43 protein-coding genes (1 of these 43 only partly in view) are annotated in these 43,319 nt (G+C 56.6%); 18 read left to right on the forward strand and 25 right to left on the reverse strand.

Annotation, left to right across the window (positions count from 1 at the left end; translation table 11 throughout):
• The 4 genes in view from KO499_RS12055 to lnt are tightly spaced (each overlapping or abutting the next) and all read left to right on the forward strand, a layout consistent with a single transcriptional unit that may run on beyond the window.
• Positions 1-480 carry the 3' portion of a PhoH family protein gene (locus tag KO499_RS12055; RefSeq protein WP_215984008.1) on the forward strand. It extends 504 nt beyond the left edge of the window, so only the last 480 of its 984 coding nucleotides appear in the window; the start codon falls outside the window, past its left edge; the stop codon is at positions 478-480.
• Positions 477-950 carry an rRNA maturation RNase YbeY gene (ybeY, locus tag KO499_RS12060; protein ID WP_215984009.1) on the forward strand — a complete coding sequence of 158 codons (474 nt, stop codon included), beginning with the start codon at positions 477-479 and terminating at the stop codon, positions 948-950. Before KO499_RS12055 ends, ybeY begins: the two co-directional genes overlap by 4 nt.
• Positions 947-1,792 carry an HlyC/CorC family transporter gene (locus KO499_RS12065; protein ID WP_215984010.1) on the forward strand — a complete coding sequence of 282 codons (846 nt, stop codon included), beginning with the start codon at positions 947-949 and terminating at the stop codon, positions 1,790-1,792. The genes ybeY and KO499_RS12065 overlap by 4 nt, the downstream gene beginning before the upstream one ends.
• Positions 1,782-3,344, forward strand: coding sequence for an apolipoprotein N-acyltransferase (gene lnt / locus KO499_RS12070; RefSeq protein WP_215984011.1), 1,563 nt, complete (start codon positions 1,782-1,784; stop codon positions 3,342-3,344). The genes KO499_RS12065 and lnt overlap by 11 nt, the downstream gene beginning before the upstream one ends.
• Here lnt and KO499_RS12075 read toward each other — a convergent pair.
• Positions 3,313-3,861, reverse strand: a complete 549-nt coding sequence (locus tag KO499_RS12075; protein ID WP_215984012.1) for a zinc ribbon-containing protein — start codon at positions 3,859-3,861, stop codon at positions 3,313-3,315. The genes lnt and KO499_RS12075 overlap by 32 nt on opposite strands.
• 292 nt (positions 3,862-4,153) lie before the next feature.
• On the opposite strand from KO499_RS12075, the gene leuS reads away from it, so the two are divergent.
• The 5 genes from leuS to KO499_RS12100 all read left to right on the forward strand — a co-directional run bounded on the left by leuS (position 4,154) and on the right by KO499_RS12100 (position 9,528).
• A complete protein-coding gene (leuS, locus tag KO499_RS12080; RefSeq protein ID WP_215984049.1) occupies positions 4,154-6,739 on the forward strand; it encodes a leucine--tRNA ligase in 2,586 nt (861 codons plus the stop codon).
• A 1-nt stretch (position 6,740) separates the two neighbouring features.
• Positions 6,741-7,334, forward strand: coding sequence for an LPS assembly lipoprotein LptE (gene lptE / locus KO499_RS12085; RefSeq protein WP_215984013.1), 594 nt, complete (start codon positions 6,741-6,743; stop codon positions 7,332-7,334).
• Positions 7,324-8,331 carry a DNA polymerase III subunit delta gene (gene holA / locus KO499_RS12090; protein WP_215984014.1) on the forward strand — a complete coding sequence of 336 codons (1,008 nt, stop codon included), beginning with the start codon at positions 7,324-7,326 and terminating at the stop codon, positions 8,329-8,331. The genes lptE and holA overlap by 11 nt, the downstream gene beginning before the upstream one ends.
• A 113-nt stretch (positions 8,332-8,444) precedes the next feature.
• Positions 8,445-8,708: a hypothetical protein gene (locus tag KO499_RS12095; protein WP_215984015.1), complete on the forward strand. Its 264-nt coding sequence runs from the start codon at positions 8,445-8,447 to the stop codon at positions 8,706-8,708.
• 184 nt (positions 8,709-8,892) lie between these two features.
• Positions 8,893-9,528 (forward strand): endonuclease, encoded by a 636-nt coding sequence (locus KO499_RS12100; RefSeq protein ID WP_215984016.1) that lies wholly within the window; start codon positions 8,893-8,895, stop codon positions 9,526-9,528.
• Positions 9,529-9,613: 85 nt separating this feature from the next.
• On the opposite strand, the gene KO499_RS12105 is transcribed toward KO499_RS12100, so the two are convergent.
• The 9 genes from KO499_RS12105 to bioB form a co-directional block, all read right to left on the reverse strand.
• The gene (locus tag KO499_RS12105) at positions 9,614-11,404 is read right to left on the reverse strand and encodes an acyl-CoA dehydrogenase C-terminal domain-containing protein (RefSeq protein WP_215984017.1); all 1,791 of its coding nucleotides are present in this window, start codon (positions 11,402-11,404) and stop codon (positions 9,614-9,616) included.
• A 211-nt stretch (positions 11,405-11,615) separates the two neighbouring features.
• Positions 11,616-13,415: an acyl-CoA dehydrogenase C-terminal domain-containing protein gene (locus KO499_RS12110; protein ID WP_215984018.1), complete on the reverse strand. Its 1,800-nt coding sequence runs from the start codon at positions 13,413-13,415 to the stop codon at positions 11,616-11,618.
• 259 nt (positions 13,416-13,674) lie between these two features.
• Positions 13,675-14,343, reverse strand: a complete 669-nt coding sequence (locus KO499_RS12115; protein ID WP_215984019.1) for a putative metalloprotease CJM1_0395 family protein — start codon at positions 14,341-14,343, stop codon at positions 13,675-13,677.
• Positions 14,344-14,365: 22 nt separating this feature from the next.
• Positions 14,366-14,611 (reverse strand): flagellar biosynthesis protein FlgE, encoded by a 246-nt coding sequence (locus KO499_RS12120; protein WP_215984020.1) that lies wholly within the window; start codon positions 14,609-14,611, stop codon positions 14,366-14,368.
• A gap of 51 nt (positions 14,612-14,662) precedes the next feature.
• Positions 14,663-15,355, reverse strand: coding sequence for a dethiobiotin synthase (gene bioD, locus KO499_RS12125; RefSeq protein ID WP_215984021.1), 693 nt, complete (start codon positions 15,353-15,355; stop codon positions 14,663-14,665).
• Positions 15,356-15,377: 22 nt separating this feature from the next.
• The gene (gene bioC / locus KO499_RS12130) at positions 15,378-16,205 is read right to left on the reverse strand and encodes a malonyl-ACP O-methyltransferase BioC (protein WP_215984022.1); all 828 of its coding nucleotides are present in this window, start codon (positions 16,203-16,205) and stop codon (positions 15,378-15,380) included.
• Positions 16,196-16,948 (reverse strand): carboxylesterase, encoded by a 753-nt coding sequence (locus KO499_RS12135; RefSeq protein WP_215984023.1) that lies wholly within the window; start codon positions 16,946-16,948, stop codon positions 16,196-16,198. Before KO499_RS12135 ends, bioC begins: the two co-directional genes overlap by 10 nt.
• Entirely contained in the window at positions 16,945-18,120 is a 1,176-nt protein-coding gene (gene bioF, locus KO499_RS12140; RefSeq protein ID WP_215984024.1) for an 8-amino-7-oxononanoate synthase, read from the reverse strand. Before bioF ends, KO499_RS12135 begins: the two co-directional genes overlap by 4 nt.
• A 24-nt stretch (positions 18,121-18,144) precedes the next feature.
• Positions 18,145-19,203, reverse strand: a complete 1,059-nt coding sequence (bioB, locus tag KO499_RS12145; RefSeq protein WP_215984025.1) for a biotin synthase BioB — start codon at positions 19,201-19,203, stop codon at positions 18,145-18,147.
• Positions 19,204-19,466: 263 nt separating this feature from the next.
• On the opposite strand from bioB, the gene KO499_RS12150 reads away from it, so the two are divergent.
• A complete protein-coding gene (locus KO499_RS12150) occupies positions 19,467-19,988 on the forward strand; it encodes a ComF family protein (protein ID WP_228339928.1) in 522 nt (173 codons plus the stop codon).
• Here KO499_RS12150 and KO499_RS12155 read toward each other — a convergent pair.
• Complete coding sequence (locus KO499_RS12155; protein ID WP_215984026.1) at positions 19,985-21,133, reverse strand: NAD(P)/FAD-dependent oxidoreductase; 1,149 nt, start codon at positions 21,131-21,133, stop codon at positions 19,985-19,987. The two genes, KO499_RS12150 and KO499_RS12155, sit on opposite strands and share 4 nt — an antisense overlap.
• A gap of 110 nt (positions 21,134-21,243) precedes the next feature.
• Here KO499_RS12155 and KO499_RS12160 point away from each other — a divergent pair, with 110 nt between their 5' ends.
• From KO499_RS12160 to cmoB, 5 genes are read left to right on the forward strand one after another with little or no spacing between them, the layout of a single operon-like run.
• Positions 21,244-21,669: a hypothetical protein gene (locus KO499_RS12160; protein WP_228339929.1), complete on the forward strand. Its 426-nt coding sequence runs from the start codon at positions 21,244-21,246 to the stop codon at positions 21,667-21,669.
• Between the two features lie 11 nt (positions 21,670-21,680).
• On the forward strand, positions 21,681-22,697 hold the full coding sequence (locus KO499_RS12165) for a serine/threonine protein kinase (RefSeq protein WP_215984027.1): 1,017 nt from the start codon (positions 21,681-21,683) through the stop codon (positions 22,695-22,697).
• 35 nt (positions 22,698-22,732) lie between these two features.
• A complete protein-coding gene (locus tag KO499_RS12170; protein WP_215984028.1) occupies positions 22,733-23,101 on the forward strand; it encodes a kinase in 369 nt (122 codons plus the stop codon).
• On the forward strand, positions 23,094-23,867 hold the full coding sequence (gene cmoA, locus KO499_RS12175) for a carboxy-S-adenosyl-L-methionine synthase CmoA (protein WP_215984029.1): 774 nt from the start codon (positions 23,094-23,096) through the stop codon (positions 23,865-23,867). The genes KO499_RS12170 and cmoA overlap by 8 nt, the downstream gene beginning before the upstream one ends.
• A 2-nt stretch (positions 23,868-23,869) precedes the next feature.
• On the forward strand, positions 23,870-24,862 hold the full coding sequence (gene cmoB / locus KO499_RS12180) for a tRNA 5-methoxyuridine(34)/uridine 5-oxyacetic acid(34) synthase CmoB (RefSeq protein WP_215984030.1): 993 nt from the start codon (positions 23,870-23,872) through the stop codon (positions 24,860-24,862).
• Positions 24,863-24,915: 53 nt separating this feature from the next.
• Here the strand turns inward: cmoB and KO499_RS12185 are convergent, their stop codons facing one another.
• The 11 genes from KO499_RS12185 to KO499_RS12235 form a co-directional block, all read right to left on the reverse strand.
• On the reverse strand, positions 24,916-26,211 hold the full coding sequence (locus KO499_RS12185; protein ID WP_215984031.1) for an adenylosuccinate synthase: 1,296 nt from the start codon (positions 26,209-26,211) through the stop codon (positions 24,916-24,918).
• 83 nt (positions 26,212-26,294) lie between these two features.
• Entirely contained in the window at positions 26,295-27,476 is a 1,182-nt protein-coding gene (locus tag KO499_RS12190; RefSeq protein ID WP_215984032.1) for an ATP phosphoribosyltransferase regulatory subunit, read from the reverse strand.
• Positions 27,477-27,653: 177 nt separating this feature from the next.
• Positions 27,654-28,529, reverse strand: a complete 876-nt coding sequence (gene hflC / locus KO499_RS12195) for a protease modulator HflC (RefSeq protein WP_215984033.1) — start codon at positions 28,527-28,529, stop codon at positions 27,654-27,656.
• A 2-nt stretch (positions 28,530-28,531) separates the two neighbouring features.
• Positions 28,532-29,719 carry an FtsH protease activity modulator HflK gene (hflK, locus tag KO499_RS12200; protein WP_215984034.1) on the reverse strand — a complete coding sequence of 396 codons (1,188 nt, stop codon included), beginning with the start codon at positions 29,717-29,719 and terminating at the stop codon, positions 28,532-28,534.
• Between the two features lie 83 nt (positions 29,720-29,802).
• Positions 29,803-31,101 carry a ribosome rescue GTPase HflX gene (gene hflX / locus KO499_RS12205; RefSeq protein ID WP_215984035.1) on the reverse strand — a complete coding sequence of 433 codons (1,299 nt, stop codon included), beginning with the start codon at positions 31,099-31,101 and terminating at the stop codon, positions 29,803-29,805.
• Between the two features lie 118 nt (positions 31,102-31,219).
• Positions 31,220-31,471 (reverse strand): RNA chaperone Hfq, encoded by a 252-nt coding sequence (gene hfq, locus KO499_RS12210; RefSeq protein ID WP_215984036.1) that lies wholly within the window; start codon positions 31,469-31,471, stop codon positions 31,220-31,222.
• Between the two features lie 33 nt (positions 31,472-31,504).
• Positions 31,505-32,509, reverse strand: coding sequence for a tRNA (adenosine(37)-N6)-dimethylallyltransferase MiaA (miaA, locus tag KO499_RS12215; protein ID WP_215984052.1), 1,005 nt, complete (start codon positions 32,507-32,509; stop codon positions 31,505-31,507).
• A gap of 28 nt (positions 32,510-32,537) precedes the next feature.
• Complete coding sequence (gene mutL / locus KO499_RS12220) at positions 32,538-34,439, reverse strand: DNA mismatch repair endonuclease MutL (RefSeq protein WP_215984037.1); 1,902 nt, start codon at positions 34,437-34,439, stop codon at positions 32,538-32,540.
• A gap of 20 nt (positions 34,440-34,459) precedes the next feature.
• The gene (locus tag KO499_RS12225; RefSeq protein WP_215984053.1) at positions 34,460-35,773 is read right to left on the reverse strand and encodes an N-acetylmuramoyl-L-alanine amidase; all 1,314 of its coding nucleotides are present in this window, start codon (positions 35,771-35,773) and stop codon (positions 34,460-34,462) included.
• A gap of 83 nt (positions 35,774-35,856) precedes the next feature.
• The gene (gene tsaE / locus KO499_RS12230; protein WP_215984038.1) at positions 35,857-36,354 is read right to left on the reverse strand and encodes a tRNA (adenosine(37)-N6)-threonylcarbamoyltransferase complex ATPase subunit type 1 TsaE; all 498 of its coding nucleotides are present in this window, start codon (positions 36,352-36,354) and stop codon (positions 35,857-35,859) included.
• The gene (locus KO499_RS12235; RefSeq protein WP_215984039.1) at positions 36,351-37,904 is read right to left on the reverse strand and encodes an NAD(P)H-hydrate dehydratase; all 1,554 of its coding nucleotides are present in this window, start codon (positions 37,902-37,904) and stop codon (positions 36,351-36,353) included. The genes tsaE and KO499_RS12235 overlap by 4 nt, the downstream gene beginning before the upstream one ends.
• 148 nt (positions 37,905-38,052) lie before the next feature.
• Between KO499_RS12235 and queG the strand changes: the two genes are divergently transcribed.
• Positions 38,053-39,132, forward strand: coding sequence for a tRNA epoxyqueuosine(34) reductase QueG (queG, locus tag KO499_RS12240; protein ID WP_215984040.1), 1,080 nt, complete (start codon positions 38,053-38,055; stop codon positions 39,130-39,132).
• Here the strand turns inward: queG and orn are convergent.
• On the reverse strand, positions 39,127-39,669 hold the full coding sequence (orn, locus tag KO499_RS12245) for an oligoribonuclease (RefSeq protein WP_215984041.1): 543 nt from the start codon (positions 39,667-39,669) through the stop codon (positions 39,127-39,129). The genes queG and orn overlap by 6 nt on opposite strands.
• Before the next feature lie 206 nt (positions 39,670-39,875).
• Between orn and rsgA the strand changes: the two genes are divergently transcribed.
• Positions 39,876-40,931 (forward strand): small ribosomal subunit biogenesis GTPase RsgA, encoded by a 1,056-nt coding sequence (rsgA, locus tag KO499_RS12250; RefSeq protein WP_215984042.1) that lies wholly within the window; start codon positions 39,876-39,878, stop codon positions 40,929-40,931.
• An 11-nt stretch (positions 40,932-40,942) separates the two neighbouring features.
• Here rsgA and motB read toward each other — a convergent pair whose 3' ends face one another.
• Together motB and motA are read right to left on the reverse strand one after the other, a co-directional pair.
• Positions 40,943-41,902: a flagellar motor protein MotB gene (gene motB, locus KO499_RS12255; protein ID WP_215984043.1), complete on the reverse strand. Its 960-nt coding sequence runs from the start codon at positions 41,900-41,902 to the stop codon at positions 40,943-40,945.
• Between the two features lie 31 nt (positions 41,903-41,933).
• On the reverse strand, positions 41,934-42,785 hold the full coding sequence (gene motA, locus KO499_RS12260; RefSeq protein WP_215984044.1) for a flagellar motor stator protein MotA: 852 nt from the start codon (positions 42,783-42,785) through the stop codon (positions 41,934-41,936).
• Positions 42,786-42,959: 174 nt separating this feature from the next.
• Between motA and KO499_RS12265 the strand changes: the two genes are divergently transcribed.
• The coding region (locus tag KO499_RS12265; protein WP_215984045.1) for a phosphatidylserine decarboxylase at positions 42,960-43,319 on the forward strand (360 nt) is incomplete at its 3' end.

A 43,319-nucleotide genomic window follows, 5' to 3' on the forward strand; every position in this document is an offset into this window, starting at 1 on the left:
CCTGCAGTAGAGGCAGGCGAGAAACTCGGTTTCCTGCCCGGAGATCTGGCCCAGAAAGTGGACCCCTACCTGCGTCCGCTTTACGACGCGCTCTATGAAATGCTTGGTTTCGAACAGGTCACCAGGTTGATCGAGAAAAGCGTGATAGAGATCGCTCCGCTGGCGTTCATGCGGGGCCGAACGCTGAACAATTCGTTCATCATTCTGGACGAGAGTCAGAATACCACCCGGGAGCAAATGAAGATGTTCCTGACCCGTATCGGCTTCGGCTCTACGGCTGTTATCACCGGGGACACCACCCAGGTAGATCTGCCACGCGGCCAGAACTCCGGATTGATTCACGCCGCCGGCGTGTTAAGCAAAGTGGCCGGCATCGGGTTTACCCGCTTTGAAGCAAAGGACGTTGTGCGACACCCCCTGGTGCAGCGGATTGTGGAAGCCTACGATGCTTTCGGAGAAGGGAGTACCACCGGAAAGTGAGCGAGCTGACCGTGGATTTCCAGCAGGTTTTCGAAGCACCCGGGATACCTCCGGAGGCACATTTCCAGACATGGGCTGAGCTCGCCTGGCAAGGCGAGAGCCCATCAGAGGTAACGATCCGTATCGTTGACAACGACGAAAGCCGGTCCTTAAACCATCAGTATCGGGGCCGGGACTACGCGACCAACGTGTTATCCTTCCCATTTGAAGCGCCAGCCGGTATAACGGTGCCATTGGCCGGAGATCTGGTAATTTGCGCACCGGTTGTCGAAAAAGAAGCACGGGAGCAACAAAAAACCATTGAGGCTCATTGGGCCCATATGGTCATACACGGTATGTTGCACCTTCAGGGCTTCGACCACATTGACGACAACGATGCCGAGGTCATGGAAGCCCTCGAAGTGCGGCTGTTGGCGCAGCTTGGTTTTGGCAATCCCTACGAAGCAGAGGAAACGGAAAAAGACTCATGAGCGACGATCAGTCGAGTCGCAGTCAGGGCGGAAAGTCCTGGCTGGAACGTATATCACAGGCTTTCTCCACTGGGCCTGAGTCTGTCGAGGATGTCCTGGAAATCCTGCGGGATGCAGAGTCCCAGAGCATCATTGATGTTGATGCCATGAGCCTTATTGAAGGCGCCATGCAGGTGATTGACATGCGGGTGGATGAGATCATGATTCCCCGCTCTCAGATGGTCACGGTCAAGGCATCCCAGGAACCGAAAGATTTCCTCAATGAAATTATCGCCTCCGCCCACAGCCGCTTTCCGGTCATCGGTGACAGCCAGGACGACGTGATTGGCGTCCTCTTGGCCAAAGACCTGCTCCCCCTTGCCCTGAACAACGACCTGAACTGGAACCGTATTCGGGAAATCCTGCGTCCGCCTACCTTCGTACCCGAGAGCAAGCGCCTCAATCAGCTGCTCAAGGAATTCAAGGAAAACCGCAACCACATGGCCATTGTTGTGGATGAGTACGGTGGCACTGCCGGGCTGATCACAATTGAAGACGTGCTTGAGCAGATTGTTGGTGAAATCGAAGACGAACACGATTTTGATGAAGAAACCCACATCAAGGCCCGCGGTGATGGCAGCTATGCCGTAAAAGCGGTAACGCCGATTGATGATTTCAATGAATTCTTCGAGACCGAAATGGACGAGGAAGAATTCGACACCATTGGAGGCGTGGTTCTCAAGGAATTCGGACACCTGCCCAGACGGGGCGAATCGGTTGAATTCGGTGGCTTGCGCTTTACCATTGCCAACGCCGATAACCGTGTAATCCGTCTGCTGCAGGTAACCCGTAGTGAACCGTGACGTCACTAACGCCCGAGCGCTGAAGACGCCTTTTTCCTCAAATACCTGGCTGGGCGCGTTAACCCTTCTGGCTGCAGGCGCCCTTCAAACCCTGACCTTTTCGCCGTTCAACCTGTGGTGGCTGGGTCCTGTTTCGGTCCTGATGATCCTCCTGGTCACGGTACCTCTGGCACCGGAAAAACTGTTCCGGGCCGGATGGCTCACTGGCCTGGGGCTATTTGGCAGCGGCGCCAGCTGGGTTTACATCAGCATCAGCGAATACGGCAATACCGCTATTCCCATCGCCGTTCTCCTGACTGTCCTTTTCGTGGCGGGGCTGGCTCTCTTTCATGGTCTGGCATTCTGGTTCTGGGGCAAACTTGCCAGGGAGAATCCGGTCCGGCGCCTGATCCTGTTCCCTGCCATCTGGATTCTGGGCGACTGGCTCAGAGGCTGGCTGCTCACTGGCTTTCCCTGGTTGTATCTCGGTACAGCGCACACCGATGGCCCTCTGGCCGGGCTGGCACCTCTGACAGGCGTGCACGGCATCACCTTCTGGATCGCTGCCACTGGCGCCGCACTTTACGGTAGCTGGTGGTTGATAAAGCATCTCAAACCGGTGGCCGCCGGCGTGACTCTCGTTGTCACCCTGATTCCCTGGTTGGTTGCCCCGGCCATGAACCGTATCGACTGGACCAGTCTGAGCGAGAACGCCACATCCTTCGCGGCCATGCAGGGCAATATTCCCCAGCAAATCAAATGGGACCCGGAATTCCTGAAAGACCAGATTGTCACCTACCTGGGAATGACGGAAGACCATTGGGATACCGACCTGATTCTGTGGCCGGAAACCGCCATTCCAATTCCCCAGGACCAGGCCGGCAGGATCATCGAGCACATCAGCGAAGAACTCGGAGATAACAGCACCCTGATCACCGGGATACCCTGGTACGGTTTCAGTGACCGCATTGAAGATTTCACGTTTCACAACAGCATCATGGCCATTGGCAACGGCGAGGGCATCTATCACAAGCAGAAGCTGGTGCCGTTTGGCGAATACGTGCCACTGCAGAGTGTGCTGAGGGGATTGATCGGCTTCTTCGACCTTCCTATGAGCGATTTCAGCCGCGGACCGGCATGGCAGGGACCGCTCAGGGCCAACGGCATCAACGTTATGCCCTTTATCTGTTATGAAGTGGCCTACCCCGATTTTGTCGCATTCAACGCCCGGGGTTCCGGCTTGTTACTGACCATAAGCAATGATGGCTGGTTCGGCGACTCGATCGGCCCGCTTCAGCACTTACAGATAGCCCGGATGCGGGCCCTGGAAACCGGTCGGTATATGCTCCGGGGCACCAACAACGGTGTGACCGCGATTATCAATCACCGGGGCCAGCTCACCGAAACGATTCCACAATTCGAGCGTGCGACCCTGACCGGAGAGGTGTATACCGCCACAGGGAGCACACCCTATATGCAGACTGGCTCCTGGCCGGTCCTGACCCTGGCAATCATTCTGGTGGTGTTTGTCCGGGAGAGAGTTATTCCTCCTGTTTCGGCCAGCGGCTCGTAACCCGCTCATAGTAGTGGGAGCTGCAGGCTTCGCAGGGTTCCAGATGGCTCGTTGCTGTCAGACAGCGCATGTGCCCGCAGTTCAGGCACTGAAACATCCCGGCAGTGGCCACCTCGCCGGAGATATACTGTCCCACGGCCTTGTTTTCCAGTTTCTGTTTGAGCTCCAGGAAATCGACCACTGTCTTGTCAGCAACCGAGAACAGGCTGTCTGCCAGTTGGTGTTCGAGCAGGGAAATGTCGAGCTGCAACCATTCACTCAGGCCTTCGCCTGTCTCTTCGACAAAATGCAGCAGATGCTCAAGATCCCGCTGCAGATAGGCGCCAAGAAGGTTAGCTTCGTCCCGGGTCATTTCTTCCAGCTCGTACTCGAACTCGACCGCCTTCTGAACCTCTTCCTCAAGATTCTGAAGCGATGTTTCTTCCAGGTCATGGAGACGCATTTTTACCCGCCCCAACATACGGTCATACACTTCCAGGGCCTTTCCTGAGAGATGTCTTCGCTCTGGTTTGGTCATAGTGACTCCTCAAGTATGTCATCTGGGAACAGGGGCGCCTCGGTAACTCTCTTTCCGGGGCTTTCGCCAACACCGGTTCTGCGCCAAAACCTGCAGAAAAATATTCTACGGCGTGTCCCGGAGAGCCTGTGCCCGCCAGGGCCTTTCCCATAATGACAAGTCTGGCACAAGTACAGGAAATTGGCAGACTACCTGTAACGGCGAGTGTGCGTTAGAATATGCGGCCCGCTCGAGACGTGAATTAGATACAGGCTTTTATTTCCCACACAAGGTAATTTCGGTAATGGCAGGAATGGACGAGCAATACAATCCCCGTGACGTAGAGCAGAGTGCCCGTATTTTCTGGGAAGAAAACAAAACCTTCACGGTTCAGGAAGAGCCGGGCAAACCCAAGTACTACTGCCTGTCCATGTTCCCCTACCCCAGTGGCAAACTGCACATGGGGCATGTCCGCAACTACACCATCGGCGACGTCATCTCCCGATACCAGCGCATGCAGGGCAAGAACGTGATGCAGCCTATGGGCTGGGACGCCTTCGGATTGCCCGCTGAAAACGCTGCCATTGCCAACAAAACGGCTCCGGCGAAGTGGACCCACGCCAATATCGAATACATGAAGAACCAGCTCAAGCAATTGGGTTTCGGGTACGACTGGGAACGGGAGCTGGCTACCTGCAAGCCAGATTACTATCGCTGGGAACAATGGTTCTTTGCCCGTCTCTATGAGAAAGGCCTGGTTTACAAGAAAATGTCCACGGTGAACTGGGATCCCGTAGACCAGACCGTTTTGGCCAATGAGCAGGTTGTCGACGGTCGTGGCTGGCGTTCCGGAGCCTTGGTGGAGCAGAAGAAAATTCCCCAGTGGTTTATTCGCATTACCGATTACGCGGAAGAACTGCTGAGCGATCTGAATGAACTGGAAGACTGGCCTGAACAGGTCAAGACCATGCAGCGCAACTGGATCGGCAAGTCCGTAGGCACCGAACTGACCTTCCCGCTAAAAGACAGGGACGGCGGTCTGACGGTTTACACAACCCGTCCGGACACCCTGATGGGCGTGAGTTACATGGCGGTGGCTGCAGAGCACCCGCTGGCCAGGGAAGCGGCCGAGCGCCATCGCGATGTTGCCGCATTTGTTGAGGAGTGCCGCAACAGCAAGACCGCCGAAGCGGAGCTGGCCACGATGGAAAAGCGCGGCATCGACACCGGTTTTAAAGCCGTTCACCCACTGACTCAGGAAGAGATTCCGGTCTGGGTCGCCAACTTTGTTCTGACCGATTATGGAACTGGAGCACTTATGGCCGTTCCCGGTCATGACGAACGGGACCATGAATTTGCCCGGAAATACAAACTGCCAATCAAGCAGGTGATCGCTGCGCTTGATGGCCGTGAGATTGATGTGCAGGAACAGGCGTTTACCGAGAAGGGCACGCTGGTATCGTCCGGCAAATACAGCGGCCTGACCAGCGATGAAGCCTTCGAAGAAATTGCCAAGCATCTTGAAGACCACGGCATTGGCAAACGCACTGTAAACTATCGTCTGCGCGACTGGGGTGTCTCTCGGCAACGGTATTGGGGTGCACCAATTCCGATGATGACCCTGGAAGACGGCACCGAGATGCCAGTGCCCGACGAACAGCTCCCGGTGCGCTTGCCGGAAGATGTTGAGATGGACGGAGTCCAGTCTCCGATCAAGGCGGATCCTGAATGGTGCAAGACTGAATACAACGGTCAGCCGGCCACACTGGAAACCGACACCTTTGATACCTTCATGGAATCTTCCTGGTACTACGCCCGGTTCTGCAGCCCCAACTACGACAAAGGCATGCTGGACCCGTCTGCCGCAAACTACTGGCTACCGGTGGATCAGTATATCGGAGGTGTCGAACACGCCATCCTGCATCTGCTTTACGCCCGCTTCTTCCACAAGCTGCTTCGGGATGTCGGCCTGGTCACCAGTTCTGAGCCATTCAAACGTCTGTTAACCCAGGGCATGGTACTGGCCGAAACCTATTATCGTAACGAAGGGAACGGCGGCAAGACCTGGTTCAATCCGGCAGATGTCACGGTTGAGCGCGACAGCAAGGGCCAGGTGGTTCAGGCAGTACTGAGCACAGATGGTGAGCCTGTGGAGATCGGCGGCGTCACCAAAATGTCCAAGTCCAAGAACAATGGCATTGATCCCCAGGCCATTATTGATCAGCACGGCGCCGATACCGTCCGGTTGTTCATGATGTTTGCCGCCCCTCCGGAGCAGTCCCTGGAATGGTCCGATAGCGGGGTTGAAGGTGCACACCGGTTCCTCAAACGTCTCTGGCGCCTTGTGAACGAGCAGGCTGCTGCAGGTAGTGCTCCGGCTGTCGATGCCGCAAGCCTTAACGATGGCCAGAAAAGTCTGCGGCGCAAGACCCACGAAACTATTGCCAAGGTCAGTGACGATATCAGTCGCCGCCTTACCTTCAACACCGCTATTGCTGCCGTAATGGAGCTGCTCAATGATGTCGGCAAGCTCCAGGGGGACGAGCCCCAGACCCGCGCCGTCCGCCAGGAAGCACTGGACACCGCCGTACTTGTGCTGTCGCCCATCGTCCCCCACATCTGTCACACTCTCTGGCAGGCACTGGGTCACAATGAGCCGGTCGTTGATGCCTCCTGGCCAACCGCGGATCAAACGGCGATGGTCCGTAGCGAAATTCAGGTCGTGCTTCAGGTAAATGGCAAGGTGCGCGCAAAGGAAGAGGTGCCTGCCGACATCAGCAAGGCCGATCTGGAAAAGCTGGCTCTGGAGAACGAGAACGTCATACGCTTCATTGAAGGCGCTACAGTGCGCAAAGTCATTGTAGTTCCGGGCAAACTGGTGAACGTGGTGGCCAACTGAGATGCTCTGGAATTCGGCTCTGAAATCCGCTCCCTACCGCTTGTCCGTCGCTGTTATAGCGGCGCTTGTTGCAGGGTGCGGGTTCCAGTTGCGGGGAGCCCCACCAGTCTCTTCGGCTCTTCAGCCCCTTGCGGTGGAGTGTTCCTCACATATCCCCGATACGCTTTGCCAGTCCATTCGAGAGCAACTCACGCTTGGCGACGTCAGCCTCGTACCGGTTGAGAATGCCGACTTCATTCTGCGCCTGAGCAATTTCAAACAGGACCGGCGGGCAAGTGCGATTGCGGCAGATGCGAGTGCTGCGGAATACACACTGCGCCACTCCGTTGATCTTGAGGTTATAAGCGCAGATCGAATACCCATGGTAGCTGACACCCGGCTGACAACCACCGAAAGTTACCAGTACGATGAAACCAACGTGCTCGCAAAGCAAAGGGAAGAGGACGCGCTTGTCCAGCAACTGAACGATCGCCTCGCGCAACAGATCATCTTCCGGCTCGCGCCATTAACGCCGCAGAAGATTGAGGCTATTCGTTCGGACTATCGCCAGAATCAGAAAGCCACCGGCTCAGCCTCTGGCAATCATGAAAACTAACCCTGGACAGTTATCCCAGCTATTGAAAAAAGGGCTGTCTCCGGTCTACCTCATTTCCGGGGATGAACCTTTGCTGGTCCAGGAGTGTTGTGACCAGGTTCGCAAGGCGGCGAAAGACGCCGGCTTTCATGAACGACTGACCTTTCACGCCGATCACCAGCTGGACTGGAACGCCGTTGCCGATGAGTTCAGCGCCATGTCTTTGTTCGCCGAGCGACGGCGTATTGAGATTCACCTGCCAACCGGCAAGCTCGGTGACGGTCGACCGGTAATCGAGCGGGTCCTGCAGGAACCACCCGAAGACATCATCCTGCTATTGATCAGCGCCCGTCTCGATGCTGCGGAAACCCGCCGGAAATGGTACAAGGAACTCCAGAGCAAAGGCGTACACGTGCCCGTGTGGCCCGTAGACGCGGACAAATTTCAAGGCTGGCTTCAGCAACGGGCCAGCAATCGAGGACTGAACCTGACCCGAGGCGCCCTGGCCATAATGAGTGAGCGCCTTGAGGGCAATCTACTGGCCGCCAGTCAGGAGCTTGACCGGCTGTCGCTGCTGGCCAACGGTGAGACTATCGATGAAGAAACTGTCGAACAGGCCGTCCAGGACAGCTCTCGCTTCAATGGCTTTGAACTGGTAACCGAACTGATCAGCGGCCGGGCACCCCACGCTGGCAAGATGATAACCGTGCTGCAACAGGAAGGAGAAAACCCTCTCGGCCTGTTGTCGGTTCTCACCCGCGACCTGAATCTGCTGCTTGAGCTGAAATCTTCGGCCGGGCAGTCTGAAAATCCAGCGGCCTTCCTGAAAAAACGCGGCGTATTCCAACCTCAACGAGCTCGTGCGCTGGAACAGGCCGCACGCCGACTGAATCGCGCACAACTGCACGAGGCAGTCGCCCTGTGCAGTCAAATCGACCGGGCCACCAAAGGCTTCGACTCCCTGACTCCATGGCATTATCTGAGAGACATGTCTGCCCTGCTCGGTGGTCGTTCCTGATCTGGATCAAACTCTTTCTTCCTTGCCAGCTTCTGAAACGCCAACCCCTTGACAGTTTTTTACAATCGGGCGCATGGTAACAAGTACACCATTAATCCAAGGAGGTGCTTGATATGAGTCTTCAAGACGAGTTCAAAAAGCTGTCGGAAAAGGTGAAGCAATACCGGGATGAGGCTCGTGTTCAGATGCATCTTGCCCGTGAAGACGTAAAGGATGAGTGGGACGATCTTGAGCAAGACTGGGATCGGTTTAAAACCAAAATTGATCAGGTTCTTCACAATGCAGACAACGCCTCTCAGGAGGCGCGTCAGACCGCGCAGAAATTGGGTGAAGATCTGAAAGACGGTTACCAGAACATTCGCAGCAAACTGAAGTAGAACTGTTAACCCGTTAACACTGCGTCACATGTGCCACGCCAGAGGTCCCATGAATTTGGGCCTCTGTGCCACACCTCACAGTATCGATGACCAAAGCGTCATATTTTTGACCAAGCCGATCACTTCCTGACCAATGGGCCGAACTGCCAAGACGCTTGATCATACTGAGAGGTACAAACGGCGCATGAAAAAACTCTTACAGATACCCACGGCACTCACTCTGTTGCTGACGACTACTCTCGTGATAGGCCAGAATACCCGCTTCAGTGATCCGGAGACTGTGGTTTCCGATCATTTCTGGGCCAACCTTTACGCCAGTGGTGGCAACTCTTTCTTCTGCAATACGGCCTTTACCAGCAAAGGCCTGGTGTTGACAGACGGCTACGTGTATCCGCTGGCAGATGTTCGTAGCGCGCTCGACTGTGGTACATCACGCCAATGTGAAAAAAACAATCGCTATCGTCAGATCGCCTCCGACATGCATAACATGATACCGGTGCGTAGCCGGACCGAAATGGGCCGTCGTAATGCCCGTTACGAAAACCTTGGCTCATCGGCCAGTGAAGATGAGTGTGGCATTCGCCAGAGCGCCCAGTTCTTTGATCCGCCCGTTCGGGTCAAAGGTGATGTTGCCCGGACCGTTGCCTATATGGTTAACACCTATGATTTACCCTGGCTGGGGTCCTCAACGGTTTTCAAGGGATGGAACCGACTGGACCCGCCCGGTGACGGCGAGCTGTCCCGTCACCAACGTATTGCTGAAATCCAGGGAAACGAAAACCCGTTTGTCATTAATCCGGAACGAATGGAGAGACTCTGAGCTCTCTGATTGGTCGCGCTGCCAATCCGGAACAACAAAAAAACAGGCCCGCAGGCCTGTTTTTCGGGACACCCTACTGCCAGAGTTAGAACTCCTCAGCAGTCAGGGCCATCATTGAGTCACTACCACTACGAATGCCTTCGGCCAGAGAGACTGTCTTGGGCAACAGGCGGTCAAAGTAGAACCGGGCCGTCTTCAGCTTACCGCTGTAGAAACCGGACGTATCCGCCTCGGCCTGAGGCGCGGCCGCTTTGACCATCTTCGCCCACATGAAGCCCAGGGCCGTCAGTCCGAACAGATCAAGATAGTCCACAGACGCAGCACCAATGGCATTCGGATTATCGCTTGCCTGCTTTATCACATGCTCAGTCACATCATCAAGACGCTCAACAGCAGCAGCCAGAGGCTCGAGGAACGGGCGCAGATGCTCGTCATCGCTGTTCTGCTCAAGGAAGCTCGCCACATCCTGGGCAAACAGCTCGTAGAGCTTGCCCTGGCTACCGACAACCTTACGCCCCATCAGGTCCAGCGCCTGAATGCCGTTGGTACCTTCATAGATCTGGGTAATGCGGCAGTCACGAACCAGTTGCTCCTGCCCCCACTCACGAATGAAGCCGTGACCGCCAAACACCTGCTGTCCCATGATGCAGGTTTCAAGGCCGCGATCGGTCAGGAACGCCTTGGCCACAGGCGTCAGCAACGCCACCATACCCTCTGCGTGCTTGCGCCGCTCATCGTCGTCAGAGTACTTGGAGATATCCAGCCATTGAGCCACATAGGTTGAGAAGGCACGACCACCTTCAACATAGCCCTTCATGGTGAGCAGCATACGACGCACATCCGGATGCACAAGGATCGGGTCGGCCGCTTTTTCAGGCTGCTGGGCACCGGTTGGCGCGCGGCTCTGGATGCGGTCAAGAGCATACTCACGAGCGCTTTGCAGTGAAGCCTCGGCAGCACCGATACCCTGGATGCCCACGCCCAGACGTTCGTAGTTCATCATGGTGAACATCGCGGCCAGCCCCTTGTTCTCCTCGCCGACCAGCCAGCCTTTGGCACTATCGAAGTTCATAACGCAGGTGGCCGACCCCTTGATGCCCATTTTTTTCTCGAGAGAGCCACAGCTGAAGCTGTTACGTTCGCCCAGTGAGCCATCGTCATTCACCATGAACTTCGGCACCAGGAACAGGGAAATACCTTTCGGCCCTTTGGGAGCGTCCGGCAGTTTGGCCAGCACCAGATGGATGATATTTTCCGCCAGGTCGTGTTCGCCCCAGGTAATAAAGATCTTGGTGCCTGTGACATTGAAAGAGCCGTCGTCATTCGGTTCTGCTTTGGTACGAATAATACCCAGATCCGTGCCGGCATGAGGTTCGGTCAAATCCATGGCCCCGGACCATACGCCGGAGTACATGTTGGGGAGATACTTTTCTTTCAGTTCCTGACTACCGTGGGCATCCAGCGCCAGACAGGCACCGGCGGTCAGCATGGGGGCCAGACCAAACGCCATGTTGGCGCCCTGCATCATTTCCTCAAACTGCGCCACCAGCGTCTTGGGCATACCCATTCCGCCAAAGTCCGGGTTGCCACCAAGGCCGTTCCAGCCGCCCTCAACGATGGTCTGGTAGGCTTCCTTGAAGCCGTCGGGAGAAGTCACCTCACCGTCGTGCCATTTGCAGCCCTGCTCATCACCCTCACGATTAAGCGGAGCGAGTACACCACTGCTGATCTTGCCGGCTTCTTCAAGAATGGCGTCGGCGGTTTCCGGATCCACATTCTCGGCTACCTTGGGTAGCGACGCCCACAGGGCAGAAGCATCGAAAACTTCATTCAGAACGAAGCGCATGTCACGTAGGGGTGCCTGATAGTCAGCCATCTAAAACTCTCCAAAAATTCTGTCAGTCTGTTCAGGTGGCAATAGGGCCGCTGTTCCGGCCAGTCACACCTGCTCGAGCTATGTGTCCGCTGAAGATTATTTTTATCGGCGGGTATTCTACCTTAAAAGTGTGCCGTAACTCATGAAAAAAGCCCGCCTCCGAAGAGCGCGGGCTTTCTGTCCTTTGGACCTGTCCTTCAGTGCCCGCGCCTTAGAAGGCGAAGGCGTCCTCCGGAATGTCCATCAGGCTGTCGGCGCCAGCCAGCATGCTTTCAGCGTGGCCCTGGGCACGGGGCAACATGCGCTTGAAGTAGAAGCGGGCTGTTTGCACTTTGGTGTTGTAGAACATTTCCTCGCTGGTGCCCTCAACCATCTTGTCCAGAGCAACCTTGGCCATGCGGGCCCAGAGGTAGGCAAAGACCGCGTAGCCAGAGTACATCAGGTAATCCACCGACGCTGCGCCGACTTCTTCCCGGTTCTTCATGGCGGCCATGCCAACCTTGGTGGTCAGTTCACCCCACTCCTTGTTCATCGCAGCCAGCGGCTCAATAAATTCTTTCAACTGTTCGTTTTCCGCATTTTCCTTGCAGAACAGATGAACCTGCTTGGTGAAGCCACGCAGGGATTCGCCCTGGGTCATGAGCACCTTGCGGCCCAGCAGATCCAGCGCCTGAATCCCGGTAGTACCTTCATAGATCATGCCGATACGGGCGTCACGAACGTTCTGCTCCATGCCCCATTCCGAAATGAAACCGTGTCCCCCGAACACCTGCATGCCCAGGTTGGCAGCCTCGTAACCAATTTCTGTCAGGAAGGCCTTGGCGATCGGAGTCAGGAAACCCAGCGCTTCGTCGGCCGCGCGACGCTCTTCTTCGGTCTTTCCGCTATGAACAATATCCGCGTGCTGTGCGGTCAGATAGATCAGTGCACGAGCGCCCTCGGCAACGGTTTTCTGGGTCAGCAGCATGCGCCGAACGTCCGGGTGCACGATGATCGGATCAGCAATGCCGTCCGGGTTCTTCGGTCCACTCAGCGAACGCATCGCAAGACGATCCTTGGCGTAAGCCAGCGAACCCTGGAAGCCAAGCTCTGCAGCACCCAGTCCCTGAATAGCGGTGCCGATACGGGCGGTATTCATGAACGTGAACATGCAGTTAAGGCCCTTATTCTCCGGCCCGATCAGCCAACCCTTGGCGCCGTCGAAGTTCATCACGCAGGTTGCATTGCCGTGAATACCCATTTTGTGCTCGATAGAGCCACAGGAAACGGCGTTGCGCTCGCCCGAGGAACCGTCCTCGTTCGGCAGGTTCTTCGGTACGATGAACAGGGAAATACCCTTGGTACCTTCCGGTGCGCCCGGCAGACGCGCTAGAACGATGTGAACAATGTTCTCCGCCATGTCATGCTCACCGGCAGAGATAAAGATCTTGGTGCCGGTGATGGCGTAGGTGCCGTCAGCATTCGGCTCAGCCTTGGTACGCAGAGTCCCCAGATCAGAACCACAATGTGGCTCAGTCAGACACATGGTTCCGGTCCACTCACCAGTGATCAGCTTGGTCAGGTAGGTCTGCTTCTGCTCTTCAGTACCATGCTCTTCGATGGTATTGGTCGCACCGTGACTGAGGCCCGGGTACATACCAAACGACCAGTTGGAGGTACCAACCATCTCGCTCATGACCAGACCAAGCGAGTGAGGCAGTCCCTGACCACCGTAGTTGGGATCGGCGGTCATGGACGGCCAGCCACCATCAACGTACTGCTGGTACGCTTCTTTGAAGCCAGTTGGTGTTTTCACACCGTCTTCGCTCCAGGTACAGCCTTCCTTGTCACCCACCTGGTTCAGCGGAGACAAAACCTGCTCACAGAACTTGGCACCTTCCGCAACAATGGCATCCACCATATCCGGAGTCGCATCTTCCGCACCTTCCAGGTTGGCGTAGTGCTGCTCGCTGTTCAGCAGCTCGTTCATTACGAATTTGATGTCACGCAGGGGCGCTTTGTATTCAGGCATGGAATCCACCTCGGTTCTCGGTCTCAGCTGAAACAGGTTTAACAGCTTCTGGCCTTGGGTTTGCTCAGACACCGCAACGCGTTGCGCTGCAGCCTTAATTAAACACTTGTTTGAAACATACGTTTACAGGCACAGAATTGTCAATAGCCGGATGCAAAATTTGTGTTGCGGACTGTGGCCGGATCACGCGCCATCAGAGTGCGTATTCTGTTTCAGCGCGAGGTAACTGCAGGATATTTATAGGGAGATCTGAGAGGAATCAGACGGACACCGGCGTGAAGGATGTGGCACGATTTTCGTCACCATCTGGATCGTCTTCGCCCATGGCTGAAACGTCACGGTAGGTATCACTTGCAGCCGATGACGAAGATCCGGATTCAACCGCAAGCTCCGACTGCGCCTGAAGCAGGATCTGCATCGCCTCGGCCGCGACAGCCCGATCCTGTCCTGACGGCTCCGCCGGCGCCATCGCCGCCGCCCGGACGATACGCATCTTCTCGATGGTTGCCTGGGGATCCCCCTGAACGGGCGAAAGATCAATGGATACTTCACCACCTACCGCATACTGCGCGCCGTCCGGGCCTCTCTGGTAGGTGAAAGACACCGCACCTGCGTACTGGCCACCGACGGCCTGGTGCGTAGCTTCATGCGCACGGACTTCACGGTCACGGGCTTTCAGTTCGGTAAGTTGCTCGAGCTCTTGATCAGACAGGCCCTGGAAATTATCGGAGCCCTGGCTGGCAGACCTGGATTCAGAGGTGTCTCGGACAGGCTCAGCTCTCGCTGACGTCCCTTTGGGCTCTCCCCCAGAAGAAGGCGTCCCGGGTTCAGCCGTTGCCGAGTCGGATGTCCCGGCGTTGGGCGCAACATTTGCCTGAGCAGAGGTTCCGGAGAAAGATGGAAGAACGGAAGGGAGAAAGGAAAGCACGAATACGGCACCCTTTCAGTAATCAGACGACGATATCCAGAAGCGTTCCCAGTGTCTCGTCAGCCGCTTTTACCACTTGCGCCGACGCTTCAACACTGCGCTCATACAGCTTGAGGTCAATCATAGGTTCAATGAGCCCGCCAGCACCTTCCGCAGTTCCCTGGGCACCATCGACGCCCCCACGGGCAATCTTCCGGGCGGCACTTTCCATGCCGACCATGCCGTCCTGTATACCCTGAATACCAACCGCTAGGGTGTTATTGATCATAACTACGCTGCCCGAAGACCATAGATTGAGTCAATTAAGCCACACATCTGGTCATTTTTCAAACAGCGCATCAATATTCAGATAACCCGCCAACATCTCGGGACGCGCATCCTCCAGCCAGGGCAGAATACCCAGACAATGCGTCCCCATGTGGTTGATCAGGTAATTCAGGGTTTCCTGCTCACAACTCATAGGCTCGGGCCCTGTGCGGTTAGCAACCCACCCCGCCACGCGCAACCCGTCACCCCTGATCGCTTCGGCAGTCAGCAGAGCATGATTGATGCAACCCAGACGCAGTGAGACCACCAGGATAACCGGCATGGACAGCTGACGAGAAAATTCTGCGTAGGTTTCCCGGTCGTTCAGGGGGACTCGCCAACCTCCGGCACCTTCGACCAGTAACAGATCTGCCGGTCGAAACTGCAATCCACGGCAGAACCCGACAAGGCGATCAGAGGTAATGTGGCGCCCAGCCTGCTCAGCCGCCACGTGAGGAGCAATGGCCGGCTCCAGTGCTACTGGATTAATCAGCTCGTACGCCAGTGGTTCCGTCATTGCGTTCTGCAATATCAGGGCATCTTCGTTGCGCAGTCCGTCGGATGTCCGAGAACACCCCGACGCAATCGGTTTCATTGCCAGGGTATGTTTTCCCATGGCCCTGGCCGCATGAAGGATGGCTGCAGACACCAGGGTTTTACCAACACCTGTGTCCGTGCCGGTGACAAAAAAAGATTGCTTGGCCATTATTGAGTCCTGTCAGGGAGTCCTATTGTTTCTGCCAGTAGATCCAGGCTGCCTCGTAGCTAGCCATGATAGTGCCATCCGGCTCTCTGGGATACTGACTGTCCATCAACCGGACCCGCCCAGGCGCAGTAACGGCCCGTCGCCTGCCAGCGCCCCGAAACCCGGCCCCCAATTGACGAAGCTCACCAGCCAGCGCCATCGGCGATTGATAGCGAAGCCGTATTGTCCGGGTTTCGATAACTGCATCCGGCAATTCGGCATGCACTTTGGTTTGCCATGCAAAGCCGGTCTCAAACCGATTCACATGCTGGTGGTCAGGGTCCGCTGCCTCCCAGGCAGCTTTAAGTTCACGCAGCGTGCCATCGAGGAGTGTAGACATCATGAGACATCCATCTGGACGCAGGATCCGCCGGCATTCCCGAAGTACAGCACAGGGATCATCACACCACTGAATCATCAGGTTGCTGAACACCTGATCATGGCTATTGTCGGACAACGGCAGGTGTTCGGCATCGCCCGCAATCCAGCTGACTCCCTTCGGCCCCTGCCGCCTGGCCTGCTCCAACATCCCCGGTGACAGATCGAGCCCGCTTACCCCCTCACTCTTTGCAGGATCGGCAAACTTGCGGGTAAACCAGCCGGTGCCGCAACCAAGGTCCAGTATTCTGGCATCAAGCGGCTGATCATCCACAAACGGGCATCTCTGGAGCATGGTATCGCCCATGAAGCGCTGCAATCTGGAGGCCCTGTCATAGGTACTGCTGGCGACGCCAAAACTCCGGGCAATATCCGACTTGAGAGTCTGGGAGATGCCGGCCGACCCGCCCGGCAAGCCACTGACTACACGCATAAACCGGCCTTTTGCGAGCCCAGGAAAGCCTGTATAGCGTCCCAGCAGTCCGAAGCAAAGCAGCCACCTGGCCAATGGGCCATGCCAGGAACCACTGCATGATGACTTGAAGCCGGAAGCGCAAGATCAGCCCCCCGAGACCTGACCACAATATCGCACTCACCCATCACATGCAGAGCCGGAGTAGTGAGTGAACGCCATAGTGCTCTCTGGTCAACGGTTTCCAGCCACAACAGGCTCTTGCAGAGGTAGTCGTGAGACACCGGGGTTCCATATTCCAGCCACGCCTTGAGGCTTTGCCGCTCCGCCCCTTCCTTCGCAGCACCGTTAATCATCAACAGCAGGAAATGCAACCAGTAACGCCGAGAATCCCGATGAATACCAAGGGCGAACGCCCGAAATTCGCGCGGCGTCATACCGCTGGACCAGCTGTTATCCGCAATGAATTTTGGAAAGCCACCCAGTGTTATAACGCTGGATACGGCTCCGGTTCCCCGCGCAGCCGCTTCCATCACAACCTGGCTGCCCAAAGACCAGCCCATCCAGACCGACGGCTCAGGATAGAGCGACAACAGCTCGTCCGTCACTTCTGACAGGGAGTGACAACGGGCCAACAAGTCATCATCCAGCGACACAGGCACCACGTCTCCTGGCCAGTATTCAAAGAGCGCCGACAGCATTTCTGCGCGCACGCCCCAGCCTGAGACCACCACCAGACGCGGGCAGACCTTTCCCGAGTTCATATTGCCATGTCCTTACCTGTAACCAGATCACGACACTCGGACAAGGCGCCCAGCAGGCAATCGAGATCTTCCATCGAATGTGCGGCACTGAACGTTACCCGCAAACGCGCCTCGCCCGGGGGAACCGTAGGCGGTCGAATCGCCGAAACCAGCACCCCCCGATCCTCCAGCGCCTGACTCAGTGCCAGTGCGCTGCGATTATCGCCAATCATGATCGGTTGAATCGGCGTCCGTGAAGGCATCAGTGCATACCCCATCGCGGAAGCCTCCCGCCGAAATCGGGAAACCAGGGCCAGTACATGATCACGACGGCCAGCGTCCCGCTCAATAAGGTCGAGACTGGAAATCGTTGCCATTGCCAACGCCGGCGGCATTGCCGTGGTGTAGATATAGGTTCTGGCCTTCTGAACCAGGTACTCCATCAACATCGATGGCCCAGCCACAAACGCACCACTGGTGCCAACCGCCTTGCCCAGGGTACCAATCAGTACCGGCACATCCTCCTCGGACAACCCCGCTTCAGCCACACTGCCCCGCCCCTGAGGACCCAGAACGCCGACCCCATGAGCATCATCCACCACCAGCAAGGCGTCATGGATACGACAGACCCGAGCCAGCTCAACCAACGGCGCGATATCGCCGTCCATGCTGAACACACCATCGGTCACCACCAGCTTGTGCCCGGAGGTTTCCCCAAGCATCGCTTCCAGCGCCGCCACATCCCCGTGGGCATAGCGTCTGACCCGTGCACGACTCAGAATACAACCATCAATAATGGACGCATGGTTAAGCCGATCCGAAAAAATTGTATCGCCTCGCCCGGCGAACGCCGAAATAACCCCCATATTGGCCATATAGCCGGTAGAGAAAAACAGCGCCGCATGACGCCCGGTGAACTGCGCCAGGCGAGTCTCCAATTGATGATGGGCATCGTGGTGACCGCAGATCAGATGGGAGGCGGCGCCCCCGAGGCCGGTAGTCGGCAGTGCATTCCGCAGTGCATCAAGATTGGCGGAATGATTGGCAAGACCGAGATAATCGTTGCTGCAAAACGACAACAGCGGCTTGCCGTCAGCCATCAAAAGAGGCTGTTGAGGGCCAGTTATCTGCCGACGAGTCCGGTAAAGGCCGGCCTGTTTACGCTCTTCGAGCTCAAGGGCAAAGTCCCGCACAACGCTTCCCCGCAGTCCAATGATTCAGGCAGATTCCCGAGTAGCGTCATAGAACATATGGCGAGTCGCCTCGTACTCCACCGCTTCCGCAATCGCCTCCTCTTCCTGTGCCTCAGAAGCACACTGCTCCCGCTGCTCGGGCCGTATTCCCAGGCGCTTGAACAGGAGCATATCGGCATCCGCCTCCGGATTCGCCGTGGTCAGCAGCTTCTCGCCGTAGAAGATGGAATTGGCACCGGCCATGAAACACAGGGCCTGCATCTGCTCATTCATATTCTCCCGGCCCGCCGACAGGCGAACGTGGGAAGCCGGCATCAGGATCCGCGCCACCGCAATAATCCGGACAAATTCGAATGGATCCAGATCCGCCACATCTTCCATGGGCGTGCCTTTCACCTTCACCAGCATATTCACCGGCACACTCTCAGGGTGATGGGGCAGGTTCGCCAACTGGACCAGCAGACCAACCCGGTCATCCTCGTCTTCACCCATTCCCATGATGCCGCCGCAGCAAACCTTCATACCCGCCTTGCGAACATTGTCGAGGGTATCCAGACGGTCCTGGTAGGTACGGGTGGTAATGATATGACTGTAATACTTCTCGGAGGTGTCCAGGTTATGGTTGTAGTAATCCAACCCGGCGTCGGCCAGCTCAACCGCCTGTTCTTCCTTGAGCATGCCAAGGGTCATACAGGTCTCAAGCCCGAGAGACTTCACCTGCTTCACCATGTCCAGCACGTAAGGCATATCCTTCTTCGAAGGGCTGCGCCAGGCAGCCCCCATGCAGAACCTGGATGCACCTTTGTGCTTCGCAGCCCGGGCTTCTGCTACCACCTTTTCAATTTCCAACAGCTTTTCTTTCTCAAGTCCGGTGTTGTAGTGGCCGCTCTGGGGGCAATACTTGCAATCTTCCGGACAGGCGCCGGTCTTGATCGAAAGCAGAGTACTCACCTGAACTTCATTGGGATCGAAGTGCTGCCGATGCACACTCTGGGCACGGAACAGAAGGTCGTTAAAGGGGAGCTCGAAAAGCGCGCGAGCTTCTTGCAGTGTCCAGTCGTGACGGAGTTCTGTAGCGGTCATGTAAAAGTCCTGTTAACCTTTCCCGGTCTCTGGGTTTACGGATGAATCAGATGATAAAGGGACTGAACCGGCTGTCAACCTTCATGGAGAAAAAGGTTAACAGCATCAAGTGCGGCGGACTGTGTGTCGCCTGCCTCTCTCCGAATGCGTTCAACGGGTTGTGCCAGCCTTGTAGGGATGATTTGCCCGTCAATCGCTGGTCCTGTCGTTGTTGTGCCCTGCCTCTGGCATTTGCATCTTCGGAACTGATCTGCGGGGAATGTTTGAAGCACCCTCCTGCCTTCAGCTCTTCCTTCATTCCCTGGCGATACCAATATCCGCTGGACGGCATGATTAGCCGTTACAAGTACAACGGCCAACGCAAGTTCGGGCGGCCGTTGATCGCGGATTTCACCAACCTTCTTGAAAACGCACTGCACGACGGCACCGTTGCCGTACCGGAGGTACTGGTACCCGCTCCCATGGATCCACTACGACGATGGCAGCGAGGATTCAATCAGGCTCAGGACATTGCCGAAACGATTGGCGGGGACCTCAACATACCCGTGGCCACGGGTCTGGCTCGACGAGTTCGCCGGGTGCGGTCTCAGCGGACGTTGAACCGGGAAGCCCGGCTGCTCAATCTTCGCGGGGTGTTCGAGGTTACTTCAGCAGTGCCTGAGCGGGTAGCTATTGTGGATGACGTGGTGACGACAGGGGCTACAGCACGGGTTCTGGCCTCTGCCTTGCGTGAGGCCGGAGCTCGGGAGATCCAGGTTTGGGCGCTGGCACGAACGCCCGGTTAAACCAACATCGCTTTCACACGATCGGCAATGGCCAGACAGGACGTTAGTCCCGGCGATTCAATACCAAACAGGTTAACCAGTCCCGGCAATCCATGGTCTTCCGGGCCGTCAATCCGGAAATCCGAAAAGCCGCCTTCAGGTCCGGACAGCTTTGGCCGGATGCCAGCATAGGCGGGCTGAAGTCGAGCCTGCTCAAGACCGGGCCACCACTGGCGGATGCCTCTGACAAAGGTAGCCAGGCGGTTTGAATCGACGGTGTAGTCCTCATGGTCAATCCATTCCACGTCCGGGCCAAAGCGGGCCTGACCGGCAAGGTCGAGCGTAAGGTGAACCCCGAGACCACCCGGTTCAGGAATCGGGTAGATCAGGCTTTTGAAGGGACAACGGCCGCTGTAACTGAAGTAGACACCTCGAGCGAACCATTGCTGCGGCCGGCAGTCCCCGGGCAGGCCCGCCCATACGTTGGCGAGGGGGATCGCACCAAGGCCCGCGGCATTGATGACATTTTGGGCGGTCAGTATTAGCGGGTTATCACCTCCCACATGCAGAAGGTGTCGCTGGCAATCCGATTCAGCAGCCACCACCGGTGACCGAAGCACAAGTTCACCCCCGGCATCCTGGAGTTCGCCCAGCAGTGAGAGCATCAGCCCGTGACTGTCAATAATACCCGTTTCCGGAGACCAGAGCGCTGAACTGGCACGTATCTCCGGAATCTCTGGCGCAATCCTGCGTCCTTCATACAGTGACAGCACGACGCCGTTTCTGTCAGCGGCCATCTGGATGTCCTGGAGCCTGGAACCCTGCGCTTCGTTAACCGCCACAATCCATTTGCCGCATTTCCGGTGATCTACCTTGTGAGTCTGGCAATAGTGGTACAGCTGCTGCCGGCCTTCAACGCACAACTCCGCCTTGAGGGACCTTTCCGGGTAATAGATACCCCCATGGATGACTTCGCTATTGCGCGAAGATATACCCTCACCAAACCGGCCAGCCCCTTCCAGGACGATCACCTCCTGACCGGATTTCGCAAGCGCGCGCGCAATGGCAAGCCCAATAACACCGGCGCCAATCACAACGGTTTGTGCTTCAAAGACCTCAGTCGACACCGACACTTGCCCCTGCTCAGATGACAAGGCACTGAGCATACCCCATCCCTCTGTTCCTGCGAAAACCTGCCCATGAAGGCGGAGCGTATTACTCAAGAGCCCATACCGGTTATACTTGCTTCCGGAAAGTAGCGCATGGAACCCGACCTATGATGTCTGACAGAAAGCAGTTTGTTCTGGTAATGGTGGTGGCGGCCCTGTTTGTCAGCTGGCTCGGCTGGCGTGGTTTCGAGGTAATCAGCCTGAATGAGCGCCTGAAAGCGGACGATGTGGTTGCAAGCTACCCCTACAAACACCGGGTGCTCAGAGTGGAAGGTGACACCGCCATTATGAGCTCACTGCGATCCCACACCATCTCCACCCACAGGGCCCTGACCGCCGTATTTCCGAGCATGCGCACTCTGGGAGACGGCCATCGGGACTGGCAACGCGCAGAACGTGAGCTGGCACAGGTTCAGGCCCGCGCTGGAGATGTTGTTCTTGAAGCCTCTGACATCGGCCGCATCCGATGGGAACTTGATGAAAACTGGTACCATCTGCAAGCTATGAAATCCAAATACGACACAAGGCTCTGAAACGCTCCTTTATGACCCATGAACCATCACTTTCGGCCTCCACCCACCCCTATGACTCCCTGACGCCCGATACCATTCTGGACGCAATGGAGGACGCCGGTTTTGCGGTGAGCGGAAGACTGTTCGCACTGAACAGCTATGAAAACCGGGTCTATCAGGTAGGACTGGACGAAGGCTCCCCGGTCATTACCAAGTTTTATCGACCGGGTCGCTGGAGCGAGGCAGAAATCCGGGAGGAGCATGCCTTCACCCTGGAACTTCTGCAGGCGGACATACCGGTTGTGGCACCAATCAAGCTGGCATCCGGCGATACCCTGGGACACCATGGCGACTTCCTGTTCGCAGTGTTTCCGCAACGCGGAGGCCAGGCGCCCGATACCAGCGTGACCGACACTCTCTACCGTCTGGGTCAGTGGCTGGGACAGATTCACAATATTGGCGCGCGCAAACCGTTCGCCCACCGGTCAGGCATGGCATTGCTCGAGGGTATTGAATCCAGCAACCGGCTCCTGGTGGAGGGCGACTGGATACCAATGGATCTCAGGCCGGCCTGGGACAGCCTGATACCAGACCTGCAGACACTCTGCGCCGCCCGTGTCGACGAGGCTGGTGCAACAGAGACCATTCGTCTTCACGGCGATTGTCATGCAGGTAATATCCTGTGCCGGGAAGAGCAAATGCTGTTCGTGGACATGGACGATTGTCGTTCAGGCCCCGCCATTCAGGATATGTGGTTGCTGCTTAACGGGGACGACTTCGAACGAGGCGCCCAGCTGGGCGAACTGCTGGAAGGCTACGAAATGTTCCGCGAATTTAACCGCCGGGAACGTCACCTGATCGAACCGTTACGGTGCTACCGGCAGATTGCCCATTGCGCCTGGCTGGCAAAGCGCTGGGATGACCCTGCGTTTCCACGCTTCTTTCCCTGGTTCGCCCAGCCAAGATTCTGGTCCGACCAGATTCTCTCGCTCCGGGAACAATTATCAGCCCTGCAGTCACCCGCCATTACGGTGCCCGGGCAATACTGATCACAATTCAACCATGTTATTGATATGAGGTATTCATGAGCCAGAGTGAGGCCCGTTACAGCGTCCGAAGTCTGATCGTTACCGCGCTGGCTGCCATTATCGGCACCGTGCTTGTGCTTGAGACGAGTGGCAGGATCAGTCACACAGACCACAAGGACCATGTCCCGGTCGGAGATTTCAAGGCCATCCATGTCACCGACGGAGAGACCTTCCGGATGTCTCGCAAAGCGTCAGAATTGCACGCTGTCTGTGAAAATGGCTACCTGGCCATTGCTGCCGATGTGGACCCTTCCTTCCGCGGCATCCTGGTGGACTACAAGAACCGGGGCGTTCGTTGCGCCCGTCCTTCACCAACAGCGCCCTCGGCACCGCAACCATCGGAGGCAACGGACAGCAATGACTAAACCTCGCAGGCCGAGCGCGCCCGAGCAGGTCACTGACCGGCTGTTTGCCACAGAGCGACGACCAGAGGACTTCCGGTTTGACGCTTCTGTGGCAAGGGTCTTCCCGGACATGATTCGCCGTTCGGTGCCGGGCTACACCACGATCATCCCGATGATCGAGGTGATCACCGAGCAATACGCCCAACCCGGATCCCGCTGTTACGACCTGGGCTGTTCCCTGGGCGCCTCAACCCTGGCAATGCGTCACGGCATTTCCCAACCTGATTGCACTCTGATTGGCGTGGATAACTCCAGCGCGATGATTGAACGTTGTGAGCATTATATTGCTCTGGATGATAATACGCTTCCCGTTACCCTCCGCTGCGAGGATCTGCTGGATACCGAGCTTGGCAATGCCTCTGTCACCACACTGAATTTCACCCTTCAGTTTGTCGATCCGGATAAGCGGGCGGGTCTGCTTAGCCGAATCGCTGACGCAACCTTGCCCGGCGGTGTTCTGATCCTGTCAGAGAAAATCCGGTTTGAGTCCGCAACCGAACAGGCCATCCAGACCCGACTGCACCACGAATTCAAGCGAGCCAACGGCTACTCCGATCTTGAGATCAGCCAGAAACGCACCGCCATTGAACAGGTTCTGATTCCCGAAACCCTGGCCGCTCACAAGGCCAGGCTGCTGGCGGCCGGATTTGAGCAGGTTGTGGTCTGGTATCAGTGCTTCAATTTCGTTTCCATGCTCGCCATCAAGGCCGACCAAAGCACCGAATGACTATGGCAGATTTTGACTGGAAAGCCCGATTCGGGCCGCTGATCAATACCCTTTCTGACGACGGCCTGGAAGACTGGGCTGCGCTGCTGCAACAGCAACTGATCCGACGCTTTGAAGAGCGCCCCCATGGCGACCTCACGCGCTGGCAAACAGCACTTTCCCAATTGCCCGACCTTGGCAGTATAGAAGGCCACCTGGACTCTTCAGCGGTAACGCTCGAATCCTCGCAGGCGCTGACTTCAGAACAACAGAAACAACTGGAACAGGGCTTGCGTGGGCTGATGCCCTGGCGAAAAGGGCCCTTCGATTTCTTCGGCACCTACATTGATACCGAATGGCGCTCTGACTGGAAATGGGATCGGGTGTCCCCCTACCTCTCAGATCTGTCCGGCCGTCGTATTCTGGACGTCGGTTGCGGCTCTGGTTACCACTGCTGGCGAATGCATGCCGGGGGGGCCAAACGGGTCATCGGTATCGATCCGGGGCTACTGTTTCTGTTCCAGTTCCTCAGCGTTAAGGACTACCTGGGCGATATCCCCGTCGATTTGCTACCGATCCGGATGGAGGATTTACCGGCCGATCTGGAAACCTTCGACACCACGTTTTCCATGGGGGTGCTTTACCACCGGCGCTCGCCGCTTGATCATCTCCTTGATCTCAAGGGTACGCTTCGCAAAGGAGGTGAACTGGTCCTGGAAACCCTGGTGGTCGATGGTCCAGAGGGTTACAGCCTGATGCCCGAAGATCGTTACGGTCAGATGCGCAATGTCTGGTTCCTGCCCAGCTGTGACACGTTGCTACGCTGGCTGGACCGCACCGGCTTTCGCAATGCCCGCGTTGTCGACGTGACCACAACGACAACCGAAGAACAGCGCAGCACTGACTGGATGCGCTTCAACTCTCTGCAGGATTTCCTGGATCCGGATAACCCTTCCAAAACCGTCGAAGGTTACCCGGGGCCCCTTCGGGCAACCGTGATTGCGGAAAAACCCTGAGCCTAAAAAAACCGCCGTGCCTTAAGGCAGGGCGGTTTTCAGTTCGTTGGCGATTACTCGCCGAACGGATGCCTAAGCGTTACGGTTTCAATACGGTCCGGGCCAGTTGAAATGATGTCGATTGGCGCTTCAATCTGCTCCTCAAGGAAACGGATATAGCCCTTGGCATTCTCTGGCAACTGGTCCACGCTGGTCAGGCCCACGGTGCTTTCACTCCAACCGGGCAATTCCTCGTAGATCGGCTCGATATCCTTGTAGCTGTCACAGCCGATAGGCGGACGGAAAATCTCTCCATTCAGGGTCTTATAACCCACGCACACTTTCACAGTTTCCAGTCCGTCGAGAACGTCCAGCTTGGTCAGACAGATGCCAGACACGCTGTTGATCTGAATGGCGTGACGCAGGGCGACGGCATCGAACCAGCCACAGCGACGAGAGCGACCGGTCGTCGTACCAACCTCGTTGCCCTTGACGGCCAGGTGGTCACCCATGTCATCAAAGAGCTCGGTGGGGAATGGGCCCGAACCAACACGGGTGGTGTAAGCCTTGGTAATTCCCAGCACGTAATCCAGGAACAAGGGCCCGAAACCAGAACCTGTGGCAGTGCCGCCAGCGGTCGTGTTGGAAGAAGTGACGTACGGGTAGGTACCGAGATCGATATCCAGCAGAGAGCCCTGGGCACCCTCGAACAGAATGTTCTCGCCGCGCTTGCGGAAGTCGTGCAGCATATCTGTCACGTCCGCAGCCATCGGCAGGATTTCCTCGCCCATCTGCTTCAGCTCTGCCAGAGCCGCATCGATGTCTTCGGCTTCTTCCTTGAAATAGTCGGTCAGGATGAAGTTGTGATATGACATGATTTCGCGCAGCTTGGCTTCGAAGTCCGCCGGGTTACACAGATCACCCAGGCGAAGACCGCGACGCGATACCTTGTCTTCGTATGCCGGCCCGATACCACGACCGGTGGTGCCGATCTTGTCGACGCCACGGGCTCTTTCCCTGGCCTGATCAATGCGGACATGGGTGCGCAGAATAATCGGGCATGCCAGGCTGATGCGGAGACGATCGCGAACCGCAACACCATTGGCTTCCAGCTCACGCACTTCCTTGAGCAGCGCTTCAGGAGACAGCACAACACCATTACCGATGAGGCAATAAACGTGCTGACGGAGAATACCGGATGGGATCAGATGCAGAGCCGTTTTCTTGCCGTCGATAACCAGGGTATGGCCGGCATTATGCCCGCCCTGGAAGCGAACTACCGCCGCGACCTTATCGGTCAGCAGATCAACAATCTTACCCTTGCCTTCATCACCCCATTGGGTGCCCAGCACAACAACGTTTTTACCCATGATTCTCTCTCAATGCGGCTACCCCGAGGGGCAGGCGTTTCGCAAGTTTACCGTAAATAGAATTCACCGAAGCCCTGAAGACATCAGCCCAGCTTCTGCACGACCCACTGGCCGCCCTGTTTTACCAGCGCCCGATCACACCCTTTGACGGCCGGATTTATGCCGTCGTCTTCAGGCAGAGCCCTGACAACCGTTTCTGTCATTCTCAAACCCGAAATCACGCCATCCAGAGCAGGATCGTCATCTGCCGGCGCCCAAACGGCGCCAGCTTCACGCACGGCCCTGATCCCGAGGGATACCAGCGCCCGGATATCGAGGGTGAAACCGGTTGCCGGGCGAGCCCGGCCAAAATCACTTCCAATAGCGTCGTAGCGACCGCCCTTGGCAACAGCATCTCCATGACCCGGAACATAGGCCGCAAACACCAACCCGGTGTGATAGTTGTAGCCTCGCAACTCACAGAAATCGAACCCGAAACTGATATCCGGATAATCCCGGCCAAGCATGTCAGACACGCGCCCGAGCTGATCTAAAGCGGCATCCAGGCTATCGGAGGCTCCTTGCAGGATCCGGCGGGCCTCGTTCAGCGCTTCCGGGCCACCACTGACACGAGCAAGCTCCCGCAAGCGAGCGCCGGCAGAACCCGCTGGACAATCACCCAGGAGCTCGTCGAGCTCAGGTACCGACTTACGGGCCATGGCATCAAAAATAGCGGCTTCGGTATCACGATCAAAGTCCGCGTCGCCTATCAGGCTTTCGTAGATAGACACATGCGCCAGATCCAGATGAATTCTCGGCAAGCCGGCCACCTTGAGGGCTTCCAGCATCAGACTGATCACTTCCATGTCCGCCGCTTCAGACGCACTGCCAAACAGTTCGCAGCCAGCCTGAATGGGCGTACGGCCGGTCAGCATGTGTCGCGGACGCGTATGCAACACGTGCCCGGCATAACACAGACGGGTAATACCTTCATGACCCAGTGTATGGGCATCAATACGGGCTGCCTGGGGGGTCATGTCTGCACGGACCCCCATCATTCTGCCGGTCAGCTGATCGGTCAGTTTGAAGGTCTGCAGCTCCAGATCATGCCCGGTACCGGTAAACAGGGATTCGAGATATTCGATGAGCGGAGGGATTACCAGCTGGTAGCCCCAGCGCTGGCAGGTATCCATTACATCCCGGCGCAGGGATTCGATCCGTCCGGCCAGTGGAGGCAGAATATCCTCTACCCCGTCTGGCAGTAACCAGCGATCAGATACTGTCATGAGATTCCGTTGTCCGTTATATCCACTCCGGCGCAGGCGGCCAGGGGATCACACAGGATTTAGGGTGACGTTCGGCCAAAAAGCCCGACACAAAACCGCCAGAATTTTACACGGTTGGGGAGCACAAAAAAACCGGAATACGGATGTATTCCGGTTTTTTGGTCTCAGCCTGCAGCGTTAGCGGGCACCCTGCGGGTCGTTCAGGAATTTCATGAACGCACTGTCGGAATCAATCACCATGATGTCATCCTTGCTCGCAAAGGTATTGCGGTAAGCCTGAAGGCTTCGGTAAAAGCTGTAGAATTCCTCATTCGAGCCATAGGCATCGGCGTATATTCTGGCTGCTTCACCGTCACCTTCACCCCGGGTTTCTTCAGACTGGGCAAACGCTTCTGCGAGAACAACGGTTCTCTGGCGGTCTGCGTCTGCACGGATACCTTCAGCCAACTCGCGCCCACGGGAACGGAATTCCTGAGCCAGTTTCTCGCGCTCTGTAGCCATCCGGCGATATACGTTTTCGCTGACCTGGCCGGGGAATTCGATCGCCTTGACCCGAATGTCCAGGACCTCGATGCCGAACTCACTCTGCGCCGTCTGGTTCACACGGTCCCGAAGGGTGTGCATAAGCTCATCCCGCTGACCGGAAACCACTTCAACCATGGTCCGAATACCAAACTCGTCACGCAGCCCGTTGTCGACACGGGATGAGAGCAGGGATTGTGCGCGGAACTCATCACCCCCGGTTGCCCGGTAGAACTGATCTACATCCCGGATTTTCCAGGCAATGTAAGAATCCACATCCAGAGGCTTCTTTTCCACGGTCAGATACTGCCGGGACGGCAGATCCATGGTCAAAACACGGATATCGAACTCACGAACCTGATCGATAACCGGAACCTTGAAATGGATACCGGCCTGGATGTCGGTTTCAACCAGCTCACCAAACCTTAACAACACACCGCGATGCGTTTCCGGAATGATATACACACTGGACAGCACCAGCAGGACAACGATAAGGGCGCCTGCAAGGCCCACTACACCTTTAGGTCCCATAATTATCTGCTCCTCCGAACGGTAGTATCCTGTCTGGCTCGCAGTTCCTGAAGAACCTGATCAGTCAGGGTCTGAATGTCCACACTGCCCTGGTTGCTTCCGGAAGAGGATCCGCCGGCACGGGGCTGGGAGCCCTGGGTCAGCCGGTCAAGCGGCAGGTACATCATGTTGCCACTGCTCTGCGTATCCACCAGGATCTTGCTACTGTTCGCCAGCACCGTTTCGACCGTCTGCAGGTACATGCGTTCACGAGTAACTGTCGGAGCCATCTGGTATACCGCCAGCAACTCCAGGAAACGCGAGGTTTCACCACGAGCCCGCTCGATAACCTCTTCCTTATAGGCGTTGGCTTCTTCGATCATCCTCTGAGCCTCACCACGGGCTTCAGGTACGATCCTGTTGCGATAGGTTTCGGCTTCTTCCTTAACCCGCTGTTCGTCCTCACGTGCCCGCTGAACTTCACGGAATGCATCCTGTACTGCAGGTGGCGGCTGAGTACTCTCAACGTTGACCCGAACCAGTTCGAGGCCGGTACCATATTCCCGAAGGAAGTTTTGCAGACGCTGCTCAACCCGCACCGCAAGTTCCGCACGGCCTTCTGTTAGTACATCGTCCAGCGTTGAGCTGCCAACCTCGTGACGAATGGCACTATCCGTCGCGAAAGCCAGTGCCTGGTTTGAGTCACGCACGTTAAGCACGTAAGCCTCTGCATCGCCAACGCGATACTGAACCTGCAGATCTACTGTCACCAGGTTTTCATCCTGCGTCAGCATCTGGCCACTGGACTCGGCAGTACGCACATTGGTCACACGAACTTTGGTGACATTATCAATCAGTGGCACCTTGAACCTCAGGCCGGGATTCTCGGTCTGGTGGTATTCACCAAAACGGAGAACAACCGCTCGTTCCTGCTCATCCACGGTATAAAACGACTGAAAAATGACATAGCCAACCACCAGAATCGCTGCCAGCGCGAGGATTGCCCCGAAGCCGCCAGCGCTTCCACCGCTATTGCCACCACTGCCGCCGGACTTTTTACCTTTGCCGCCCAGCATCTTGTTGAGCTTGTCGAGACCCTTCTTCAGCGCCTCATCGAGGTCTGGCGGCCCCTGATCATTGCCGCGTCGACCACCACCGGTACCCCAGGGGTCATTGTCGTTACGGTTTCCACCCGGTTCGTTCCAGGCCATAGTGCTCTCCGTTACTGACTTATAAATAGAATGGCTGCAAATACTAGGGATTTATCTACGCGTCGGCAATAGCCACCGCGGTTTCAGGCGTGGCCAACTTCCAGCCTGACTGCGTCCTCATCTACTCCGGCGCGACTCAGCAGTTGCTGCCAGTCCCGATTCTCCAGGCGCACCTCCACAACCGTATCGCCGGTTTCGCGGTACTCCTCACTGAGTACAGAACCAGCCTCATGCAACAGCGCGCGCAACTTACCTTCCTCAGGGCCAAGCAAGACAAAATGATGAACAACATCATCCGCCACCCGCTCAACGATTGCGTCGAACAGGCCTTCCAGGCCTTCGCCAGTTACAGCGGACACCCAGGCCCGCACCGGAATGCCTTCTTCATTCCGCTCCACTCTTGGCTCGAAATCCTCCAGCAGATCAATCTTGTTGAAAACCTGAAGCACGGGAACGTCATCTGCCCCGATCTCGGCCAGAACCTCTTCGACCTGCTCGATGTTCTCGTCACGTCTCGGGTCGTGACTGTCGATAATATGCAGCAACAGTGTTGCCTGCGTGGTTTCCTCCAGCGTAGCCCGAAACGCTTCCACCAGCTTGTGAGGAAGGTGTCGGATGAAGCCCACAGTATCCGCCATTACGACCGGCCCGATATCCGGAAGTTCCAGCCTGCGCAGCGTTGGATCCAGCGTCGCAAACAACTGGTCTGCAGCATATACGGAGGAAGTAGTGATAAGGTTGAATAACGTCGACTTTCCCGCGTTGGTATAACCCACCAACGACACTGTCGGAATGTCAGCCCGTTCACGGGCTCTTCGCCCCTGGTTTCGCTGACGACGCACCTTTTCAAGACGCTTATGAATCGACTTTATCCGTTCCCGCAACAGACGGCGATCCGTTTCCAGCTGGGTTTCACCCGGACCCCGCAGGCCGATACCGCCCTTTTGGCGCTCAAGGTGGGTCCAGCCACGAACCAGACGGGTAGACATGTGCTCAAGTTGAGCCAACTCCACCTGCAGTTTGCCTTCATGAGTTCGGGCTCGCTGAGCAAAAATATCAAGAATCACACCGGTACGATCTAGCACACGGCATTTTAATTCCTGCTCGATATTTCGCTCCTGACGGGGACTCAGGGCGTGATTGAACAGCACCACATCGGCATCGTTCGCTGCCACCGCATCACGAATCTCTTCCAGCTTGCCCTCACCAACGAAAAATCGGGGGCTCGGCTGCTTGCGCGATCCGGTAACGGTACAAACAGGCTCAACGCCAGCAGACGTTACCAGCTCCCGAAACTCTCCGGGATCTTCGGTGCCATCGTGGGCAGTAAAATCGATGTGGACGAGAACCGCACGCTCACCAACATCAGGACGTTCAAACAATTGGCATCAACTCCGGGGAAATCTGATTATGGGTGTCGTAAAAACAAACACCCGCGGCCACAAGGCCCATTAACAGGACCCTCTGGAGCGCGGGTGGCAAAGCCGGGAAGCAGACAGATCAGTCTTCAGACTCGTCCTCACCGCCCGGAACCTGCTGCGGAATGCGAACATTGCGTGCAGGAACCACGGTAGAAATAGCGTGCTTGTAAACCATCTGGCTGACAGTATTCTTCAGCAAAATCACGAACTGGTCAAAGGACTCAATCTGGCCCTGCAGTTTGATACCGTTGACCAAAAAGATGGACACCGGAATGCGTTCCTTGCGCAATGCATTGAGGTAAGGGTCTTGTAACGAATGCCCTTTTGACATGTGTTTTCTCCTGTTTTTAGTAAATGCAGATCGTCATTTTTCACAATTTAATGTGGTGTGAAGTTGGATTTTTTTCAAGGCTGACTCGACGATAAGTTTGTCGTCGCTGTTCAGCCACTCAACGTCAGACCACTTCCGTAACCAAGTCAACTGCCGCTTCGCAAGCTGGCGCGTCGCTGCCACGCCCTTACCGACAAACGTCTCGTAATCATCCTGCCCGGACAAGTAGCTCCAGGCCTGACGATACCCGACACAACGCATAGAAGGGAGATCGGGATGCAAGTCTTGTCTGAGCATCAACGCTTGAACTTCATCAAGAAAGCCAGCCTCAAGCATTTTCAGGAAACGCTGGTGAATTCTCTCATGAAGGACCTGTCGCTCAGGCGGCATGACGGAAAGCTGTGTAACAGTATACGGAAGCAATGGTGTTTCGTCTGCCTGCCAGCGGGTGAAATAGGTGTAATCCTTGATATCATCGCTCTGACCCGATGCTGCGGGCTGTTCGTCAGCACCCGATTCAGCCTTCCAGAACTCGGAAATGGGCTTTCCGGTAAGGCGCAAGACCTCCAGTGCCCGCATCAGTCGCTGCCGATTATTGGGGTGAATCTGTTGTGCTGCGACCGGATCATGCCTTTGCAACTCCCCGTGCAAAGCCTCCCAGCCCCGCTCTTCCGCCTCCTTCTCCAGAGCCCGCCGCACAGCGGGACTGGCCGATGGCAGGCCCGACATACCGTGAAGCAACGCTTTGAAGTACATCATGGTCCCTCCCACCAGTAAGGGAACCCGACCTGCAGAAGTGATCTCGCTCATCGCCGCCAGGGCATCCCGGCAAAAATCCGCGGCCGAGTAGGTGTCGGCCGGGTCGCAGATGTCGATCAACCGATGGGGGGCTCGGGCCAGTTCGTCAGCGGTCGGCTTGGCCGTACCGATGTCCATGCCCCGATAGATCATCGCAGAGTCCACGCTGATAATGTCGCACGGCAGGCGTTCACACAGGGATATCGCCAAGTCGGTTTTACCCGAAGCCGTGGGCCCCATCAGGAAGATCGCGGGAGGTAAAGACACCTCAGCGCCCCCTGAGGAACAGCTTGTCCAACTCGGACATGGTCACCAGGGTCCATGTAGGCCGCCCGTGATTGCACTGGCCGCTACGCTCGGTCGCTTCCATATCCCTCAGCAGAGAATTCATCTCCGGAATGGTCAGCTGCCGGTTCGCCCGGACTGAACCATGACACGCCATGGTTCCCAGTAATTCGTGTGTCACCGCTTCGACCCGATCGCTCTGGCCATGCTCAATCAGATCCGCCAGCACGTCGCGCACCAGCTGCTCGGTATCGGCACCACGCAAGAGTGCAGGCACCTGCCTTACGGCCAGGGTTTCCGGTCCAATCCGCTCAAGCTGCAACCCCAGTTTTTGCAGTTCTTCGCCGTGACTTTCGGTCAGAGCGGCCTCTTTCTGGCTAACCGCCAGAGATAGCGGGACCAACAAAGGTTGACTTGTCAGATCCTGCTCCACAAGCGCCCGTTTCATTCGCTCGTAGGTAATGCGTTCATGGGCAGCATGCATATCCACCACGATCAGTCCCGCACGCCCCTGAGCAAGGATATAGATCCCGTGCAGCTGGGCAATGGCGTAGCCAAGAGGCGGTTCCTGATCACTGTCCACGGGCGGTGTCGGCACCGGTGCATCGACACCGCTGCTGGTGACCGGCATAGGCCGCTGCCCTTCGCTGCCACCCCCGGCATTCAGGGACTGGTAAAACGCCATCTGGTCATTGGCATGCCACTCCTGTTGCGGTTGGGACTGGCCACCGTACCCGGTAACCGAAGTGCCCGGATGGCCGCTGTCTGGCACCGATGGCTGGCCGCTCCAGGATGCTCCCGTTGCAACACCGGCCTCCTGCGCTTGCCCCGCGGATTCACGGCCAAAAGACTGTGCCACCGCGCCACGTAGATGATCGTCCGGGCGGACGTCGGCCAACGCTTTGTGCAGTGTCCTGAAAATGAAATCATGAACCAGCCGGCCATCTCGAAACCTGACTTCGTGCTTGGTCGGGTGGACGTTTACATCCACGGTCGCCGGATCAACCTCCAGATAGAGCACAAAGGCTGGATGGCGATTATTGTAAAGTACGTCCCGATAGGCCTGGCGCACGGCATGGGCCACCAGGCGATCCCGGATAACGCGGCCATTGACGAAAAAGTACTGAAGGTCTGCCTGACTGCGCGAAAACGTGGGAAGAGCTACCCAGCCCCACAGTCTCAGCCCTGTGGCTTCCGCATCGATAACCACTGCGTTATCGATAAATTGCTGACCGCATAGTGCGCCAATGCGCCGTTCGCGATCGATGGCGGCTTCGGCTGGCCTCAGGCTCTGTACAACGCGCTGGTTGTGACGCAGGGTAAAGCCAACATCAAAACGGCTCAGAGCCTGCCGGCGTACGCACTCTTCTACGTGATTGAATTCAGTCTTCTCGGTGCGCAGGAACTTTCGCCGGGCTGGCGTGTTGAAAAAAAGATCCCGGACTTCTAACGTTGTTCCCACAGGATGGGCAGCAGGTGAAATCCTCGCATCCATCTCCCGGCCTTCGACTTCCACTCTGGATGCGGCTTCTTGAGATGCCGTCCTTGAGGTCAAGGTCAGTCGCGAAACAGAACTGATACTGGCAAGCGCCTCCCCGCGAAATCCCAGGGAGGCGACAGCTTCGAGGTCATCCAGACTGGCAATCTTGCTAGTGGCGTGACGACTGAGAGCAAGAGGCAGATCATCCTCTTGAATACCGTTACCGTCATCCCGAACCCGAATCAGCTTTACACCACCCTGCTCCACTTCAACATCGACCCGGCTGGCACCGGCATCAAGAGCATTTTCCACCAGCTCCTTGACGACAGAAGCGGGTCGTTCCACTACTTCACCCGCGGCAATCTGGTTCGCGAGCCGTGGTGACAGCAATCGAATGGAGGGCATATTCAGGAAAAACCTCTTGATCAGGACGCGGGAATACGAATGGTTTGCCCTACAATAACACGGTCGTCCCGAAGGTCGTTAAACTGCATCAGTTCACTGACGGTGGTCTGATTTTTTCGAGCCACCCCGGAAAGCGTGTCGCCGCGCTGTATACGGTAATGACTGACATCGCCCCCACCCTGGCGGTTCTGCTTCTGCCACGCCAGAAGCGTGCCCGGAGGTGGCGTTTTCTGGAAGTAGTCATCAATGCCTTTCATGATGGCCCCAGCCAGCTTGTTGCGATACCACTCTGTGGCCAGATTCTTCTCCTCCTGAGGGTTCGAGATGAACCCGGCCTCCACGAGAATTGAGGGAATGTCCGGTGATTTCAGCACCGCAAAAGCGGCCTGCTCGACGCCAGTCTTGTGCAACTTTGCCACGCCACCCAGTTCCCCGAGTACCGAACTGCCAACACCAAGGCTGGCATTGATACTGGCCGTCATTGAAAGGTCCAGCAAAACGCCCGCAAGCATGTCATCCCGACCATCCAGCGACAATCCCCCGGCTCCACCGATCAGGTCAGACCGGTTCTCACTGTTGGCCAACCAACGGGCGGTTTCACTGGTAGCACCACGCTGAGAGAGCGCGAAGACCGAGGCCCCCTTGGGCTGTGGCGTCCGGAATGCATCGGCATGAACCGACACAAACAGGTCAGCATTATATTTCCTTGCCAGAATCGTGCGATTGCGAAGGCCAATGTAGTAGTCGCCGGTCCTAGTCAACTTGGCGGTATAACCCTGACGGCCATTAATCAGGCTGGCCAGGGTTTTCGCCATTTTAAGAACCACATCTTTCTCATGAGTCCCACGGGGACCAATGGCACCGGGATCTTCCCCCCCATGCCCGGCATCAATGACCACGATTACGTCCCGCTTCCCGGACGAATCCTGCGTTACTGTCGGCGTCGAGGCCTTTTCCAGCCGGCTGCCACCTTCATCAATGAGATCGACCACAAGCCTGTGGCCATACTGCTGATTGGGCTCGAGTTGAAAGCTCCGAGGCTTGATACCGGCCTTGAGGTCCAGAACCACTCGCACATCGTTACCATTTCTCGGCGCGCTCCGGATCCGCTTGATTGGACTGCCGGAAAGCTCCAGATCGGAGAAGTCGGTTTTCAGATTGGCATTTTTCAGATCAATAACCAGCCGGTCCGGTCCGGTCAGAGAGAAGATGTTGTGCTCTACCTGGCCTCCGGTATCCAGAACCAGCCGCGTATGATCGGGCGCGGGCCAGATTCGGGCACTCTCAACCTGAGTCGCAGCCGAAACCTGCAACGCAAATGCGGCCAGCAACATCGCAAGCGACCAGGCCAATGGTTTACAAAGCTGTGAACGTGTCATAAAGCATACCTGCCAGTTTAATCCCGGTTCCGGGCTCGCTATTGTGCATAACCTGTCAGCGCCAGTTCGTTAACCAGATGAGCCCCCTGCTCTGAGCGAGCCCTCATCACCACAGAACGCCCTTTGCCTTGAGCCTCCAGATGAATTTCCAGGTCTGGCTCAGGCAATATGCCTTTACCACGCTCAGGCCACTCAATCAGACACAGACTTCCATCAGCGAAATAGTCCCGGATCCCCATGTATTCCAGTTCCTCTGCATCGCCCAGGCGATAAAGATCGAAATGGTAAGCCGGCGGATTCAGGAATTCGTAAGGCTCTACCAGCGTATAGGTCGGGCTTTTCACAGCGCCCTCGTGACCAAGCCCACGCATGATCCCTCGACTGAGGGTTGTTTTCCCCATACCCAGATCGCCATCCAGATAGACAACCAGGCCATGACCGGATGCAGCGACGGCTCTCGCCAGTTCACCGCCAAGCCGCTCAGTTTCAGCCTCACCATCCAGAAAAAAGCGGCGTTCGTTGCCCATAATGCTCATCGCTCTCCAGCCTCCGGGCTTTTTTCAGATTCCCGGAACACCGATGGCAGTGCATCGATGACATCGGTTGGTATCAATCCGATAAACCCTCGGGCTTCAGCAGCCCTGTTCGCTGCTGCCAAATGGGCGGCCGCTCCCATGACGGCGGATTTCTGCCCATCGCCAATCTGGCCAAGAAGAGATCCGATAATCCCCGAGAGCACATCCCCCATTCCCCCAGCGGCCATGCCCGGATTGCTGCCGCTGATAATATCGAAGGCACCGCCCTCAGAAGCCACAACGGTCCCGGCCCCCTTTAACAAAACCGTACCGCCATACAGTGCCTGTAATTTCCTGGCAGCCGCCAACCTGTCCGCTTCCACCTCCGGCACCCGACAATTGAGCAGCCTTGCCGCCTCCCCTGGGTGGGGCGTGAGAATATGATTGTCTGCCGGCACAGCGACCCGACCGGACAACAGGTTCAGAGCATCCGCATCCAGCACCCTTGGCTTACTGCTGGCAATGACCTGCTCCAGCATCTGCCGCCCCCAGGCACTTCGCCCGATACCGGGACCACAAACAACAACAGAAGCAGCATCCAACAGCGACGGCAACTCCGAGCCATGAATCAGGCCATGAACCATCACCGACGGACACCTAGCCAGGGCAGCGGTCACATGTTCAGGCCGGGTGGCAAGCGAGACGAGCCCGGCCCCGGAGCGCGAAGCGGCTTCCGCTGCCAACAGGCCGGCGCCGCCAAAGCCCCGATCACCCGCCACCACCAGTACATGCCCAAACTGCCCCTTATGGGCATTGGCAGGCCGAGGCGACAGCCAGGACATCACCGAACCCCAGTCTCGGCGGCAGGCTATCGGCGTCTGGCCACTGCCAGCGAGAGCATCGCCGGTATCCAGAGATTCAAAAATCACTTCACCACACACCGCGGGGCCCTGGCCGGTGTACAGTCCAAGCTTGAGACCGATAAAGGTCACCGTCATCGCCGCGTGAACCACATCTCCTTCGGCGGCTCCCGTGGTAGCATTCAACCCCGAAGGCAGATCCACCGCAAGGACCGGCGCTGACGACGCGTTGCACCGGATTATCGGGGCGACAAAAGGTTCCCGGGGCGCCCCTGACACACCCGTACCCAGCATGGCATCCACGATTAGACCTGCGCCGGCAAACAGTTCATCCTGTGAAGCTTCGCTGAGAGCCTCAAGCTCCAGTACGTCGACGCCATCCGTCACGGCCTTTTGCCATGCTTTCCGGGCGTCACCGGACAGTTTTCCGGTTGGCGCAACGGCGACACAGGTTACGCCCAGACCGTGCCTCCTGGCATTGGCTGCGACGAGATAGCCGTCTCCGCCGTTGTTTCCCGCACCGCAAAGAACCAGAACCGACCCGCACTCTGGCCAATGCCGTAGCAGACAGCGAAAGGCGGCCCGGGCAGCAGCCTGCATCAGATCGAACCCATCAACACCTTGCTGATCAATTACATAGCGATCAATCCGCCTGACCGCATCGGCGGAAAACAGTGCGTCTGGTAAACTGTGCCCAGCGGAAGGCGGCATGGACCTTTGCTCCCGTTAAAGAAACCGGTTTAAGAAAATTGGCCAGATATCTGTAAAGCATAGCAAAACAGCAGAAAAGGTCATAACTTAATCAAATTTAATATCCGTACCCGGGCTCCCCTGAGACCCCCTACTATCGGCAGTGACTATGAGCGCCACATCACCCTGCACCACAACGCACCCGGAACTTGCAGAGCTCCCGGCTCTTATCCGCCAGTGGGCAGCTGAATTCGGCTTTTCAGATGTGGGCATTACCACCCCGGACACCGGCGAACACGCCGACCATCTGCTGGACTGGCTCGCGGCAGGTTACCAGGGCGAAATGGACTATATGACCTACCATGGTGACAAGCGTTACACGCCCACCTCGCTGGTGCCAGGCACAACACGGGTCATTTCTGTGCGGATGGACTACCTGCCCTCACCGGACAGCCCTAAAGAGGCACTTACTAACCGGGAGGGAGCCTACGTCACTCGCTACGCCCTGGGCCGGGATTACCACAAGCTGATCCGCAAACGTCTCGCTCAGCTGGCAGCGAAGATTGATGAAGCCGTTAGCGGATACGACTACCGGGCCTTCGTAGACAGCGCACCTGTACTGGAGCGCGCTCTGGCGCAGAGGGCCGGCCTTGGCTGGATTGGCAAAAACAATATGCTGATCCATCCCAAGGCAGGTTCTTTCTTTTTTCTCGGCGAGATTTTCACCAGCGCACCCCTTGCCCTGGATGAACCCTTTGAATCCGACCACTGTGGCAGCTGTTCAGCGTGCCTTGACCTCTGTCCTACGGACGCCTTTGTCGGTCCTCACAAGCTCGACGCCCGGCGCTGCATCAGCTACCTGACCATCGAACTCAGGGGAAGCATCCCCGAGGAACTGAGACCATTGATGGGCAACCGGGTGTTCGGCTGTGACGACTGTCAGTTGGTCTGCCCATGGCAGAAGTTCAGTAAGCCGGCCGAGGAGAAAGACTTTCAGCCCAGACACGGACTGGACAACAGCTCGCTGGCGGAATTGTTTCTGTGGACCGAGGAGCAGTTCCTGAAACGCACCGAAGGCTCGGCCATTCGAAGAACAGGCTACCAGGGCTGGCTGAGGAACCTGGCCGTGGGGCTCGGCAACGCCCCCTCAACCATCCCGGTGATTGAAGCCCTCAAGAAACGTGCGGACCACCCTTCCGAGCTGGTCCGCGAACATGTTCAGTGGGCGCTGGCCCGGCACGGGCTATAGCTTGAAGAACTGTTCCCGATAATGGCGCAGTTCATTGATGGAATCCCGGATATCGTCCAGGGCAAGGTGGCTGCCTTTCTTTTTCACTCCAGCCAAGACATCCGGGCGCCAGCGGCGGGCAAGTTCTTTGACCGTGGACACATCGAGGTTCCGGTAATGAAAGAAATCTTCCAGCTCGGGCATGTACTTGACCAGGAATCGACGATCCTGGCCAATGCTGTTGCCGCACAGGGGGGACTGCCCTTTTTCGACGTATTCTTTCAGGAATTCAATAGTCTGCTGCTCAGCTTCCGCTTCAGAGGTGTCGCTCTCCTGAACGCGCTTGATAAGCCCGCTCTCCCCGTGGGTTCTCGTGCACCATTCGTCCATGGAGCCCAGAAGTGTGTCCGGCTGGTGGACGGCTATTACCGGCCCTTCCGCTACGACATTGAGCTCTGAGTCGGTGATGATTGTTGCCATTTCGATGATCCGTTCTTTCTCCGGATCCAGGCCTGTCATTTCCAGATCAATCCAAACGAGGCGATTGCCTTCTGTCATTTTCTTCATTCCCAGCTTGCGAGATTTGGGGTTTGCAGGGGCGGGACGGTGGTTCCGCCCCCGCGTGCAAAATCGGAGCTACTTCAAAATCCTTTATCCGGCCTAACAACACAAGGGTTTCACCGGCCTGAAATCTCTGTGTATTGTGGACGATTAACGTATGATGTAACACCTCATGCAAACCAAATTTGGCATCAACAATCTACATGGCAAAACGGCGACTGAACAAACAGCAGCAATTCCGCATCAAGAAAGTCCAGGAAGAACGGGCTGCCCGGGCGGCGCGCAAGGAAAAGAAAGTTCAGGAACAGGCTGATGCCGGTGAACTTGGCCCGGAGCAGGAAGGGTTAGTCATTGCTCACTATGGACAACAGCTCGATGTAGAAGCACTCGAGGGAGAGCCGGCCGGTAATGTTGTGCGGTGCTTTGTCCGGGCCAATATAGACAGCCTGGTGACCGGAGACAAGGTTGTCTGGCGGCAGGGGAAAAACGAAACCGGCGTCATTGTCGCCCGGAGTGAACGCCGGAACCTGCTACAGCGGCCGGATAACTTCGGCGCCCTGAAGCCGGTAGCCGCCAACATTGATCATATTATTCTTGTGATTGCGCCTGAGCCGGAACCTCACGACAATCTGATCGACCGGTATCTGGTGGCTTCAGAGATCACAGACATTCCGGCGGTGGTTCTGTTAAACAAGACCGATCTGATCACTGACAAGAACCGGGAGCACATCGATGCGCTTCTGGGGCGTTACAAAGCCTTGGGGTACGAGGTCGTACGAACGTCTGCGGCCGAGTCAGGCGACAAACCATCGCCGGAGGTTGAGGCACTGGTAAAGGATCAGACCAGCGTCTTTGTTGGTCAGTCCGGGGTGGGCAAGTCATCGATTATTCAGACCTTGATGCCCGATGAGGCTATTCGAGTTGGGGCTGTGTCAGAGAGTACCGGCAAGGGAGTTCACACCACGACCACGGCCAAACTGTTTCACCTGCCCCTGGGAGGCGAGCTGATTGACTCACCGGGCATCCGTGAGTTCGGGCTCTGGCACATGACAACGCAGGAAATCGAATATGGCTTCCGGGAAATACGGGAGGTGATTGGCACCTGCAAGTTCCGCAACTGCCGGCACATGGGCGACCCCGGTTGCGCCATCGACAATGCCGCTGAGGAGGGAAAAATCAGCCCGGAACGACTGAAAAGTTTCCACCGGATTCTTCAGGATATGGCAGAGCAGCAGGCCCGCGGACTGAAAGCGAACTGATCGTTCCCGACCTACCAGTTCAACTCTCCCGGTGCCGGCTGTTCCTGCTCCTGCAACCAATCGCCACTTTCAAGACGCTCGCGGGCCGCTTCCTGCTCCGCCTCGGAGGGCTGGGTCAAATCAATCAGAGGCTCATCAGCCTGCCCGGCACTGCTCAGGATGTTATCCACGGTTTTCTTGTTCAGGACGATAATGGAGATACGGCGATTTACCGGTGCATTCGGGTCTTCCCTGTCAAACAGAACGGAATCGCTCAACCCCACAACGCGGGCAATCTGCTGCTGGCGAACACCACCTGCAACCAGAGCTCTCCGGGCGGTATTGGCCCTGTCGGCTGACAACTCCCAGTTGGTGTAACCCGGACGGCCGCTAAACGGTGTTGAATCGGTATGCCCGGTAATGCTGAGCTTGTTGTTCACTGAGCCAAGGGTTTTCGCAAGCTCAAACAGAATATCCTGCGAGTAGTACTTGAGCTCAGCCCTGCCGCTATCAAACATCGGACGCCCCGATCGATCAACGATTTGTATACGCAAACCTTCGTCGGTGATATCGATCAGCAACTGATCCTTGAACTCCTGGAGAGTTTCATTCTCATCTATCCTCTCTTTAAGCTCCTGAAACAACTGCTCCATTCGCCTCTGCTCGAGGGTTTCAGAGAGCTCATCCACGATTTCATCTTCAATCTGGATCTGGCTGGATTCGATATCCGGACTCGCCTCGTTCACAACCGAGGCACTGCCCTCAAGATCCACCGGATTAGGGGAGCCACCCTCAGTGAAACCTACCGGATCCCGAAAATAGCCCTCAACGGCTTTTTTCTGTTCTGGCGATGCTGTAGCGGTTAGCCACAGCACAAGAAAGAACGCCATCATGGCGGTCGCAAAATCAGCAAACGCAACTTTCCAGGAACCGCCGTGATGACCGCCGGCAATAACCTTTTTGCGCTTGATGATGATTGGCTGCTCTTCCACGATTTGACTCCGCAGTCAGGTACTGGAGGTACTACTTGGAACGAACGTGATCGTTCAATTCCTGGAATTCGGGCCTTTTATCCGTAGGCAGTGCCTTCCGACCAAACTCAATAGCCATCTGGGGAGCCTGCCCGGCGACGGTCGCAACAATCGCGGATTTTACGCACTCGTAGGCCTTCAGTTCATACTTTGCCGCATGTTCCATAGCAATGGATGTGGGACCGACGAAGCCATAACCCATAAAGATACCCAGAAACGTACCCACAAGAGCCGCGGCCACACTCAAACCGATTTTCTCCGGCCCTTCGGTGAGGAAGTTCATGGTGATCACGATACCAAGCACTGCCGCGACAATACCCAGTCCCGGCAGGGCATCGGCGATTTTGTTAACCGCGTGGGCGGGCTCTTCCAACTCATGTTGGCGACTGTCGATCTCGTTCTCCATCATGCCTTCGAGCTCATGAGTCGCCATATTTCCGGAACTGATGATTCGCAGGTAATCGGTGATAAACGCCAGTAATTCCTTGGACTTCAGGATTGCCGGATAGCGACTGAAGATCTGACTGGACTCCGGGTTGTCGATGTCCTCTTCAATCGACATCACACCCTGTTTACGGGATTTATCAAATATTTCGAACAGCAAGCTGAGCAAGTCCATGTAGAAAGACTTGTTGAACGGGGATCCGGTCAGCAACTGAAGCCCTTTACCAACCACTTCTTTGCAGGTGTGTAGCGGATTGGCAATGATGAATGATCCCAGCGCCGCCCCGAAAATAATCAACACTTCGGTTGGTTGCCAGAGCACCATCAAATTGCCGCCATGGAGAATATAGCCAGTCATTACGCTGGCCAGAACAATAACTCCGCCGATGATCAGTAACATGGTAACTAAGCACGCCTTATTTTCTTGGTTAACGGCCGAAGCCGGAAGCTGTCACGCAAAAGGAGATCTGATAATAGCAAGGCCACGCCATAACCGCGAAGCCGTGAAACAATTTCTATACAGGTCGCAGTGTTTGATAAACTTCGGCTCTTTGAGTGCAAAGGATCACTTTTAATGTTCGACAAGCTTTTTGTTCTGAGCCAGTACATTACGCCGCAACTGGGGGTTTCCAATTTGGCCGGCCGCCTGGCCGACAACGACCGCTCCCCTGCGCTCAAGAACCGGGTGATTAAATGGTTTATCAACCGCTACGGCGTTGATATGAGTGAAGCTGCCGAGCCGACTCCTGAAGCCTACCCCACCTTCAATGCGTTCTTCACCCGGGCACTGAAGCCGGGCATCCGCCCCTTGGCAAGTGGTGAAAAAACACTGGTCAGCCCCGTCGATGGCGCAATCAGCCAACTCGGACAGGTAACCGGGGACCGTGTTTTCCAGGCCAAAGGCCAGTCTTTCAGCCTGAAAGAACTGGCCTTT

This window comes from Marinobacter sp. F3R08, from assembly GCF_018860425.1.
Classification (GTDB): domain Bacteria; phylum Pseudomonadota; class Gammaproteobacteria; order Pseudomonadales; family Oleiphilaceae; genus Marinobacter.

Bases quoted from the DNA above. Each gene is read 5' to 3' on its own strand.
- KO499_RS12065 (WP_215984010.1), top strand. From the start codon at position 947: ATGAGCGACGATCAGTCGAGTCGCAGTCAGGGCGGAAAGTCCTGGCTG.
- KO499_RS12075 (WP_215984012.1), bottom strand. From the start codon at position 3,861: ATGACCAAACCAGAGCGAAGACATCTCTCAGGAAAGGCCCTGGAAGTG.
- leuS (WP_215984049.1), top strand. From the start codon at position 4,154: ATGGACGAGCAATACAATCCCCGTGACGTAGAGCAGAGTGCCCGTATT.
- lptE (WP_215984013.1), top strand. From the start codon at position 6,741: ATGCTCTGGAATTCGGCTCTGAAATCCGCTCCCTACCGCTTGTCCGTC.
- holA (WP_215984014.1), top strand. From the start codon at position 7,324: ATGAAAACTAACCCTGGACAGTTATCCCAGCTATTGAAAAAAGGGCTG.
- KO499_RS12095 (WP_215984015.1), top strand. From the start codon at position 8,445: ATGAGTCTTCAAGACGAGTTCAAAAAGCTGTCGGAAAAGGTGAAGCAA.
- KO499_RS12100 (WP_215984016.1), top strand. From the start codon at position 8,893: ATGAAAAAACTCTTACAGATACCCACGGCACTCACTCTGTTGCTGACG.
- KO499_RS12105 (WP_215984017.1), bottom strand. From the start codon at position 11,404: ATGGCTGACTATCAGGCACCCCTACGTGACATGCGCTTCGTTCTGAAT.
- KO499_RS12110 (WP_215984018.1), bottom strand. From the start codon at position 13,415: ATGCCTGAATACAAAGCGCCCCTGCGTGACATCAAATTCGTAATGAAC.
- KO499_RS12120 (WP_215984020.1), bottom strand. From the start codon at position 14,611: ATGATCAATAACACCCTAGCGGTTGGTATTCAGGGTATACAGGACGGC.
- bioD (WP_215984021.1), bottom strand. From the start codon at position 15,355: ATGGCCAAGCAATCTTTTTTTGTCACCGGCACGGACACAGGTGTTGGT.
- bioC (WP_215984022.1), bottom strand. From the start codon at position 16,205: ATGCGTGTAGTCAGTGGCTTGCCGGGCGGGTCGGCCGGCATCTCCCAG.
- KO499_RS12135 (WP_215984023.1), bottom strand. From the start codon at position 16,948: ATGAACTCGGGAAAGGTCTGCCCGCGTCTGGTGGTGGTCTCAGGCTGG.
- bioB (WP_215984025.1), bottom strand. From the start codon at position 19,203: ATGACCGCTACAGAACTCCGTCACGACTGGACACTGCAAGAAGCTCGC.
- KO499_RS12155 (WP_215984026.1), bottom strand. From the start codon at position 21,133: ATGCTCAGTGCCTTGTCATCTGAGCAGGGGCAAGTGTCGGTGTCGACT.
- KO499_RS12160 (WP_228339929.1), top strand. From the start codon at position 21,244: ATGATGTCTGACAGAAAGCAGTTTGTTCTGGTAATGGTGGTGGCGGCC.
- KO499_RS12165 (WP_215984027.1), top strand. From the start codon at position 21,681: ATGACCCATGAACCATCACTTTCGGCCTCCACCCACCCCTATGACTCC.
- KO499_RS12170 (WP_215984028.1), top strand. From the start codon at position 22,733: ATGAGCCAGAGTGAGGCCCGTTACAGCGTCCGAAGTCTGATCGTTACC.
- cmoA (WP_215984029.1), top strand. From the start codon at position 23,094: ATGACTAAACCTCGCAGGCCGAGCGCGCCCGAGCAGGTCACTGACCGG.
- cmoB (WP_215984030.1), top strand. From the start codon at position 23,870: ATGGCAGATTTTGACTGGAAAGCCCGATTCGGGCCGCTGATCAATACC.
- KO499_RS12185 (WP_215984031.1), bottom strand. From the start codon at position 26,211: ATGGGTAAAAACGTTGTTGTGCTGGGCACCCAATGGGGTGATGAAGGC.
- KO499_RS12190 (WP_215984032.1), bottom strand. From the start codon at position 27,476: ATGACAGTATCTGATCGCTGGTTACTGCCAGACGGGGTAGAGGATATT.
- hflC (WP_215984033.1), bottom strand. From the start codon at position 28,529: ATGGGACCTAAAGGTGTAGTGGGCCTTGCAGGCGCCCTTATCGTTGTC.
- hflK (WP_215984034.1), bottom strand. From the start codon at position 29,719: ATGGCCTGGAACGAACCGGGTGGAAACCGTAACGACAATGACCCCTGG.
- hfq (WP_215984036.1), bottom strand. From the start codon at position 31,471: ATGTCAAAAGGGCATTCGTTACAAGACCCTTACCTCAATGCATTGCGC.
- miaA (WP_215984052.1), bottom strand. From the start codon at position 32,509: ATGGGGCCCACGGCTTCGGGTAAAACCGACTTGGCGATATCCCTGTGT.
- mutL (WP_215984037.1), bottom strand. From the start codon at position 34,439: ATGCCCTCCATTCGATTGCTGTCACCACGGCTCGCGAACCAGATTGCC.
- KO499_RS12225 (WP_215984053.1), bottom strand. From the start codon at position 35,773: ATGTTGCTGGCCGCATTTGCGTTGCAGGTTTCGGCTGCGACTCAGGTT.
- tsaE (WP_215984038.1), bottom strand. From the start codon at position 36,354: ATGAGCATTATGGGCAACGAACGCCGCTTTTTTCTGGATGGTGAGGCT.
- KO499_RS12235 (WP_215984039.1), bottom strand. From the start codon at position 37,904: ATGCCGCCTTCCGCTGGGCACAGTTTACCAGACGCACTGTTTTCCGCC.
- queG (WP_215984040.1), top strand. From the start codon at position 38,053: ATGAGCGCCACATCACCCTGCACCACAACGCACCCGGAACTTGCAGAG.
- orn (WP_215984041.1), bottom strand. From the start codon at position 39,669: ATGACAGAAGGCAATCGCCTCGTTTGGATTGATCTGGAAATGACAGGC.
- rsgA (WP_215984042.1), top strand. From the start codon at position 39,876: ATGGCAAAACGGCGACTGAACAAACAGCAGCAATTCCGCATCAAGAAA.
- motA (WP_215984044.1), bottom strand. From the start codon at position 42,785: ATGTTACTGATCATCGGCGGAGTTATTGTTCTGGCCAGCGTAATGACT.